We start from the raw sequence: 56262 nt of genomic DNA on the forward strand, positions 1-56262 counted from the left end.
ACCGTGCTGGCCGACGGCGTGCTGGTCGGCGTACCCCGGTTGCCCATCGCGGAACGAGCGGCGGCGCTGGACGCCGCGCTCGACCGGCACCTGGCCGACCGGGCGGCGGGCGAGGCGGCCGCGGTGGCCGGGGTGTTCGACCTGGCCCTGCCCGACCTGGAACTGGCCGCCGGGGACGCCGCCGCCGGCACGCCGCTGTGGCAGGCGTGCCGGGCCCGCTCCCGCAGCCGCTACGGAGGGCAGGCCCGGGTGGTGCGGCCCCGCGCCGGCTGGGCCGACCTCGTGCTGCCCGACACCCACGTGGCGCAGCTGCGGTCGCTGGTCGCCGCCGTGCACCACCGGACCCGGGTGCTGCACGACTGGGGGTTCGCCGAGCGGAGCAGCCGCGGTCTCGGCACGGCCGCCCTGTTCGCCGGGCCGAGCGGCACCGGCAAGACCCTCGCCGCCGAGGTGATCGCCCAGGAGCTGGGCCTGGACCTGGTGGTGGTCGACCTCAGCCAGGTGGTCAGCAAGTTCATCGGCGAGACCGAGAAGAACCTCAGCCGGGTCTTCGACGCCGCCGAGGACGGCGCGGCCGTGCTGCTCTTCGACGAGGCGGACACTCTGTTCGGCAAGCGCACCGAGGTACGCGACAGCCACGACCGGTACGCCAACCTGGAGGTCGGTTACATGCTCCAGCGGATGGAGTCGTTCACCGGGCTGGCCATCCTCACCACCAACGCCCGGTCCGTGCTGGACCAGGCGTTCCTGCGCCGGCTGCGGATCGTGGTGACCTTCCCGTACCCGGACCGGGCGGCCCGGGAGACCCTGTGGCGGCGCGCGTTCCCGGCCGGTGTGCCCGCCGACGTCGACCCGGAGCGGCTGGCCGCCGTGGACCTGCCCGGGGGCGGGATCGCCGCGGCGGCGTTGACCGCCGCCTACCTGGGGGCGGACGGGGACCGGATCACCGGCGAGCAGGTGGCCACGGCGACCCGGTGGGAGCTGGCCAAGAACGGGCGCTCCCTGGGCGGCCGCTGACCCGCACAGCAGGCGCCCGCCGCTCCCCCACGGACTCCTTGCTCTCGGGGTAAGCGCAGGTAATGGACGGGGCCCCTGGCCGGCCGTGACGCCGGTCAGGGGCCCCTGTGACGGGATCGGCCTGTGTCAGCCGTCGGATTCGGGCGACGGGATGTAGGCGCCCGGTACGTCCTCCGGCGCGAAGATCTTGGCCTCGCCGGGGTACGGCTTCTTCCAGTCGTGCGTCTGGTACCAGGTGAAATGGTTCATCTGCGCGGGGTTCGCGTAGTCGGGCTTGGCGTCGGGCCCGGTCAGCCGCTGGTGCGACTTCCACTCGTCCCATTGCGCCGCCAGTTGCTGCTTGTCCGCCGGTACGGTCGCCGACGGTGCGGCCGCGGCGAGGGGGTTCTGCGGCGCGGGGGTGTCCACGCCGCAGGCGGGCGGGGTGGCCAGGCCCGCGGTCAGCGAGGTCCGGTTGGGCAGTGCGGTGAACGGCGCGAGGTCCGGCTTCGTGATGAACGCCTGACGCATCGGGCTGGCCGCGCTGTCCTTCTGGTTCATCGGGTGGATCCCGAGGATCTGCTCGATGGTCCGGATCATGGCGATCTGTGTGTAGTAGTGGTTGTCGACGACGCCGCGTTGGGCCCAGGGGCTGATGATCTGGATCGGGGCGCGGTGGCCGTCGACGTGGTCGAGGCCGGCCTGGGAGTCGTCCTCGACCACGAAGATCGCAGAGTCCTTCCAGTAGGGGCTGTGCGAGATGGTGTCAACGATCTTGCCGACCGCGAGGTCGTTGTCGGCGACCTGAGCGGCCGCGTTCGGCGGGCCACCGGTGTGGTCGCTGGACAGCCAGAACATGTTCAGGTTCGCCGGCCCGTTCTTCTCGAAGTCACGCTTCCAGACTTCGTACCGGTAGATGTCCGGGACGCCGGTGTCGAACTTCGGGAAGCCGGACACCGACACGCTGTTGAGCGACGGGATCGGCGAGGACGAGACCATGCGGTAGGCGGTGTCCTGCCCGGTCGCGGCCATGTTCTTGGTGTCGCAGTACAGGTTCTGCCAGCTCGAGCCGGCCGGCTTGCTCAGGAACTGGTGGAATTCCCCGAAGTCCCGCACGGTCTTGCCCGCCGCCTGCGCGCCGGTCCAGATGAAGCCGGTGCGCTGGTGGCCGAGAGCATCGTCCTCGGTGTCGTAGCTGCGGATGTACTCGCCGGCGGTGGACTCGGTGTACTCCGGGTTGTCGGCCTGCATCAGCCAGTTGTGGCCCTCGGCCGAGTTGGTGCCGATGTCGTAGGTGTTGTCGTACAGCCCGAACTGCCGAGCCATTGCGTGCTGGTTCGGCGTCACGTTCTCGCCGAACTGCGCCAGCGACGGGTCGCCGTTGCCCCGCGGGTCGTCACCGAAGACCTGGTCGTAGGTCCGGTTCTCCTTGACGATCATGAAGACGTGCTTGATCGTCGAGGGGTCACCGAGCCGCTGCGGGACCGGCACGGCCTTCGCCGTGCTGCCCTTGGCCAGCTTGACCGAGCCGCCGGTCCAGCCGTTCTGGCTGAAGACCTTGCCGGTCTCGGACTTGATGTCCTTGTCGCTGGGCAGCGTGAACCGCTGCAGGCTCGATGTCGTGTCGTGCGTGCCGTGGCCGGCGGGGTTGTTCGGGCGGCGGGCGTCGATGCCACGGGTGTTGGACAGCAGCACGTCGTTGCCGACGGTGGTGATCTCCGCGGGGAAGTAGTCGGTCGGGAGCAGGCCGACGTAGCTGACCGGCTCGAGCGGGGTTGTGTACCGGTAGACGGCGACGGCGTTGGCGCGGCCAAGTGTCACCAGCAGGTGACCGTCGTCGGTGAGCGTCACCGCGTTGGGCTGGTAGCCGACCGTCGCCTCCGGCCACGGCTGGGTGGCGATGGTCTGGACGACCTTGTTGCTCGCGGTGTCGATGACCGACACGTCGTCGCTGTTGGTGTTGGTGACGAACAGCGCCCCGTTCTTGGCGTACAGGGCGGTCGGGTGCAGGCCGACATCGATGGTGGCGACAGCAGCTGCCGGGTTCGCCAGGTCGATGACGCTGACCGTGCCGGTGGTGGTGGCAGCGGTCACCGGGTCGGCCGGCACCTGGGTGTTGTAGGAGTTGATCGTGGTGTCGCCGGCCTTCGCCGGGCGCCCGCCCTCGTTGCCGACGTAGAGCTTGCTGCCGACCTTGATCATGTCACGGGGGGCGTTGCCCACGGTCCAGCTCTGCTGGATGGCGCCGGTCGCCGCGTTGATGGCCACCACCCGGTTCTGGCCGTTGACCGCGGAGTACACGGTGGTGCCGTCGGTCGAGAACACCGCCTCGGCCACCAGCGCGCGCTTGGGTCCGTCCTGCGGAATCTGGATGAACGTGGGGTTGGCGAGGGTGCCGTCCGGGTTCACGGTGAACTTCCGGTAGCCGTCGGCCTGGCCCAGCCACAGCTGGGAGCCGTCGGGCGAGTACGTGGGGCCCTCCTGGCCCACGTCGTTGCCGCTGATGCGCAGGTTCGCCGCGGCGTTGTTGCCGACGAGCTGCTGCACCTTCCAGGTCTTCAGGTCCACGATGGCCAGCGCCATCCCACCGTCTGTGACCGAGGCCGCCAGGTGGGTGCCGTCCGGGCTGACCGACGACGACATGATCTTGCCAGGGTTGATGACGAGGCGCTCGCCGATCGGGTTGATGTACTGGTCGTCGGACACGACCAGGCCCTTGTCGGTCAGTTGGCCCACCTGGTCGGTGCCGAACTGGTGCGTCTGGGCGAAACTGATGCCGGTGCCGGCGGCGACGACGACAGCGGTGGCGCCTGCCGTGACGAGGGGTAGCCGGCGGCCGAGGCGTCGACGGAGAAGGGCGAGCTGGTCCTTCTCCACACGCCGACGACGGCGTGTTACCTGCATGGAGTCATCCCTTCGTGGTGGGAAACAGTTCGACGTTGCCGTCGAACTGCCAGAGCGGGTTCGGTGCGTCCCCGGTCGGGGTCCGCACCAGGAAGTAGCCGTTGACTTCCTTCGGTCCGTCGCCGTCGGCCACGAACCGCCCATCAGGGGTGACGTCGAGCTGGTAGATGGCCGTCCCCGCGGCCTCGACGTCGGGGAGATGCCAGGAGACGACGCACCGCCAGTCGTTGCCCGGCCCTTCAGCGGCGAGCTTGCCGCCGCCCTTGTTGCACGTCGCCGTGGCGCTCAGCTGCGCTTCGGTGACGTCGGGGCGGTGAAGCTGCGCGGTCTGCATGCGGTAGAGGTGGGCGAATGCCGTAGCGACTGAGCGCTGCACCTTGTCCTGCTCGATCCCGGAGCCCGTGGCCGGCGTCGTCGCGGCGACGACGCCGACCGTCACGGCGAGCACACCGACCAGCGGCAGGACTCCGACGGTGACCGCGCGGCGCCCCGAGCCGTCAACAGCCAGGTTGGTGAAATCGCGCCGCACGAACAGCAGGTAAGCCAGCGCCGTCGCGGTCACGGCCCACACCAGGCTGACCACGATGCCGATCAGGAGCGGGCCGCGCTGCATCGGGCTGGTGAACAGACCGTTCCAGGCGATGAACGCGTAACCGGGCAGCGCGACGCGCAGGGCAACGGGCAGCGGCAGCATCTGCGCGAGCTGCATCGCGAGTGCCACAAGTGCGGGCAGCAGGAGTCCCATCGGGGACCGACCCAGGGCGACGGACCCCAGCAGTCCGATCGCACCCAGGGCCAGCGTCGGAGCGAGTACGCAGACCCAGGCGAGCAGGGTCTGCCCGGCGGCGTCTCCGGGCGTCAGCAGGTGCCCGTCGAGGCCAACCAGCGGGTGGTTGCCGACCGCCAGGACCCCGCCGGCCGTGCTGGAACAGGCAAGCCCGGCGACGAGGAGCAGGATGACGGTGAGGCTGGACAACGCCTTCGCGGCGAAGATCCGTCGAGGTGACCGGACCGCCACGAGCAGGTGGCGCCAGGTGCCGAGGCGGTCCTCGGAGGCGAACACGTCGCCGGCGACCACCGAGGTGAGCAGCGGGAGCGCCCAGGTGCCCGCGAAACCGAGCGTCACCAGCGGTCCGGCCCATCCCGTGGCGTGCATCCAACGACCGAAGAGGGTGTCGACCGGCAGCGAGCTCTGCTGGCTCACCGCGGCGACGAACAGCGCCGGCGCGATCCAGCAGGCGAGGACCAGCAGCCGGATCCGCCATTGCGAGACCAGCTTGACCAGCTCGAAGCGGTAGCCGCGCTTGATCGAGACGGGATGGGCGCCGACCGCGGGGTCGGCGGCGATGGTCGCGATCATCGGACGGCCTCCTGCTGTTCGGTGAGGGCGAGGAACGCCGCCTCCAGCGTCGACACCACGGGTGTGAGCTCGCGCACCGCGATGCCCGCGTGCACGAGCCGCACCACCAGTTCGTCGAGGGCGGGCACCGGCGCACGCACGACGAGCACCTCGACGTCCCGTGCACCGGCGCCATCGCCGACGTGGATCCCGGCTGTTTCGGCAGCCAGCTGGCGGGCGGCCTGCGGGTCGGAGGTTCGCACCCGGTAGTCGAGCTCCCGGTTCTCTGCGGCCAGCTTGGTCAGCGGACCGGTGAAGACGACCCGTCCGGTGGCGAGGATGGTGACCTCGGAGCACAGTGCCTCGAGATCGTCCATGCGGTGACTCGAGAGCACGACGCTTGTCCCGTCCTCCGCGAGCCGGGTGAGGACACCATGTACGTGCTTCTTGCCGGCCGGGTCGAGGCCGTTGGAGGGTTCGTCGAGCACGAGCAGCCGAGGCTTGGCGAGCAGGGCGGCGGCGAGCCCGAGCCGTTGACGCATGCCGAGGGAGAAGCCGCTCGCCCGGTCGTCCGCGACATCGGCGAGCCCGACCTGATCGAGCACGTCATCGATCCCCGCCGTCCGCGGGCCGTGGTCGCGGAGACCAGCCAGGGCGGCCAGGTTCTGCCTGGCGGTCAGCGACGGATAGAGCCCGGGACCGTCGACGAAGCCGGCGACACCTTCAGGAGCGGCGAGGGCCCGCGCCACCGGCGTACCCAAGATCTCCAGGTGGCCGCTGTCGGCGACGGCCAGGCCCAGCAGGAGGCCCAAGAGGGTCGTCTTGCCGGCGCCGTTCGGCCCGACCAAACCGTGGATCTGCCCCGGCGCCACATCCAAATCGACGCCGTCGAGCGCGACAGCGTCGCCGAAACACTTGGTGATGCCGCGAGCCCGGATTGCGAGTGCTGCGTCCATGAGCCCCTTCTTTCGTCGCCTTAGGCAACCTAGGGACGGGATCCAACGCAGGCAGGGTCCACTGTCTGAACGTTCGTGGAACGGGAGACGACCGAGTCCAAGGGGGCGGACGCGGAATCCATGGCTTCACGTCCTGTTAGGAGCGTCGCGGGAAGCTTGCGGACGGGTCTGGCCCGACAGTGCGGAATCGGCGGGCGGCAACGGCGACACCGGCGGCGGGGACAACGGTGGCGGCGACGACCCCCGCTTCAGCACATGTGAGAGGCCGACGATCACGGCTACGGCCCACACGTTCGAGCCGAGGACTCGGAGTACTACTGGTACACCGACCGAGACAACGAGGGAAGGTCTGCGAGTGGAGCCCACCTGCAGGCTGGCGACCCGGGCCTCACTGCTGCACGTCCGGCCGTCGCATGGAAGGCGCTCTCGGCGAAGGTTGCCGCGCCCGCTGACGTCCAGAGGGTTCGGGCCCGAGGCTGCACCTGTCTGCACTCGTCCGCCTCGGCCGCCACCGTTGATGGCGCCTGCTGATGTCGGGTCGCCGCTCCTCGCCTAGCGGCCGTGATTGTGGTGGTCCGTGCCGCTGGCATACAAGTCTGCCGATTAGGTGCATGACCCCGGGGATCGAGTCGGACAATCAAGGCCATGCGGACACGTTGGGTTCAGACAGCGATGATGGGGCGCCGGAGCCACTCGAGCATGCGGCAAGCGTTGATCCTTGCGTTCGGGGTGGGGGCGCTGACCGGGGCGACGGGCGCGCTGACTCTACGCCGTCGCAGGCACGCGGGTGACATCCCGGCGGCTGACGTCCCCGGCCACCTGGGAGACACCGCCTTGCCGCCTCTGGGCCGGCAATCCGACGAGCCCTTGCCGGGCTCAGTGAAGACGCCAGCGGTGCAGCAAGGCTGACCTGGTCCCGCAGCATCAGTCGGACCTGGCCGACCACACCACGTCGTTGGCGTCTCTGGCTATTCCGGTACGCGAAAACTAGTGAGGGCACGTATGCCAGAAGATTCCAGCGGCAGCTCTGGCGCTGCCTCTGCTGACACACCGGTCGCTGAGCTCGTGCAGCGCGCCACCGATCAGATCACCCGGCTCGTCCGGGACGAGCTGACGATGGCACGTGCGGAGATGACCGCAAAGGGCAAGCGAGCAGGCATGGGCGCCGGGCTGCTCGGCGGCGGCGCCATGCTCGGTTTCTACGGCGTCGGTGCCGTCGTCGCCGCGGTGGTGCTGACCCTGGGCGCGTTCATGCCGGACGCGCTGGCCGCCCTCATCGTCGCCGTCATCCTGTTCATCGCCGCAGCCGTGGCGGCGCGACGCGGAAAGAAGCAGGTCACCAAAGCCATGCCGGCCACGCCGACGGCGACCAGGGACAGCGTGCAAGCAGACATCGAGACGATACGCGGCGCGGCCGGTCGGAGGCAGCCATGAGCACGGCAAGCCCAAGTGATCCGGACAAGGTACGGCAGGACATCCAGCACACGCGGGCGGAGCTGGGGGAAACCGTCGCCGCCCTGGCAGCCAAGACCGACGTCAAGACCCGCCTCGGCGGCAAGGCCACCTCAGCAGCCGGTGGACTCCGGCAGCGCCTCACCACAGCCGGCCAGTCGGCGAAGACCTCGGCAACGCAGAGATTCCGCACGGTGAGCCAGAAAGCCTCCCAGCGCGCCGCGACCGCCAAGCAGAAGACCCGTCAGGCCATGACCACGGCACGCGGCTCGGCCCAAGCCAGTACCCAGACCACCGGCAAGACCGAGTCCACCGAGGTCACCTCCGCACGTGCCGTGACAGCGAAGGTCAGCACCGCGCTACGCGCCAAACCCGTGCCGGTCCTCGCGGCCGCCGGCGCCGCAGCCGCCCTCACGATCGTGGCCTACCGCCGCCGCCGGACGAGATGACCAACGGCGCCGCTGCGACCCGTGAGGCACGCGGTTGAGCGAAGAACCCCGGGTGTATGGGCTGCTTCGGCGGTGGCAGCGCTCGGGCGTGTGGTTACAGATCCTCACCGCTTGCAGGCCAGGGCGGACGCGGCCGGCTTGATCTGCTGGGAGGTCAACGTCGACTCGACGATCTGCCGGACTCGTCAGCACGCAGCTCCGCAGGCCGAGGCTTACCTGTAGTTCGTGAACTGGTGGTGGCTCTCTTACGTCGTTTGCCGCCAGCCTGATTGGCGTAGGAGCCGGAGGCCGTTGAGGCCGACGATGACGGTGGAGCCTTCGTGCCCTGCGACGCCCAGGGGAAGGGGCAGGTGGCCGGTGAGGTCCCAGGTTACGAGGACGATGATGAACGCGGCGGCGATCAGGAGGTTCGCCTTGACGACTCGGCGGGCTCGCCGGGACAGGGCGATCATGGCGGGCAGGGCGCTCAGGTCGTCCCGGACGAGCACGGCGTCAGCGGTTTGCAGGGCCAGGTCCGATCCCTGGCGGCCCATCGCCACACCGAGCTCGGCGGTTGCCAGGGCGGGGGCGTCGTTGACGCCGTCGCCGACGAGAAGAACCCGTTGCCCCCGGGCCTGGACGTGGCGGACCCTGTCGACCTTGTCGGCGGGCAGCAGCCCGGCGTAGGTGTCGGCGATGCCGGCTTCGGCGGCGAGGTGTCGGGCCGCGCCGAGGTTGTCGCCGGTGAGCAGGACGGGGGTGGCGCCGGTGAGGGCGGTGAGGGCTTCCACGGTGGCGGCGGCCCGGGAGCGGATGTGGTCGGCGAGTGCGAGGACGCCCCACGGCCGCCCGTCGACGACCACCACCACGGCGGTGTGGCCGGCGCCCTCGACGTGGGTGACGACGTGCCGGGTCTCGGCCGCGACGTGGTCGGGTAGCTGGTCGAGCAGGCTGGGTCGGCCGACGGCCACCCGCCTGCCCTCGATGAGGGCAGTGACGCCGTGGCCAGGGGTGGAGTCAAAGTCGCCTGCGGGCGGGACGGGAAGGCCACGTTCCTGCGCGGCGGTGAGAACTGCCACCGCCAAGGGATGCTCGCTCGGGTCTTCCGCCCCGGCGGCCAGCCGCAGCAGCTCGGTGGTGTCGACGCCGGCTGCGGCGTGGACGCCGGCGAGGCGCGGGCTGCCGGTGGTGAGGGTTCCCGTCTTGTCGAATGCCACCAGGCTCGTGTCGGCGAGTCGTTCCATGACCAGGGCTGACTTGACGAGCACGCCGTTGCGACCGGCGAGCGCGATGGCGGACAGCAGGGGTGGCATGGTCGCCAGCACCACCGCGCAGGGCGAGGCCACGATCATGAAGGTCATGGCGCGCAGCAGGGTGGGCTGCAGTTCGGCGCCGAGGGCGAGCGGAACGCCGAACAAAGCAAGGGTCGCCACGACCACGGCCACGGAGTACCACTGTTCGACCTTCTCGATGAACAGCTGGGTCTTCGCCTTGGTGGCGGAGGCTTTCTCCACCAGAGCGACGATGCGGGCGATCACCGACTCGCCGACCGGCCGGTGAACCTGGGCGATGAGGGAGCCGGTCCCGTTCAGGGTGCCGGCGAACACCTCGTCGCCGGCCGTCTTGGCCACCGGCAAGGGCTCACCGGTGATGGTCGCCTGCTCGACGTCGCTGGCGCCGTCCAGCACCAGGGCGTCAGCAGCGATCCGCTCCCCCGGCCGGATCCGGATGATGTCGTCGACGGCCAGGTCCGCCGCTTCGATCACCTCCTCCTCACCGTCGGGCAGCAGCCGGGTGGCCCGCTCGGGCGCCAGGTCGAGCAGGGCGCGCACCGAGTCGGCGGTCCGGGCGGTCGCGACCGCCTCCAACGCTCCAGAGGTGGCGAAGATGACGATCAACAGGGCACCGTCGAACACCTGCCCGATGCTCGCCGCGCCGACCGCAGCCACGATCATCAGCAGGTCGACGTCCAGGGTCCGCTCAGGTAGCGCGCGCAGGCCCGCGAGCGCCGGCTCCCATCCCCCGGTGACGTAACACGCGAGGTACAGGGCCCACCACAGCGCCGGGGGCGACTCGAGCAGTTGGGCCACACCGCCGAGAGCGAACAGCCCGGTGGCGATCGCCGCCCACCGCACCTCAGCCAGCGACCAGAAGCGGGCGACGAGACCGGGGCCGGCGGGGCGGCCGCTGATGACAGGTGGCGAAGAGAGCGTCGAGCTGATCACGACAAGCCACAATACCTGCGTAGCTAGGAAGGTAAGCAGGCAGATGTGCAGACCAGTTCTGGAGCACGGCTATGGTGGCTTCGTGCACACCACGCTGCCCGACTTTCAGATGCCCAACGAGGAACAGGTCCATCTGGCCGCCGAAGGCTTCCGAATGCTCGCCGACCCGACCAGAATCAAGATCCTCTGGGCCCTGCTCCAAGGCGAGTCGTCCGTGGCCTGCCTCGCGGAACTCGTCGGAGCGAGCCCCACAGCCGTCAGTCAGCACCTCGCGAAGCTGCGTCTGGCCGGCCTGGTCAGGGGACGACGGGAAGGAACCTTCGTGCACTACTCCGCAGCCGACAGCCACGTACGTGCGCTCCTCGCGGAGGCGCTGTTCCACGCCGACCACGCGGATCACCCGGACCGCCACGCCGACGACCGACACGTGCACGAGACGAAGGCCGCAGCCGACCTCGGTTGACGACATCGGCCTGTGGGCCTGGTCCGACCCGCTGGCTTCCCGCTACCCCGGGGCACGGCCGGCACGGCCGGGCAGCTGCGGTCCAGCCTCTCAGGATCGTTCGCCACCCGCAGCTGAGCCGATTCCGCCGAGCAGCAGGCGGTGGGGCAGGTGCACGCTGTCCACCCCCGCGCGCTACGGGCAATTCCCACGTCATGCGAGCTATCGACGAGGCGCTGTCCGCTGGTGGGACGGCCCCTTGACTTCAGGTCGACCTGAAGTCGGAGGGTGCATCCATGAGCGAAGACACGATGAAGGCCGCTGCCGGGCTGATCGCGCGACTCGACGCCGCGGAGACCGAGGCGGGCCCGATCCGTCTACGACACCGCAGCTACGAGCTGCTGGAACCCTCCCCCGGCGCTTCCGTCGTCGACGTGGGCTGCGGAACGGGACGCGCGGTGGCCGAACTCAACCACCGTGGCGTCGCCGCGATCGGAGTCGACCCGGACGAGCTGATGATCGCCACGGCCCGCCGCCGCTGGCCGGGGGCCGAGTTCCGGATGGGCAGCGCCGAGTCTCTCCCGCTCCCCTCTCAGGCGGTGTCGGGATACCGGGCGGACAAGGTCCTGCACGTGCTGCCGGACCCCGCCGCCGCGCTGGCGGAGGCGCACCGCGTGCTGAGCCCGGGTGGGCGGATTGTGCTGGTCGGCCAGGACTGGGACGCGCTGATGATCGACTCATCCCACTCTGACCTCACCAGCGCGATCGTGCGCAGCCAGGCCGGCTCCCTCCCGAACCCGCAGGTGGCCCGGGCGTATCGGAACCTGCTCCTGGACGCCGGATTCCAGGACGTCGCCGTCGAAGCGCACACCGAGATCGTCACCAAATCCGGATTCCTGCCGATGGTCGAGGCCTTCGCCGCCAAGGCGGTCACCGCGGGCAGCGTCACCGCTGAGCAGAGTGCTGTCTGGGTGCGGGACCAGCAGTCCCGGGCGAGCATGGGACGGCTGTTCGTGGCCATACCGATGTTCGTCGCCTCAGCCCGCCGCCCGTGATCCCTTCGACCCGAGATACCGGAGGAGCGGCAGCTGCCAGGCTCCTCACTTCAGGTTGCGAACGGACCGACGGGTGACTGGCCGGCGCCGACGGTGCCGGATCGTTGGCGGGCCGTCGCGACACGGTCGTCTGTGGATATCCGCCGGCGCGTCATGCGGGTACGTGAGGTGCGGCCTGCGGCCCGATTCGCGCTCGGACCATGGCCTGGTAGTGCGGGCACGCGGTGAAGTCCTCGTGCTCGCACTCCAGGCCCCCGTCGATGAACCGCAGTGAGTCCTGCAGGGCGTCGATGCGTGCGACGAGGTCCGCGCGGTGACGGAGCAGGATCTCCCTCCGCCGCTCCGGCACGGCGGAGGTCAGCAGATCACGGATCTGCTCCAGCGACAGTCCCGCCTCCTTCGCGCGCAGGATCGTCGCGACCCGGTACAGGTCGGCCGAGCTGTAACGGCGGCGTCCCGCCACGACCCGAGCCGGCATCAGCAGCCCCACCGACTCCCAGTGCCGCAACACGTGGGTGGCCAGCTCGAACCTGCTGGCAATCTCACCGATCGTCATCGTCGCCTCGTCGCCTGGCTGCATACCGACCGACCCTAGGCGGCCATCAGAGAAATCACGGCTAGCCACCCGACGCCTCACATCAACCGCCCCCTGCGGCCGCCGACCGGCAGGGCAGCTTCACCGTCGGGCCCGGCAGTAGGACTTACGAGATAGGCGTGGCACCGCCGTGTACCGCCAGTGCGTCGAGGATCAGATCAAGGCCGAATTCGAACTGCCCGCCGAAGTGGTATCCGGGCTGCTGGACGTGCTGCGTGGCGAACTCGACCAGATGCGGGTAGTCGCCCGCCGCGAAACCTTCCATGATCGAATCCGCCACGGCGTTGGCGGAGCCCGTAGTGTCGAACGGCAGCGACGCCTCCTGCAGCACGAATCCGTAGACGTACGCGTCGACGATGCCGTACGCGTGTGCCGTCATCTGTAGCGAGAAGCCGCCGGCTCGCAGCACGCCCAGCATGGCGTCGTGATGGCGCAGGGTGGCCGGCCCAGGACTGGTCCGGGTTTCGACCAGGGCCAGCGCCCAGGGATGCCGCGCGAGGACCGTACGGGCCGAGAGGCATCTCCGGCGCACCTCGGCGCGCCAGTCGCCGCCCACCTCGGGGAGTTCGATCTCGGCGAAAACCCTGTCGACGAGGGCGTCGAGGAGATCGTCCTTGTTACGGATGTAGTAGTACAGCGACATTGGCTTGGCGTTCAGCTCGGCGGCCAGCGACCGCATGGTCAACGCCCCCACGCCGTGCGCGTCGGCGATGCCGACCGCGGCCTGCAGCACCCGCTCGCGACTCAACTGCCGTGCTGGCTCGCCCACCCTCTGGTTCCCGTCTTTCTGGCTTCCGTTGACCGGCCTCGCCGCCAAGGCTATCGTACTTAGTACTTCTTACTTAGTACGAAAGCCTGTGAGGCGAAGATGTCCCTCCGCGTGACCGGCAGATGCGCCGGTGCGTTCTTCCTGTTGGCGTTCGTCTCCTACGGCATCGGCAGCGCTCTCGCCGGGCAGGTCGCCGGGACGGCGCTAGTGGTGCTCAGCTCCGTCATGGTGGTCGCCATCGGCGTGCTGGTCTTCCGGGCGCTGCGCCGATCGCATCCGGGGATCGCCTGGGCGTACCTTGTCGCGCGCGGCGCGGAGGGGTTCCTGCTCACCGCCGGGATCGTCCTGCGGAACTCGGTCGGTTCCGGTGCCGCCGACATCGCATACCAGCTGGCCATGCTGTCACTGGGGCTGGGCAGCCTGCCGTTCTGCCTGGCCCTTCACCGGCAGCGCTGGCTGCCGAGCTGGCTGGCCATCTGGGGATCCGTCGGATACGCGCTGCTGGCGGCCGGCGCGGCCGCCGAGCTGATGAGGACCACGGTCGGGCTCGTGCTGGCGATCCCGGGTGGCCTGTTCGAGATCGTCTTCGGCCTGCTGTTGCTCGCCCGCGGCTTCGCGCCGTCCACCGCTGTGCAGCCCGGTGCCGCTTCCCGCGGGCCGTCGAGCGCAGCGGCGGCCGTGGAGGGCGGCTCCCGGGTAAGCCGTGCGGCGCTGGCCGCCGGGCTCGGCCTGCTGCTGATGGCGGTTCTCGCTGGGCTGGCCAACTTCGGCGTCGTGGACCGGCTGGTCTCCACCGAAGCCGTCGAGACCACCACCCAACTGCTGTCGAATCAACGCGCATTCGCCCTTGCCGTCACCGCTCTGTTCGCGGTGGCCTGCCTCGACGTGCTGGTCGCCTGGGCGCTGCGGGCGTTCTTCGACGACACCCACCGCACCGTCCCACTGCTCTCCGCCTGGTGCCGCACCGTATACGCGGTCGTCTTCGCCGCCGCGATCACGCACCTGGTCGCCGCCGCTGGTCTCCTGCGTGACGGCGCGGCGACCGACCAGATCGCCCCCGGTGTGCACGCGCAGATCACCGAATTCGAGGAGATCTGGAGCATGGGCCTGATCCTGTTCGGCGTCCACCTGCTGATGATCGGGTGGCTGGCATGGCGGTCTCGCACTGTGCCAACCTGGGTGGCGGCGCTCGTAGCGATCGCCGGCGCGGGCTACCTCGCTGACTCGATCGGAGCGCTGGTCTCGACCGCGTACACCATTCAGGTCGCCGCAGTCACGTTCGTCGGTGAGGTCGTCCTCATGGTGTGGCTACTCGTGTTCGCCGCGCGCTCGCACCGCCAAGCGCCGGTCCAACGTGGACGGGGATCCTACCCGCCAGCCGCAGCTCGCATGATCGGCCACCGCGTGTAGGTGATGGCTCCGTCGTGTGCCTGGTCAGGGAAAGACTTCGATGGCGGGCCCTGCCCCGGTGCCTGACCGCGGCCGGCCGTCCAGTCCATCCGGCGGCCTCGGTCAACCCCACCCGCCGTGCTGTCGCATCGGCCGGGGGGCACGCAGCGGTCAGCTCTTGGCTGATCGGCCTACTGCTCGCCGGTCAGCTCAGCAAGGTCGACGGCGTTGAGGAGTTCGGCGAGCGCGGGCTCGGTGGCGAGGTTCAGGGGCTGCAGTTCGCCGGTGCGGGCTCGCGGGTTGAGTATGAGCTCGGTGCTGGTGTCGTTGACGATTTGGGCTGCGTCGGCTGTCTGCCACTGGACGCCGTTGAGTGCTCGGCGGCCGAACGTGGCGGCGAGTAGGCAGGAGACACGGGGCCGGCCGTAGCTGTCGGGCCCGTCGTGGCGCAGGACGGCGACGCGGGCGGAGGCGATCGCGGGTGCGACGGCGAACGCTTCCCGGACGGTGACGAGGACTTGGCCGCACACGAATTGTCGGTAGTAGGCGGCGCGGTCGCGCTGCGGGAGCTTGCGCAGGGACAGGTTGCCCGCCTGGGTGGTGGTGGGCATGCGTTCGGGCACGACGTGGTCCACCCCGGGTACGAGCACCACGAGGGACACCTCGTCGGCGAGGACGCCAACGGCGGCACTGGGTGCCTCGTTGTCCTCGAAGGCTTCCTCCAGCGTGTCCAGGACGACCTCGGGCGAGTTGCGGCACAGTTGCTGCCACCGCTGGTCGAGGTATTGCTGCCAGGCTGCCTGCTGTTCACATCGGGTCGTCCACTGCCGTTGCATCTCGGACTCGGTCCACCCGGCAGCGAGTTGTTTGGCCTGAGCTCGTTTCGCGCGCTCGAAGAGGCCGATGCCGGCCAGGGCGTGCTGTTCGTAGTGCTTCTGAATGCTTTCCCGGTCGGGGGGTGCTGGTTGCGGTGCGATGGGTCGGGTGGCTGCGGGGAAGTCGACCCGGTGCAGCTCCAGGATGCGGAGGAAGGCTTGGGCCAGGCGTTGGGCCTCCTCGACTCGCTGCGCGTGTGCCGCTTGCCTCTGCTGGGCCGCGATCTGCCGCTGATAGGTCGCGGCCGACGTCGCCCGACCGCTGGAGCGGCGGCCGCCTCCCAGGGAGGTGTAGAAGCCGACGGGACCCGCGCCGGTGGAGAAGCCGGTGCGGCCGGCGCCGAAGTGTACCCGGGCCGCCCGCGGGCCGACGCTGGTGCGGATGCCGCGAGAGGAGGCACGGATACGCACCCCAGGTGCCAGCTTGATGGAGAACCCCATCAGCCGACGGTAGGCCCTGGCGCTTGAGCGGTCGTTCAGCCTGTTACCTGACCGCTGCTCCGCTGACCGGCCGCACCCGGGGTCCCTATCGGCCACCCTCGAGTGCCCGGCCCGGCACCATCGCCGACGCTGGCCGCTCCGGGCGGGCGCGCACCGGACGCGGCGGCGAAACCGGCGAGCGCGATCTCGGCCGCCTGGTGCAGGTCTGCGCGGCTGACCCCGGCGGCGGCGTGTACCGCCTGACCCTCGGTGACCACCATGACGAAGCGGGCGAGCGCGGCCGGGTCGGCGTCGGCGGGTAGATCGCCTTCGGTGACGGCGCGGGTGAACCGGTCGGCGAGGGCGCGCTCGCCGGCCAGGCGGCTGGCGGCGAGGAACGCGGCGACCGGTGTGTTCTGGGTGGAGCAGGCGGTGCCGCCCTGGATCGACAGGCAGCCGGCCGGACGGTCGGGGCGGGTCACGGCGAGCACGTTGTCGTGCAGCAGCGCCGCGACGACCTGGTACGCGGTGGGTTGGGCCAGCGCGTCACGCGCGTACCCCATGTCCTGTTCGGCGTAGCGCGCCACCACCTTGCGGAACAGTTCCTCCTTGCCGCCGTAGGCGGCATAGAGGCTGGGCTTGTTGATGCCCATGGCGGCGGTGAGGTCGTTCACCGACGTGCCCTCGTACCCCTGTCGCCAGAAGACCTCCGTTGCGCTCTCCAGCGCCGCGTCGGCGTCGAAACCCCGGGGCCGTCCTCGTTGTCGCACGCCCACCACCTCCCGGCGCTCATGCTACTCGGCTCCCAACCGATCGGTACAGAAATTTGCGGGCCAGGTCAGCGGTTGCTACCGTCAGATGCGTACCGATCGGTACAGAATTATTGGAGGATGGTGTGGCGACTCAACTGGACACCTCGCTGCCCGCGGTCGGGGTGTGGAGCACGGAACTGCGTGGCGCCGCCCACCCGGCCGTCCGGGACGCGGCGACCGAACTCGACGAGCGGGGATTCCGGGCGCTGTGGGTGCCCGGCCTCGACGGAGGCGGAGCGGTCGACGACGTCGACCACCTGCTGGAAGCCGCGCCACACGTCACAGTCACCCTCGGTGTGCTGGCGATCTGGGGCCAGGAACCGGTGGCCCTGGGGAACCGCCTCGCCGCGTTGGACGCCGCGCACGGGCCGCGGACGGTTCTCGGCTTCGGGGTGAGCGACGCCCACTCGGCCGCACGGGCGGGGCAGGACTACGGCCGGCCGGTCGAGTCGATGGGCCGCTGGCTGGACGCCCTCGACGCCGCGCCCCGGCCGGTACCTGCCGGGCGGCGCATCCTGGGTGCCCTCGGGCCGAGGATGGCGGACCTGGCAGCCGCCCGAACGGCAGGGTGGCATCCGTTTCTCGTGACGCCGGACTACACCGCGGCGCAGCGGGAGCGCCTCGGCGCCCAGCCACTGATCGCCCCACACCTGGCGGTCGTCCTCGACCGGGACCCGGAGCGGGCCCGCGCCGCCGCTCGGGCGGGAATCGGCATGTTCATTGACTTCCCGGCGTACCGGGCCAACCTGGCCCGACTGGGGTTCACCGAGGACGACCTGGTCCCTGGCGGCAGTGACCGCCTGATCGACGCCCTCGTCGCCTGGGGCGACCTCGACGCGGTGAGCGACCGCATCCGTGAGCACCTGGACGCGGGCGCGGACCACCTCGCCCTTCACGTACTGCGGCCCGACCAACCGGATCGACCCGCGCTGCCCCTGCCGCAGTGGCGTGACCTGGCAACTCTCCTGCCGAGCTTCACCCCCGCAACCCCTTGACCACCGGCCGGCGCACCCGCGGTCGGGACAACCGCACCAGAAACGACAGAAGGAGAACCATCGTGGGACAGCTTGACGGCAAGACCGCCCTCGTCACGGGCGGCACCACCGGCATCGGCCTGGCCGCCGCCCGCCGCTTCGCCGCCGAAGGCGCGTACGTCTTCCTCACGGGCCGGCGCAAGGGCCCGCTGGACGACGCCGTGGCGAGCATCGGGGCCAGCGCCACCGGCATCGCCGGCGACGTGAGCAGCCTCGACGACCTGGACCGGGTGATGCAGGCGATTCAGGACCGAGGCGCGGGGCTCGACGTGGTGTTCGCCAACGCCGGAGGTGGAGAGTTCCTCCCGCTCGGCTCGATCACGGTGGAGCACTTCGCGAGCACCTTCGACAACAACGTCCGCGGCACCCTGTTCACCGTGCAGAAGGCCCTGCCCCTACTCAACGCGGGCGCCTCAGTCGTGCTGACCGGCTCGACGGCCGCGGTCAACGGCACCCCCGCATTCAGCGTCTACGCCGCCTCGAAGGCCGCGATCCGCTCGTTCGGCCGCACCTGGGCCGCAGAGCTCGTGGACCGGAAGATCCGGGTCAACACCCTGATCCCCGGTCCGACCGAGACACCGGGGGTCGCGGGCCTGGCGGCCAGCCCGGAGGACGCCGCCGGCCTGATGCAGGCCATCGCCTCGGGCGTGCCCATGCGCCGCATGGCCCACCCGGACGAGATCGCCAACGCCGCGCTCTTCCTCGCCTCCGATCAGAGCAGCTACATGACCGGCAGCGAGATCTTCGTCGACGGCGGGCAGCAGCAGATCTGATCGACGGCAGCAATCGGCCCGCCCGCGACACGGGCGGGCCGACTTGCATTCCGGTACGCGTCACGGGTCGATGAGTACCGCCGTCGATTGCCGTTGCGCCGGTGGATGTCTGCACCGGTCGACGACCTCGTACCTTCTGATCCAGAGGTTCAAGGTTCGAGTCCCTGGCGGCCCACTCCTCCACAGCTCAGCGGCCCTTCGCGGGGCCGCTGTTGCGTTCATTAGGGCCGGTACAGCAGCGAAGTACTGTTGCCTGGGGGCCAAGGGGCCGACGAGGACCAGGTCCAGGCCATCGCCAGGCGTTCGCGGGTCATCATTGCCGTTGGGTGCGGGCCGCCACCAGTAGAACAAGACCGGTCACGGTCAGCACGGAGCCAGCACAAATTCCACTCAGGCCCACTAATACGTTTCCGCCCTGCCAGGAAGAGACCGGATACGCCGCCTCGGAGAAGTAGTACACGGCGAGCCACAGGATGCCTGCCGCCAAGGGCCCAACGATACCGAGCGCCATCAGGAGGATCCCTGCCGCGATCAATGGCCTCAGCCGTGGCCGTTCGGCGCTGCGTAGGTTCTGACTGGCCGCAGAGGGGCCTCCCGTCCCCATCGCCACGATCCTGTGGATCTCGTCTCCTGAGATGCCGAAGCGTTGCTCGATATGCCCGACGTCATCTCCAGCCGCGTACGCGGCGATGACCTGTTCGTCACGATCCACAGTCATGCCATCCGATCGTAGCTGGTCGATCACCTCCCAGGACGACCAGGAATTGCGCCGTCCAACAACTGCTGAGCAGCCAAGCGAGCAGCCAAACCGGCGAGCAGCAGCGGATGATCGCGGACGGCACGTCCGGCACGACGTTCAGGCGGTGAACCAGCGCCCGGGGACTGACTCGTAATGCCTAGGCCGCCGGCGACCGCCGACGGCCCCAGAGGTGGAGCCCGGGTCAGGCGGGCGGGGTGGGGCAGCAATGAGAGAACGAAGGCAGAAGTAACGGCCAGCAGTAGACGTACACGGGACAGCACAGCGGCCATGGTTGGCAACACGGAACGGTGTCCGACCGCACCCAGCGGTGAGGCCCAGGTGCGTTCACACCGAAGAGGTCACTGGTTCGTTCCCATGTTGAAGGGCGCGTCAGGAATGACGGAACCATGCTCGGGCGGAGGCGGGAACCAGCACGAGCAGCGCCACCAATGCGCCGTACGCTATCGGCAGGAATCCGAAATCGCTGGATCCGAGCGAATTTAGCCCCGATAGCAGAACCAGCACGCCGAGCACCACGGCCACGATCCGGGATCCCCGCCATCCGCGCCACAGCCCGTACCCGATTGACGCGCAGACAGCCACGCCGACCAAGGTGAGCAGTAGCACTGGCACCAGATTCCGGGCCTCGAACTCGGTCAGCACCAGGACGAGTAACCCGAGTGGCACCAGTGCGCCAGCGGCAACGAGCAGTGCGGCGATGAGCACCGGCGCGGGTGGCCGGGACGAGACCGAAGCGGTCCCGCCCGGAGAGCTGCCAGTAGCAGCTCGACGGCGATCATTACCGATGTCCATACCGGACAAGCTATCCGACAAACGCGCGAGCGGCAGACCCAGCCCGGATGACCTCGTACCGCACCCGATCAGGCCGGCTCGCCGGCAATCCAGAGGTTCAGGGTGCGAGTCCCTGGCGGCCCGCTCCTCCGCAGGTCAGCGACCCCGATCGGGGTCGCTGTTGCCCTGATCGGGGCCGGTACAGCGGCGAAGTACAGCAGTGGACCAATGGTCAGCCTGACTTCCCTGTCGGGGATGCTCTCGACCGGTCCCTACCGTGCTCGGCAGCCAGGTGGCACGGCCACTCACGCCGTGATCAATCCGATTCCCAAGCTGACAGTAGCCTCAGAGAATCAGTTCGGATGGACCACCTCGACCGGTCACGACGCGTCGCCGGCCGCCAGTCCTGCGTCGAAGGCGGCCAGGAAGTCCAGCAACTGACGCCGCGCGGCGTCGTCGTGTGTGCGGTGGTTCAGGAAGGTCGACGTGACGCGGTGCGACCGGCCTTCGACCACCTCGATCAGTTCGGCGAGTTGAAGCCGAGCCTCGACCACCGCGACCGACCCCACCTGACGGCACCACGCCTCGATAAGGGCGGGATCGGTGGAGATGGCGTCAATTCCGCAGCACGCGCGGACACACTCGACCTCGCAAAAGATGATGCACTTGCTCAGGGGCGCTGGTATTTCGACCGACACCTCAACCATTGCCGCTCCTTCCGCTGAGCCCACCGCGACGGTGGCCTCTACTCCAGACTCCCCGTTGAGAGCAGCCGGTCGTCGTCCGTGGGGAAGCCCCAGAACACCGGCTTGTCGTCGTACTTCAGATCCGCCTCCGCCCACTGCGGCGCGGCGGACACGATCACGTGATGTGGTCAACGTGGCATGGCTGCGGCGTGCTTGCTGGCGAGTTCGTATAGGCGCGCGGGGTCGCCCAGGGGGCGGATTCCTCCTGGGCCTACGGCGACGTCCCTCGGGTCCAGCGTGGCTGCGGCCTGGAGCGAAGGCACATTTCGGCCGGCGCGGTCGACCATAACGAGCGCGGTGGCGGTGAAGCCTTCCAGCAGGGACCTGAGGATTGCGTGGCTTGAGGACAGGTACTGCGCGACCAGTGCATCCACGAAGCTGACGAACACGTCGAGGTCGATCTCATAGTCGTCGGCGCGCATTGGGCCGATCCCGGTCGGTACGTCAACCAGTTCAGCGAGCGCCTCGCTGGTGCAGGCGAACCACTCGGCCACTCGGTTGGAAGGGTTCCACAGGACGAGGTCGCCCGCCTGAAAGTACTGACTCATATTCTGATGATCACGGATTGGGGATCAGACGTGCGACCCGCCCTGCCGACGCCTCCGCTTCGGAAGCGACCTGCCCTGCCGGAGCCGTCATCCCATTCCGATCAACCGCGGCCACTGGCCGAGCCAGGATGCGCCGCGATGACGACACACCTCCCGGTCACCCCGGCTTGGACGTGCGGCGGTTGCGGTGCCGACTGGTCTTGCCAGACCCGGCGGCGGGAGCTGCGAGCGGAGTACGACCACGCCCCGGTGTCACTGACCCTCTACCTGGCAGCCCAGATCGTCGACGCCGCCCAGGACCTCACCCACGTCCCCGCCGGCCACCTGCACCACCGATTCCTCGGGAACCCAATGAGCATCCTGGGACCCGGCGACGAAAAGTTCCACTACAGCGATGGCTCGCACAGGTTGGTTCCACCGAACCCGGACTCTCCGGCCTGTTCGCCGGCAATCCGAGGGTTCAGGGTTCGAGCCCCTGGCGGTCCGCATGGGCCCGGCCACGCGGAGCCGGGCCTCCGGTGCGGGAGATGCCGGTCAGTCCGGCCGCGTCGGCCACCCGCTCGGCGATGTCCGTGAGATGGGTCAGGTCGTCCTGGTCGAGCTGATCGAACAGCACCCGGCGGACCGTCTCGACGTGCCCCGGCGCGGCGGCGGTGATCGCCGTACGGCCGAGGTCGGTGAGGTGGACCAGTGTGCCCCGCCGGTCGGTGGTGCTGTCGGACCGCGCGACGAGCCCGCGCTGCTCCATCCGCCGGAGCTGGTGGGCGATGCGGCTGCGGTCCCAGCCGATGCTGGCGGCCAGGTCCCGCACGCGCAGGGCCTCCCCGCGCTGGGAGAGCGGGACCAGGACGTCGTAGTCGGCGGGCGACAGGCCGGCCTCGGCGAGCTGACCGTCGATCGCCACGTCGAGCGCGCGCCGCATGCGCAGGAAGGCCAGCCACAGGCGTTCTTCCTCGGGGTTCAGCCACCGCGGTTGGGTCATGCGTCACAGTCTACGGCGAATTGCTGACACGTCAGCATCGTGTGGTTAAGTTGCTGATACATCATCAACTTCGAGGAAGCGCGAGCATGCCTACCCTGCAGATCATCATTGCCAGCACCCGGCCGGGCCGGCTCGGCCTGCCGGTCGCCGAGTGGATCAACACCGTGGCCGTGAAGCACGGCGGCTTCGACCAGGTGGAGCTCGTCGACCTCGCCGAGTGGAACCTGCCGTTCATGGACGAGCCGAACCACCCGCGCCTGCGCCGCTACGTCCACCAGCACACCCGGGACTGGAGCGCCACGATCGACCGGGCCGACGCGTTCCTGATCGTCATGCCCGAGTACAACTTCGGCTACACGGCGCCGCTCAAGAACGCGATCGACTACCTCGCGCACGAGTGGGCGTACAAGCCGGTCGGCCTGGTCAGCTACGGCGGCGTCAGCGCCGGCACCCGCGCCGCGCAGATGATCAAGCAGGTGCTGACCACGTTGAAGATGACGCCGATCCCCGAGGCCGTGCACATCCCGTTCGTCGCCCAGTTCGTCGACGACGACGGCGCACTGCGACCCAACGAGACCATGGAGGCCAGCGCCGAGGCGATGCTCGACGAGCTGGTGCACTGGACCTCGGCCCTGACCCCGCTGCGGGAACGCGCACGGCAACACGCGGCCGGCTGACCGTTCTCGGGGGTGTCACCGGCTCTGCCAGGATGGGCGGGTGGAGTTCGAGACCTACCGGGGTGAGTTGATCGCCTACTGCTACCGGATGGTGGGCTCGTTCCACGAGGCCGAGGATCTGGTGCAGGAGACGATGCTGCGGGCGTGGAAGGCCCGCGACCGGTACGACGACGCCCGCGCGTCGGTACGGACCTGGCTGTACCGCATCGCCACCAACGTGTGCCTGACCGCGCTGGAGGGGCGTGCCCGGCGGCCGTTGCCGTCGGGCCTGGGCGCGCCGAGCAGCGACCCCGGAGCGCCGCTCACGCCGGTGCGGGACATTCCCTGGCTGCAGCCGTTTCCCGACGCGCGGGTCGACGCCGACGCCCGGGCGGGGCTCCGGCTCGCGCTGGTGGCGGCCATGCAGACCCTGTCGGCCCGTCAGCGGGCCGTGGTGCTCCTGCGCGAGGTGCTGGAGTTCAGCGCCGCCGAGGTCGCCACGCAGCTGGGGAGCACGGTCCCGGCGATCAACAGCGCGCTGCAACGCGCCCGCGCCACCCTCGCCCAGGTCGGCGACGTGGACGAGGTCACCGAGCCGGACGACCCACGGGTGCGGGCGGTGATCGACCGGTACGTCCGCGCGTTCGAGGCGGCGGACGTACCGGCGCTCGTGCGGCTCCTGACCGACGACGCCGTCCTGGAGATGCCGCCGGTGCCGCTGTGGTACCGGGGCAGCCGCGACTACGGCCGGTTCATGGACCGGGTCTTCCGGATGCGCGGGACGGGCTGGGTCATGACCCGACTCACCGCCAACGGGCAACCGGCGCTCGCCGCGTACGCGCCGCAACCCGGCGGCGGGCACCAGTTGCACACGGTGCAGGTCCTCACCGTCGCCGGGGGTCTGGTCGCGCACAACGTGGTGTTCGCCGACCCGGCCGCGCTCACGGCGTTCGACCTGCCCACGCAGATTCTTCCCGACGAGTTTCGCCCGCCGCGATGAGTCCGGCCGGCGCCGCCGGTAGGTACCGGTGAGCGTCGACCGAAGGGACTTCCGCCGTGAGCGTCATCGTCATCGAGTTCATCACCCTGGACGGGATCGTGTCCGACCCCGACGGGTCCGCAGCCACGCCGACCGGCGGTTGGGCATTCCGGTACGGCCCCGAGAGCGTCACCGGAGACAAGTTCCGCCTCGGCCGCGTGCTGGACGACGGGGTCATGCTGCTGGGCCGCACCACCTGGCAGTTGTTCTCCCGAATCTGGCCGGGACGCGACGACCCCTTCTCCGCGCGCATGAACGGGGTGCCCAAGCTGGTGGCCTCCCGGTCGCTGACCGACACCTCGGCGTGGGCGAACTCCCGCCTCGTCGACGGCGACCTCGTCGAGGTCGTCAGGCAGGAGCAGCGGGACGTCATCGTCACCGGCAGCCTCAGTGTGGTGCGGGCGCTGCGGACCGAGGACCTGATCGACGAGTACCGGCTGCTCACCTTCCCCGCCGTCCTCGGCACCGGCGAGCGGCTCTTCCCCGCCGGCGGCCCGCCGACGGACCTGGAAACCGTCTCGGTCGAGCGCGTCGGCGCGGCGGTCCTCACCCGCTACGGCAGGGCCGCCCGGTGACGTCCCTCCCCCGCCGGTCTCAGATCGCCGTCCCCGGCGGGGACTTCAGCAGTGTCGCCACCTCGGGCAGGTAGCCGCCGCGACCCGAACGCAGAGCGGCGGCGGCCACGCGGACCAGGTCGATGTTGACGCCGGCCGCGCCGCTCGGGTCGTGCACCTTCAGCCGCACGTCCAGGCTCACCGCCGTGCCGCCCCAGCCCTGCGCCTCGACGTTGAGGTGGGCGATCTTCTGCGAGCCCAGGTGCGGAAGGTAGCCGAGGGGAGCCATCTGGACCTTGTCGGATCCCACCGCGTTGGCCTTGGACTGCTGCTTGGTGTTGGGGTTCTCGACCAGGTTGCGGAAGTCCTCCGTGCCGCCCAGGTTGACCTGGTAGGAGCTGACCAGGGTGAGGCCGCGCTCCTCGATCAGGCGCAGCAGCGCGTGATGCACCACGGAGCTGCCGAACTGGCTGGCCAGGTCGTCGCCGAGCAGCGGCAGGCCGGCCGCCTCGAACCGTTCGAGCATGGACGGCTCGCGGGCCACCCCGTCCGAGGTGGTGTTGACGAACGCCACCCCGGCCAGCAGCGCCGCCTCGGCGTAGGCGCGGGCGGTCTCCGGCCGGCCGCTCGGCGCGGAGTAGAGCAGCACCTCGGCGCCCTTCAGCGCCTGCGCCACCCGCTCGACCTCCGTCGCGTCCACGAGACCGCGCTGCACCGTCACGCCCGACGGCGGCAGGTCCGCGTCGAGCCGGAAGTTGTTGGGCGGCAGGAGGATCGCCTCGTGCAGGTCCCGGCCCACCTTGGCGTCGGAGATGGCGAACGCCGCGACGACGTCCACGTCCCCGACACCCAGCCCCGCCAGCTCGGCGCGGTGGACGCCCACCAGGCTGCCGGTGCGGCGATAGAAGTTGAGGCCCTGCACCAGCGCCGAGGTGTTGTTGCCCACGCCGACGACCGCGACCTTCGCACTTTCGATCATGGCAGGAGGCTACCCGGACGGTCCGCTCGTCATGATCCGGTGGCAGCCGGGTCAGAAGTCCACGATCTTCAGCAGGACGATCGCGTCCGGGTCGTTGCTGAGGATCCGCCGCGCGTGCTCCAGGGCCCGGTCGCCGGGCGCCCGGTCGTACTCGATGTGGATCCGCCGGCCGTTCAAGGTCGCCTGGACGTCGGGGCGGTTGGTGCCGAGCCGGAAGCTGTCGCTGACGTCGACCTGGGTCTGGTTGATCCGGAAGTCGCTGGCGCCGGCCGCCTCCAGCAGCTCGATGTCGTGCCGTACGTCGATGTTCTGGACGCTGCTGCGACCCACGCCACGGCTGGTGAACTGACCGGACGCGTCGCGGATCGGGATCGCGGCGGGGGCAGCCCGGGACGGCCCGGGCGCGCTGGTGGGCAGCACGCTCTCGAAGTCGGCCCGGGTCATCGGGGTGGCGTCGCCGAGGATCGCCTCGGGCACCCCGGCCTCCCGGGCGACCGCGTGGCTCTCCGCCACGGCGAGGTCCGGACGCGGTCGGCCAGGTCCCTGGTGACCGGGCCCGAAGTGCTCGCCCGCCCCGGCGAGTTCGGCGTCGGCCTGGGCGGCCACGCCGGTGCGCCCGCCGGCCCGCTCGGCCATCTCCTGCCGCACCCGGTCGGCCAACTGCGCGAAGCCCTCCGGGTCGGCCGCCGCCGCGCGTTCCAGTTCCTCCCGGCTGAGCCGCTGCCCGAGCCCCTCGGCCTCGGCCATCAGCCGGTCGATCTCCGCTGCGTGCGGGCTGCGCGCCCCGGGCAGGTGCGGCGGACCGCCGGTGGTGTAACGGCCGAGTGAGGTGCGGCTGGCGATCATCTCGACCTCGTACATTCCGGGGCCGACCGGGGTGGCGGCGAACGTCTCGATCCAGCGGTACCGGCGCTTGAGCACCATCAGCGAGGCGAGCAGCACCGGCACCGGGCTGTCGACCGCGTCGTTGGCAGCCTCGATGGCCCGGGCCTCGGCCACCGCCTCCGGGTACTGGGCCGCCTTGGCCGCGTCGTCGGCCAGGGTCGGGGTGCCCGGTTCGTCGGCGGCGCGGACCGCGCCCTCGCCCAGCTCGTCGGCCTCCCGGGTGGCCGCTCCCTCGGCGCCTTCCCGGCCGGCCCGGGCCGTGCCGGCCTCGGTGGCCTCGCGGGCGGCGCCGGCCTCGGCGGCCTCCCGGCCGGTGCGGGACGCGCCGGTCGCCGCGCCCTCCCGGGCCACGCCGGCCTCGACGGCCTCCCGGGCGGTGCGGGAGGCGCCGGCCTCGGTCCCCTCCCGTGCGGCTCGGCTCGCGGCGAGGGCCGCCTCGTCGCCCAGGCCGAGCATCCGCCCGGCCAGCCCCTCGACCCGTTCGAGGAGGCCGGCGGCGAAGCGGAACCGGCTGAGGAAGCCGCGCGCGGCGCCGATGCCGCGCAGCAGCGGCCCGCGCAACGGGCGCAGCGCCCGGCCGAGCACGCCGAGCAGCTCGCCGCCCAGGTCCAGGAAGCGGAGCAGGTAGACCAGCAGGGTGCGCAGCCCCGGCTCGACGGCCTTGAGGGCGGCGTAGTTGCCGGCGCTGAAGTAGATGATGGCGGCCTGGAGCAGCAGGAACCCGGCCACGAAGCCGATCTTCCGGCCCAGCTCGAAGTCGGGCAGCATGATGAACTCGAGCAGCGCGTCGGCGGCCCGCGCGCCGAGCGACTGGGCGCCGGCCACCATGGCCGCCCAGGCGTCGCCGAGGAGCTGGGCGAGCCCGCCCACCGTGGCGCCCTCGCTCTGCACCTCGCCGCGCATGCCGGTCTCCAGCATGGCGGGGTCCACATCGGTTTCCACCGCACCGGCCGCCGCCTGCGCGAGGGCACCGGCCGGCAGCGCCGCGACGATCTGCGCGTCGGTCGGCTCCCCCGGCACCACCGCCGGCTCGACGACGACGCCGCCCGCCCCGCCGCCGGCCGCTGTCGGACCGGCGGCGGCCACGCTCGGACCGGGGGCGGTGGCCGTCGGACCGGCGGTCGTCGCGGTGGGGCCGGTACCGGTCGCTCCGGTGAGCCCCGAGGCCGCTGCCGACGTCGCCTCCGCCCCGACGGTGGGCGCCGCAGTGGCCAGAGCGGACGCCGACGGTCCGGCGGTGACCGCGGCGGTCGAGGCCGCAGCGGGTGTCGGCCCGGCGGCGCCGGCCGGACCGGCGGCCGGTGGGCCTCGGACCAGGGGCAGACCCGGGGCGTACGACTGGACGACCCGGGCCACCGCGCGGGCGGCGGCCACCAGGAGCTGGGCCAGCATGAACAGCAGCCGGAACGGGTCGATGATGCCGTCGACCACGCCCTGCACGATGCCCCAGGCCATGCCGGCCACGAAGGACAGTCCCCCGCCGGCGGCCAGGTTGGCGATCTTGTTGCTGGCGTCGATGCGCTGCTGGTCGCCGATCCGCTCGCCGTACCGGAGCTGGGTGAGGAAGCCGACCACGCCCTCGCGCAGCAGCGCGCCGAGCGGGCCCAGGCCGGTGAGCAGGGTGGGCAGCGCCCCGATCGCCACGATGAGCAGGTCGAGCACGAAGTTGATGACCGGTGGCTTGAGGTCGTCCGGGCAGAGCAGCCAGATCACCGCGCCGATGACGACCGGCAGCATGAGCGGGTTGGCCACCACCACGGCCAGCCGGACCAGGAAGTCCAGGATGGGCTGGAAGATGGCGACCAGCGCGTCGAAGACGGCGTGCAGGGCCTCGGTGAGCCCGCTGAAACCGCCGCGTGCCCAGGCGGCCATCCGGGTGAACTGGTTGGCCACGCCGGTGAGCAGCGTGGACACCGCCGTGAGGCAGGTGCTCGCGCCGAACACGCCGAGCACAGCGCCCATCGCGGTGCCGACCTGCCCGGCCACGTCGGCGAGCCAGGCCGCCGCGGCGGCCAGGGTGCCCGCGGCGCCGGTGACCGCGCCGATGACCGTGGGCAGGATGCGCTCCTGGAGCACCTGCCGAGCGGCGACGAGGATCTCGCGGGTGTTCCAGTTCTCCCAGAGCCAGGTCAGGCCGTCCCACAGCGGTGGGAGGACCTGCGTCAGCACCACCACGGGGCCGAGCGGGGAGAGCAGGACCAGGATGCCGCCGACCACCATGAGCGGGGTACGGATCGGCGCGAGGGTGGCGCGCAGGGCCTCCCAGGCCGAGTTCGCGAGGTTGCCGAGCCAGCTGCGGGCGCCCTCGGTGCTGTCCCAGGCCAGCCCGAACTGGGTGGAGAGCCAGTCCCAGGCGTACGACGCGCCGGCCCGGATGGGCGCGGTGAGGTCCCAGAGCCAGCCACCCAGCCGGGTGAACGACTCCCAGACCGCGCCGCCGGCCGCGCCGAGCAGGTCCAGCGCGGGGACCGCGAGGTGGTCCCAGAGGCCGGTGAAGAGCTGGTTGACGGTGTCCGCGGCGGTCCGGAGGTTGCGGATGATCGGGCCGTCCCACTCCTGGAGGGCGGCCACCACGGGGCGCAGCAGGGCGCCGACGGTGGACCGGGCGGCGCTCCCGAGGCGGGCCTGGACGTCGCGGACGCCCTGGGCGAGCCCGGTGAAGGTGGACTCGATGGCGGACATCGGGTCGAGGTCGGCGAGGCCGGCGAGCAGCCGGCCGAGCAGCGCGTTGACGCCGGTGCAGAGCAGCTCACGCAGCCGGACCAGCGCGCCGCCGCGGAGGAACTCCAGCAGGCCGGGCGCGAGCCGGTCGACGACCGCGGAGGCCGCCTCCAGGGCGGTCCCGGCGATCTCCCCGCCCACGTCGAGGGCGGTGTCGAGCGCGCCGCGGCCCAGCGCGGCGGCGTCGCTCGCGGTGTCGGAGACGAACCGGCCCACGGGGGTGTCGGCGAGCGCGAAGCACTGCACGCCGAGCGGCGCGGACCGGGCCGGGGCGGCCGGTGGGCCGCGGCCGGGATGCTCGGTGGCCGCGCCGGCCGGGGCGGGCGCGGGGCGGGCCTGCTGGCGGACGTGGGCCAGCTCGTGGGCGAGCACCAGATCCCGGCTCGGCCCGGCCCCGGCGCCGAGGACCACGTGGTTGCCGTAGGTGAACGCATGCGCCCGCCGCTCCCGGGCGGCGAGCTTCGCGGCGAGGCCGTCGTGCAGGCGTACCCCGGTCAGGTCCATGCCGAGCGCCGGCTCGTAGCGGGCGCGTTCGGCGCCGGTCAGCGGCCGGCCGGCGCCCAGCCGGCGGTCGGGCACGGTAGCGAGCCGGGCGGCCGGCCGGGCCGACCGGGCCGGGGCGGACGGCGGCGCGGGCCGGGCGGCGGTGGCGTGGGTCGGTCGGGCGGCGGTGGCGCGGGTGGGTCGAGCGGCGACGAGGCGGGCGGCGGTGGCGTGGGCGTCGTGTTCGGCGGCCGGGTCGGGCGGGGCGTGCACCGGAATGCGGGCGACGCTGTGGGTGCTGCGGGCCGGCCGGCTCGACCGCTCGGCCGGCCGCTCCCCCGCCGGGCGGGCGCGCTCGGGCTCGTCCCGGTCGGCCGACCGGGACGGCTGGGCCGCCTCCGCCACCCTCACACGCCCACATTCCCCTCGTCGCGCCACGACCCGGTGCCGTCGACCAGCGCCGGGCCGGTGGTGCAGACATTGTCGCGCGCCACCCACAGCGCGGGCGAGCCCGACGGGCCGGGAACCACGCGGATGCCGAGCACGGTGCCGTCGAAGGTGTTCGCGGCGGCGACCGCGTGCGGACCGAGCCGGCCGGCGCAGAGCAGCCCCTGGATCGGGTACCCGGGTTTGCCGTCGGCCAGGTCGACCACGTTGGACGAGACGTCGAGGCGGTGGCAGTCGCCGACGTACACGCCCTGGTGCAGGAAGGCGGTCGCGGCCCGGGCCGGCGGGGCGACCGAGTTACCGGTGATCCACGCCCGGCGTACGGTCTCGCGCTGCTCGTCGGGGTCGCCCAGGGCGACGCTGATGCCGGTGAGCGCGCCCGCGACGGTGTTGTCGCGGACCCGCACGTCGGCGGCCGTGGTTCCGGCGACGGTGATGCCGGCGGTGGCCGTGGCCTCGGCGCCGAACTCCTCCGCGACCCGGCGCAGCCAGGCGGCGAACCGGGTCCGCTCGTCGAAGAACCGGGAGTCCGGGTTGTGCCGGACCAGGTCGTCGCGGACCACGTCCTGGAGTTCCTCGACGGTCCTGACCTCCTGGTCGCCGAGGTACGCGGTCCAGCCCTTCGAGTCGTCGATCTCGGAGCCGAATCGCAGGTTGCGGGTCTCCACCAGCGACGACCAGCCCTTGCGCAGGCCGAGCCCGTCCTCCCCGGCGAGCAGCGGGTGCACGGCCCGCCGGGCGATCCGCCGGGCGAAGCGGGGGTCGCTCAGCCAGTCGAGGAACCGCTTCTCCGGGTCGGCGCCCGGGTCGGCAGTGGCCAGCACGTCGCAGCCGGTCACGTCGGTGCGCCGGCTGTCCAGCACCAGCACGCCGGTCTGCGCGTGGCCCGCCTCGACCCGGCAGTCGCGGACCACGGCACGCTCCACCGGCCGGCCGCCCTCCCGGTCGTCGCCCCGGACGCTGATCCCGCTCGCCACGGCGGCGGGGGCGTCGCCCATCTCGGCGTGGACCCGTTCGACGAGGACCAGGCCGGTGCGCTGGATGTCGAGGGCGCCGTTGCGCTGGTCGCTCTCGGCCGGCACGGCCGCCACGGACAGGTCGCGGACCTGCACCTCGCCGCAGTCTTCGAAGCGCAGCGCCGACTCGGCGGCGGAGACGATCCGGGTGGCGGAGCCGACCCCGGTGACCAGCACGCAGGACACCCCGGACAGCACGGCCGGCTCGTCCAGCGTCCACTCCCCCGCGGTCAGGCAGAGCGCCAGCGCGGTGACCCCGGACAGGTCGGCGAACAGGTGCACCAGGTCGGTCTCGGGGCGGACCACCAGGCAGACGGTGCCGCCCTCGTCGCGGTGGCCGGTGACGCGCACCTCGGCGTCGACCGGGGCGTCGGCGTCGTCGAGCCGGACCGCGGTGAGCACCCGGGTGGTCGGGCCGGTGCTGGGCAGCAGCCAGCGCACGTCGATCTGGCCGCGGGCGTCGGTCTCCAGGACCACCTGGGCGGGGTCTGCGGCGGTGGGTACGCCGGTGGCCAGGTGCCCGTCGACGGCGGTGAACCGGACCCGGGCGTGGTGCACGGGGCGGCCCCCGTTGCGGACCACCACCCGCACCGGCTCGGGCAGCGGCTGGCCGGGCGGGGCCTGCTGCCCGTCGCCGCCGAGCAGGTCGAGGGTGACCAGGTCGGTCAGCGGCGGGGTGAGCCGGCGGCAGTCCTCGTCGAGCGCCCAGCGGCCGGCGCTGCCGACGGTGGTGCGGCGCAGGATGCCGAGCACCGCGACGTGGTGCACGGGCCCCAGCGGCGGGCGGGCCAGGGCGTTGCCGAGGTCGTCGGTGGGCCAGTCGATGGTGCCGGAGAGGGCGCTGACGCCGTAGACCAGGCGGACCGTGCGGGCCGGGATCAGCCAGTGGTCACCGACCCGGAAGTCACCGGCGCCGAAGCGCACCTCGATGCCGGCGTCGTCCAGTTCGTCGGGGCTGGCGTTGGCGACCTGGGCCGGGCCGTCCCAGCGGCGCACGATCGGGGTGCGGCCGAGCGCGGCCAGGCTGGCCGGGGCGCCGGCCGCCCACGTCACGGGCAGCGCCGTCCCGTCCGGCGCTCCGGCCGTGGCGAGGTGGCCGGGCCGGCCGTGCAGCTCCCGGTCGGGGCTGGTCACCTCGACCAGGTCACCCTCGCGGAAGGACAGCTCCTCGTCCCGGCCGACCCGGTCCAGGCTCAGCTCGGCGTCCATCGCGGCCGCCGCCGCGGCCGCCGAGGGCGGGCCGATCGCGGTCAGCCCGGCCACCACGCTGCCGTTCTCCCGCGACCAGACGTAGCGGGCGGTGCCGTCGGTGGCCACGTCGTGCACCTGGACGCGGTAGAGCTGGTTCTCCAGCCGCCGGTAGCCGCCGGAGCCGCTCAGCCGGCACGGGTCGGCGGTCGGGTCCACCTCGCGCAGCGCGGCGGTCATGGTCGGGGCGGTCCGGTCCCCCCGCACCGGGTCGACCACGTCCGCGCAGGCCGTGCCGGCGGCCACCTTGACCAGCCGGACCTGCCAGACGGTCCGGGCCCGGGTGGTGGTGTCCGGGCCACCGAGGGCGGCCTCCCGCAGCCGGGGCGCCTGATCGGCGGTGACGTGCTGGTCGGCGACGTCGAGCAGGACGGCGTACCGGCCGTCGGCGGTCGGCTCGGGCAGCCCGGGCAGGTCGCCCACCTTCGGCAGGTGGGGCTGGTCGGCGAGCTTGTGCCCGGTCCCGCCGCCGGCCGGTGGCGTCGCGTCGACCAGCACCCCGTCCACGTAGTAGCGGCCGGGGGTGATCCGCAGGTCCGCCCACGCGGTCGCCGTGGGGGTGGCGCCGGCGGTGTCCACCACGGCGAAGCCGGCCCCGTCGAGCGGCCCGCCGGCCGCGCCGATGATGTCGCGGGTCCGCTCCTCGTCGTGCCAGGCGGTGATCTCCGTCTGCTCGTTCCACTCGGCGTCGAGCAGCATCCGGCCCTGCTGCAACAGCACCTGGCGGTAGCCGTCGCGCGGGTCGAACGTCCAGCGGGTGAAGTCTCCCTGCATCTCAACTCCCGAAGATCCCGAGCTCGATGCCGACCGGCCGGTAGGGGTCGAGCTGCCGCTGCGCCGCCCGGAGCCGCAATGGTCGCCTGAGGTGGTGGTGCACGCCCGGCTCGGCCCGGTCCTCGCCGCCCTCGCGGATCGCCGCCGGGCAGGACCCGGCCAGGGCCGGGTACGCGGGCGAGGCCGGGTCGGTGGCCGCGTAGACCGGGAGCGGGCCGGGTTCGCCGTCGGCCGGCACGCAGCGGTAGCGGCGCGGGGTGCGCGAGCCGGGGGCGACGTAGCTGAACCGCAGGCAGCCGACCTGACGGTGGGCCACCTCCACCGGCCCGTCCAGCACGCAACTGCTCGCGTCGAGGCTGCGGACCCGGACCGCGCCGCGCACGGTGCTGCCCTCCAGGCAGGCGTGCACGCCCTCGCCGGTCAGCGCGGTTCCGGCGCCGGCGGCGGCGTCCAGCACGCAGGTGTCCACGGTGGCCATCGGCACGGTCGCCGCGAGGGTGACCGCGCCGGCCACCACCCGGCTGAGCCGGAGCTGAAGCCGGCTGTTGGGCCGGCCGGCAGCCGACTCGACCCGCACCGCGCCGGTGACCGTGCCGTGGGCGACGGTGAGGTGGCCGAGCTGGCCGGGAGCGACGACCAGGTCGCCCTCGACGAGGAGCCCGTCGACGACCACGCTGCTGCCCGGCTCGCCGGTGATCCGCAGGCTGCCGCGCAGGTGCGGGCGCAGCCCGTCGGGGGCGTACCGGCCGGGGACCGGGGCGAGCACCTCGCCGTCCGGGAGCCGGCGGGTCGGCCACCCGGCGGCCACCAGCACGAGCCGGGTGCCGGCGGGCACGGTGACGGCGAGGTCCCCGGGGTAGCTGGCGCTGTCGGCGACCGAGACCACGTACGTGCCGCCGAGGGTGGGGCTGCCGGGCGCCGTCCAGGACGCCTCGGCCGCGGCCAGGCCGGCGGCCAGGGTGGGCACGCTGCCGACCGGGGCGGGCGCGCCGGCGCACACCTCGGTCTGGCCGGCGGCGGGCGGGGCGTCCGGGCCGTCGGCGGTGACCGGGGCGCCCGGGTCGGTGGCGAGCAACGCCTCGTGGGCGGCCGTGCGGTCGTAGGTGCCGGCGCCGACGTCGGCGAGGCCGCCGTGGGCGTAGCGGACGAAGACGGCGTCGGGGGCGGCCGGCGCGTGGACCCGCAGCCGGCCGGCGACCGGGTCGACCATCACCTGCGGCGCCGGGCCGGGGGCCGGGTCCTCCAGGTGGCAGACCCGGATCCGGTCGGGGGACAGGTCGGGCTGGTCGACGCCGCCGACCCGCAGCCGTACGCCCAGCGGCAGCGCGGTCGCCGCCAGCGCGCCGGCGCGGGCCTGCCCGAGCAGGTCGAGCAGCCGGCGCGGGCGCAGCGGCACGGGCAGGTCCGCCTCGGTGGCGAGCCGCTCGACGGCCTCCTCGCGGCGGGGCGGGGCGTACAGGGGCACGGCCCGGCCCAGCGGGTCGAAGGTCCAGGCGTCACCCACGGCGCGGGCGGCGGACCAGCCGCCGTTCGGGCCGGCCGGCGGTTCGGTCTCGGGGGCGCCGACCTCGTACGCCTGGGTCGGGAACAGGTGTACGGCCACGTGGTCGATGCCGTAGCGGCCGCGGCGGGTGGGGATGCGGCGTACCTCGGCGGTGTGGGTGAGCAGGTCGAGGGCGCCGCGCGGTCCGGGCGGGCTGACCACGGCGGCGGCCTCGATCCGGGCGGCGCCGCGCAGCGAGACGGTGGCCGGCCGGTCGGGGCGGACGTGGTTGACGTGGGTGGCGCCGACCAGCAGCGGGTGGTGCTCGACGGCGCGGGCCGGCCAGCCGGTGACGTCCCGGGCGACCTGTTCCAGCACGGCCACCGTGCCCTTGCGGCGGCGGTAGGCGACGGTGTTGGCGACCAGCGCCCGCCGACTCACCGTGACCCCGAGGTCGGGGGGCAGCTCGGCGAGGCCGACCAGGTCGGCGAGGTACGGCACCAGCCACTCGGCGCAGGTCTCGACGAAGAACCCGTCGTGCAGCCGGTCGAGGTCGGTCTCCAGCAGGTCCAGTTCGCCGGCCACGGCGGCGAGCAGCGCGGTGAGCGGGCCGGTGCCGCCGTCGGCCTGGGCGTCGCGGGCGAGCAGGTGCACGGGGACGAGGTCGAGCAGGCGGCGCAGCGCGGGTTCGGTCACGACATCACCCCGATCGTCACGTCGGTGAGGGTGAGCACCTGGGCGGGGCGCAGCGTGCCGGCGAACCGGCCGGGCAGCGCGGCCAGCAGGTCAACGCCGGCGCTGCCGGGCGGCGCGGCGAGCCGGGGCAGCGTGCAGGCGCGTACCCCGGGCACCGCCCGGACGGTGACCAGGGCGCGGGAGGCCACCACTCCGGTGGCGAAACCCAGCGCCGGCGGCGTGTACGCGGCCGCGAGGGCGGCCCGGACGGCGGCCTCCACGTCGGCGCGCGGGTACGCCGGATCGTGCGCGAGGTCGACCCGCAGTCCGAACGGGACGGTCTCCCCGGCCAGCACGGCGAGCCGGGTGCCGGGATCCCGGGCGGCCGCCAGCGCGGCGCGCAGCGCGGCGACCAGCTCCGGCCCGGCCGGGGCGGCCCCGCCACCTGCTGCGGCACCGAGCGCGGAGACGACGACCACCTGCTCCCGGCCGTCCCACACGTCGTCGGCGCGGGCCAGGGTGACCCCGGCGAAACCGGCCGCGAAGTCCTCGTGGTCGGCCACCGAGACCGCCCGGTCCAGGGTGCGGATCCGCAGCGGGGCGTGCGCCCGTGCCGCGTCGAGCTGCTCCGGGTCGGCCCAGTCGCGGGCCGGGGCGGGGTTGCCGGCGGCCCGCACCCCGTACGGGCGGCGGGGCAGGATGGTGAGCTGGCCGGCCCCGACCGCGCCGGCACTGCCGACCCCGACCCGGTAGGTGGCCACCACGTTCTCCGCGCCGCCGGGCAGCCTTGCGCCGTGCCGGCCGTCGCCGGTGGTGACCGTGGCCAGGCCGTCGTCGTCGAGGCGTTCGGTGTGCACCCGGTCGTGGGGGCCGGCGGTGTCCAACGCGGGCACCGGATCCCAGCGCACCCCGTCGACCCGGACCTCCAGGGTGCTGCGGGCGCCGGCGGGGCTGTCGTCGCGGACGTGGGTGAGCGGGCCGCGCCGGGTGCGCATCCGCTGGAAGGCGAGCGTGGGGTCGCCGCTGCCGAGCGGCTGGACGACGGTCTCGCCGTGGCTGGCCGGCGCGACGTTGCCGCGCACCCGCAGGCCACGCGGGTCGTACCGGAGCGCCAGGTCGCGGTCCAGGTCGACGGTCATGGTGCGGCCGTCGGCGGCGACCGCGCAGGCCAGCACCACCGCGGTCTCGGCCAGCGGGGGCGCCGTGGCCGCCGCGACGAGCGGGTCGGCGGGCGGCCCGCCGGGCGGAAACCCGGTGACCACCACCCGCCGGCCGGTGGGCAGCGGCGGATCGGTGGCGACCAGGGTGAGCCGCCGGCCGCCGACCGGCTCCACGAGGGGCCGCTCGGCCGCCGGGAGCGGCCGGGACTCGCCGCGTACCAGGGTGTCCCGGCGGCCGAAGATGTCCAGGTTCTCGGTGATGTCGACGCGCAGCCGGGTGCTCCGGCCGCTGACCGCGAACCGGGAACCGCCCGCCGGGTCGGCCGCCTCGACGGCGTACAGCTCGCGGTAGTCGGGGCGCTCCAGCAGCAGCCAGGAGCCGGGCACCATCCGGGGATGGTCGCCGTCGACCTCGACCACGTCGGCGGGGCCGCCGGGCGGGAACGGGTTGTCGATGTCGATCCACTCGCCGTCGTCGGAGATGCCGGGCGGCGGCGGGTCGTTCCCGGCGAGCAGCCCGGCCATCGGCGCGTTCCAGCCGAACAGGTTGGTCCGGGTGGCGAAGGCGTACACCTCGACGCCCTCCTCGGCGGTCAGGGGCGTCGAGCGCCGCCAGCCGATCCGTTCGGCCAACACGAGCCGGGTCCAGCCGGCCAGGCCGGGCGGTCCCTCCTCGACGGCGGTGACCACGCGGAAGTCCCAGCGCTCGTCGTCGCGCCGCCGGTCGCCGGCCGCACGGCTGTGCGCGGGCGTCCGCCCGTACCGGCGGCGTTCCGCCCCGACCACGAGTACCCCGTCGCCGGCCCGTACGCCGAGGGCGGTGCCGCGCAGCCAGATCGCGTCGGTGGCGAAGTCGATGTCCTGCGGCCCGGCGGTGGCGCCGGGGATCGCGTTCCACACCGCGTACGCGCGCAGGTCGGCCCCGGTCTCGAAGGTCTGCGGCAGCTCGCCCTGCCCGGGCACCGACTGCACCGGGGTGCCGGCGGGCACGTCCACGGCCGGCGGCGCGCCCGGCGCGTCCTCCACGTCGAAGGCGATGTCCGCGGCGGCGGCGACGCCGGGGCGCGGCTGGTAGCCGATCATGCCGGCGAGGTGCCGGACCGAGGTCAGCTCGGTGGCCGTGCGCAGGTACGCCTCCTGCGCGATCCGCTCGGTGTAGAAAGACACCACGTCGGTCATGACCGCGGCCGCGTCGAGCAGGGCCAGCAGTGGATCGTCGGCGTCCTGCCCGGCCACCGCCCGTACGCCGGCGGGCAGGCCCGGGTCGGCGAGCGCGGCCCGCATCCGGGCCAGCGCGTGGCTGTGCGGGGCGACCCGCCAGGCCAGGGCGGGCTGGCCGGGCGGGTTGGTCACCTCGGGCGCGGGCGGGCGCAGCGGGTCGCACCCGCACCCGCCACCGCAGCCGCAGCTCACGCGCCACCGCGCAGGTGGAAGGCGACCCGGCCGTACTCCGGGTTGCTCGGGTCGCTGTCGGCGCGCAGCACCTCGCGGGCGGCGGCGTCGATCCGGCCGCGGGCCACCTCTCCGGCGGGCGGGCGGCCCAGCCGGCGGAACCGCAGGCCGGTGGCGTCGTCGTCGGCCACCTCGACGTAGCCGACGCCGGGCACCGCCATGACGGCGGCGACCAGGTCGGAGACGTACAGGGACTGGCCGAAGGTGAGCCGGTCGGGGTGGAAGAAGCCGAGCCGGCCGTCGGGCAGCACCCGGGTGGACAGTTCGGCGCGCAGCCGGCGTTCCACGTCGGCGGCCAGGTGGCCGTCGGCGACGCAGATCCCGAGGACGATCTCCAGCGGGACGTGCGCGGGCGGGGCCAGCTCCACGTCGGTGCCGGCCAGCCGGCGCACGTCGAGCAGCGCGGCCACCTCGGCGGCGAGCCCGGGGTCACCGGCCCGGCGGGCCACCGGGTCGAGGGTGACCTCCTGGGCGTACCAGGAACCGGTCCAGCGGCGCCGCGCCACCGCGCGCTGCACGCCCGGGTTCTCCTCGGCGGTGGCGGCGTGGTCGGCGCTGGTGACCGCGCGGAGCTGGGTGCGGAACGCGTACGGGGCCAGCTCCTTCACCTCGTCCACCGACTCGGGGTCGACCCCGCCGGTGGCCGGCAGCGGGTTGCCCACGCTCACCCCGGCCGGCACCGCCCACGCCGGGGTGGGCAGCAGAAGGGTGAGCACATCCGCGCCGACGTTCCCGGCGGCGCCGCCGCCGATTCGCGGCCAGGCGGTCAGCGTGACGCCGGGCGCCGGCCGGCGGCCGTTGATCCCGTCGCCGAGGCGCAGCCGCAGCACGCCGGTGGTCTCCGGCTCGGCCACCACGTGCGGGTCCAGCCGGCCGCTCGCCAGCAGGTCGGGCACCGGCGTCCAGGTGCGGCTGCCGTCGTCGAGCAGCACGGCGGGCAGCGCGCGGCGCGGATCGGAGCGCAGCGCGGCGGCGGCGCTGCGCCCGTCCACGACCGCGTCGGTCCAGGCCACCGGGTGTCGCCCGGTGGGCAGCCGGGGCCGGTACGGGCCGTCGGCGGGGGCCTGCGGCGGCAGCAGCCCGCGCGGGGGCAGCGCGGCGGCGTGCTCGGCGAGCGCGACGTTGGCCAGCGCCACGGCGGCCGGTGCGGCGGTGCCGTCGGCGGCCCGGCGGGCCACCGGCAGCGGTACCGTCAGGGCGTCCTCGGCGGCCCAGTGCAGCTCGCGGACGACCGTGCCTGCGGGGGCGAGCGGGTCGGCGCGGGTGACCGGGTCGCGGTCAAGCCGGACGGCCCGCCGGCGGGCCTCGTCGCCCACCACGGTCCCCGTCTCGTCGACCGGTGCGAGGACGAGCACGTCGCCGGCGCGCAGCTGCGGGTCGGCGCCGGCCGGGTGGCGCAGCCAGCCGGTGGTCGCGCCGGCCGGCAGGCAGGCGTCCGGGTCGCCCCAGGCGTGCAGGTCGAGCTGGTTGCGGGCCGGGCGCAGCGGCACCGGGGCCAGGGTCTCGAAGACGGTGGCGCCGGCGTCCACCGCGACCTCCACGCCGGCGTCCGGCGGCAGCGGGTCCTCGACCCCGGCCACCGGGGTACGCGCCGGCAGGGTCAACGGCGCGGTGGTGCGGAACGCCAGCCAGGTCCGGGCGGCGCAGCCGTCGTGCATCCGGTAGTCGAGCAGCCGGGCGTGCCGGCGCACCGACGGACGCAGCCGCGCGGTGGCCAGGTGCGCCTCGGCGGCGATCGCGTCCTGCCGGTAGGTGAGCCGGTCCCCCACGTACGCGAACAGCTCGGCGAGGGTGACCAGCGGGTCGGCTGGGTTGCGGTCGGTCCAGCCGGGCAGCAGCACGGCGAGCCGGTCGAGCAGCCGGGTGCGCAGGCCGGCGTAGTCACGGGCCAGGTAGTCCAGGGCGGGGGTGGTGGCGGGCACCGGCGGGCAGCCGTCGTCGGGCCGGCAGTCCAGCTCGTCGGGGCAGTCGACGGCGAAGGCGAACGGGCAGGTGGACAGCGGCTCGTCGAAGCCGGCCGGGAAGCCGTCGCCGCCCGGGCCGGCGAGGGCGAGCAAGTAGCTGGACCAGTCCCCGCTGGAGGAGGTGCGCACCACCAGCACCCGGCCCCGCGCGGGCGCCGGCACCGCCCCGGTCACCAGCGTCCGGTCGGCCGCGGTCACCCCCGGCGGCGGCCCGGCCACCACGACGCTCGCCGGGTACGCCCAGAGCACCCGCACCGGGTTGACCCGCGGGTCGACCCGCACCCCACCGAGGACGCGGACCCGGCCGGCGTCGAGGTCGGCGGGGACCGGGCCGCGCAGCAGGTGCACGAGGAGGGTGCGCTGGCGGGGCGCGCCGGGCACGTGGTCCGGGGTGCCGGGCCGGTTCGACAGCACCTCGACGTGGTCGATCCCGTCGAGGGTGCTCTCCCCCTCGACGAGCGCCCGGCGGGCCTCCCGGTCGAGCCGCGACGCGGTCACGGGGTACCGCCCACGACGGTGAGGGTGCGGCGCTCGCCGACGGCCGCCCCGGCGACCAGCGGCACGTAGCTGACGGTCACCCGCAACTGGGCGTCCACCGCCTCGACCCGCACGTCGTCGATCTGCACGAGGTCACCGAGCCAGCGTTGCAGGGCGCCGTGCACCAGCGCCCGGGTGGCGTGCGCCACCTCGTCGCCGGCCGGGGCGAAGACGAGCCGGTCGACGCCGCTGCCGAAGTCGGGCCGGTTGACCCGTTCGCCGGGACGGGTGAACAGGACGGCCTCGACCAGGCCGCGCAGATAGTCCTCGTCGCCGACCAGTGCGGTGCGGCCCCGGCCGCCCACGCGCAGCGGGAAGCCGACGTGCCGGCCGGGGATCACGTGGCCACCGCCCGGAACTGGCTGGCCGTGACCGCCAGGGGCACCCCGGTCGGCGCGCAGGTGGCCAGCCCGCTCGCCAGCACGAGGGGCTGCCCCATGGAGCGCACCCGGACGCTGCCGACGCTCCACACGCTCGTCACGCAGGGGCCGCCGGAGACCGGCGGGAACGGGCACGCCGCCACCGTCCACGGCGCGGCGAGCAGCACGGTGGCCTGCCCGCCGACGCGTACCCGGGGGTTCGGCACGGTGGGCACGGCCTGCCCACCGTGCGCGCAGATCACCACGGCGCCCTGGTGCACGAGGGGTCCGGGCATCACATCACCTCCAGCGCGCCGTCGTTGACCGAGACCCGCACGCCGTCGAGGACGACCTTGGTGGCCCCGGTGGACAGCTCGATGCCGCCGGGGCCGAGCACCACCTTGAGCGGGATCAGCACGGCCGGCGGGCCGACCTCGATGGTCAGGCCGCCCACCATGGGCAGGTCGCTGACCGTGACGCTGACCGAGTCGGACTGGAACACCCGCTGCTGCGGCAGCCCGGGCGCGGGCGACTCGCCGAGCTGCCAGTAGCAGCCCAGCAGGACCGGGTAGTCGGGGTTGCCGCCCTCGAACGCCACCCACGCGGCGGCGCCCACCGGCGGCAGGTTGAAGCCGCCGACGCCGTTGCCGGCGTAGGGCACGCAGGGCTCGGCCCAGGCCAGCCGGCCGTCGCCGAGCACCTTCGGGACGGAGACCTGCACCCGTCCGCGCAGCATCGGGTCCACGTTCTGCTCGACCTTGCCCCGGTAGACGCCGAAGAACTGCCTCATCGCCGCTCCTCCCGCGTGGTCACAGTGGGCTCCGGGGCAGCGCTGGCGTGATCGAGCCGTGCCCGTCCCGGGACAGGGTGAAGCCGACCCGGTAGCCGCCGTAGGCCAGGTCGTGCTCGACCTGGCGGACGTACCAGAGGCCGTCGTGGCTCCAGCCGGCGCCGCGCACGCCGACGAGGCCGCGCGGGCGCAGCACCGCCCCGTACCGGGCGCCGTCGGCGGTGCCCTCGGCCACCAGCGCGTCGGCGCCGCGGTCCACCTCGCTCTGCGCGCGGGCGAACGCGGAGACCGCGTCGCTGCTGCCCTCGCGCAGCCGGCGCCGCCGCACGTCCCCGGCGTTGGCCAGTGCGAACGGCACGGCGGCCAGCGGCGGCCGAGTGCTCACCACCGCGGCCACCGGCAGGGTGACCCCGGTCCGCCGGTCGTGCACCGCACCCGTGACGGTGGCCGGCCGGGTCGCCTCGGTGCGGAAGGAGACCTCCCGCACGTTGCTGTCCGAGCCCAGGTCCACGGCGAGGGCCGGCTGCGGCAGGCCGAGCCGCACCGGCGGTCCCCAGTAGAACGAGCTGATCCCCGGCACCGGGCCGGGGTCGACGTAGGTGACGTAGCCGTGCCGCTCGGCGAGTTCCGCGAGGTGCTCCAGGTCGGTGCCGTGCTGGGTGGGGATCCGGTCGATCGGCAGCGGCGGGTCGGTGACCGGGGCGGGCAGCGCCTTCGGCAGGATGCCGCGCGCCGCGTACGGGGCGAGGATCTTCAGCACGGTCAGGTAGTCGTCGAGCGCGGGATGCTCGACGTCGCGGTCCTCGCGGTCGAGCAGGTTGCCCACGTCCTCGCCGGTGACCGTGAAGGTGGCCCGCCCGGCGCCGGTGCCCGGGTCGAGCCGGGTCTCGGTGACGATGCCGTCGAAGAGCACCACCGGCACCACGCCGAAGGTGAGCACCAGGACCACCCGGGCGAACGGGACCAGCGGGCCGGTCGGCCCGAACGGGCTGTCCACGGGAGCCAGCGGGCCGGCCCGGCCGGCGTCGAAGACCAGCGAGAAGGCGCTGCGCTCGGCGTCGCTCTCGGTCACCCGGGTGGAGCGCCACCGCTGGGCCAGGTCCACCGACAGCGGCAGCGGCACGGTCCGTCCCGCCAGGACGGTGAGCCGCAGCCCGGACCCGAGCAGCACGTCACACCCCCGGCAGCGGGATGACGATCAGCTCGCCCTCGGCGTCCGGTCCGGTCAGCGCCTCCGGGTCGAGCGCCCCGTTGGCGTCGGCGATCCGCCACCACGCGGTGGCGTCGCCCAGGTACCGGTGGCTGATCAGGTCGAGCCGGTCCCCGGCGGTCACCCGGTGGGTGGCGGCGGCCCGCACGTCGCGCAGGTCCGGCAGCGGCCGCCGCCGCAGGTAGCGCACCTCGCGCAGGCCGCCGGCGCCGTCGGACACGGTCGTTCCGGCGACGGGTACAAAGTCGTAGCGCCCGGTCATGTCACGCTCCGGCGAGGTCGGTGACGGCGTCGACGGCGCCGGAGACCGCGCCCACCACGGCGAGGACCTCCTTGGCGACGAGGTGCGCGAGGTAGAGCCCGTAACCGACGTCGGTCAGCGACAGGTCGTCGTAGGTGAGCACCTGGGCGGAGACGTCCACGGTGGCCCGGATCGGGCTCAGCGCCGGGTTGAACGCCTGTTCGGTGACGCCGAGCTGGGTGATCCGCACCGGCACCACCCGGGCCGGCCCCCAGACCAGCACGGCCATGGGCAGTTCCACCGGCAGGATCTCGATGGTCCCGGCGGCGAGCAGCACCGAGTTGGCGATCACCCGGACGCTGCCGGGGTGCAGCAGCATCTCCAGCACCGACAGCTGGGGCAGGACGCCGACGGTGGCGGCGACCGGGTCGCCGCTCTCCAACTGGTCGGTGGCGTCGACGTCGACCGTCATGGTGATCGTCTCGGTGGGCGCGCCCCAGGCCCGGTGCGCGTCGGCGGCGCGCTGCCCGGAATCCCCGCCGGACCGGGGGGCGATGGTGCGCTGCACCTGGTCGGGATTGTACTGGAACACCACCACCCGGGACAGCGGCCCCAGCGGGTCGACCGCGATGATGGCGCCGCGCAGGGTACGCGGACTGCCCGGGAAGCTGCTCACGCCGCCGAGGGTCCCGCGGAGCCGTCGCCCCGCCGTCACGCCCGCGTCACGCCACCGGCGGGACCGCCCGTCGAGATCGCCCTATGCTCGGCCCCATGACGCTTCAGCGGATGGACCACGTCAGCATCGTCGTCAGCGACCTCGCTGCCGCGGTGGCGTTCTTCGTCGAACTCGGCATGGAGCGGGAGGGCGAGGCGCCCATCGAGGGGCGGTGGGTGGACCGGGTCAACGGGATCGACGACGTCCGGGTCGACATCGTCATGATGCGGACCCCGGACGGCCACGGCAAGGTCGAGCTGACGAGGTTCCGCTCGCCGGCGGCGATCAGCGCCGAGCCCTCCGCGGCACCGCCGAACACACTGGGCCTCCGCAGCATCATGTTCGCCGTCGACGACGTCGACGACGTCGTCGCCCGCCTGCGGCCCCACGGCGGCGAACTCGTCGGCGAGGTGGTGCGGTACGAGGACATCTACCGGCTCTGCTACCTCCGGGGCCCGGAGGGCATCATCGTCGCGCTGGCCGAGCAGCTCAACTGACTGCTACCGGACCCGGCTGACATGTCGTCAGTCGAGCGCGGCGGCGAGGTGCTGTGCCTGTCCGGCTGCCGCGGCAAGCCGAAGGTGGTCGTGATAGTCGCGCGAGGCGACGATGAGGCCATCACGTACCCGCAGGACCTGGACGTTGGCCACGGTCTCTTCGCGTCCGGTCGCCACGTTTCGTAGGTGGTAGTCGAACTCGGCGAGAATCACCTCAGGATCCTTGGCCTCGTGTACGACGACGTTGAGAGCCCTCAGTTCGAACGGCGCCCGCGCGGCTGCCTCGAAGTGCGCCCCGACCTCGGCGCGGCCATTGAGGCGGAGACGCCGCGGCGCAGCGAAGGGCTGATCGACTGTGGCGTCTTCCGCATACAGGGCGGGCAGGTCGCTCCATCGGGCCTGGTTGATCCCGGCGAGAAGCCGGTCGAAGACGTCTCGCGGGCTGGCTGGGTCGGGCATGTGGCGCGCTCCAGACTATAATCGGACTTGTGACTCCGCTTACACCATACGGACTCGTCGCTCCGCTTGTCGAGCGGCGGGAGCCGTGACGCCAGCGACCGATCGGCCGCTGCGGGCAGACGCGCGGCGCAACCGCGCGAGGGTGCTCGAGGCAGCCGAGGTCGTTTTCGCAGCCAAGGGTGTCTCGGCATCGACCGAGGACGTCGCTCGTGCCGCCGGCGTCGGCGTGGGCACCGTGTTCCGACACTTCCCCACCAAGGAGGCCTTGCTCGAGGCCCTGTATCGAGGCCGGCTGCAGCGGATGGCCGAAGCCGCTCGCGCAACAGCCGACGCGGAGGATCCGGGTGAAGCCTTCTTCAGCCTTCTCGCGGATGCCGTGGAGCATTCCGCCACGAAGATCGCCGTCGCTGATGCGCTGACCAAGGCTGGAGTCGACGTCCACAGAGCTTCGGCGGAGGAGTCCCGCGAGCTCACCGAGGCGCTCACGGCCTTGCTCCTTCGGGCCCAACGGGTCGGCGCCGTACGTCCCGATCTCGCGTTGCCCGACCTCATGGCGGTGCTGGTTGGAGCATCTCGCGCTGCGGAGCACGCAACCTCTGACGAAAGTCGGTCCCGCGTCGTCGGGCTGGTCCTCGATGGACTGAAAGCGTCACGATCGGGATGACCGGACTGACAGCGAGCGGAGCCGCGTCCAGGCAGCGCAGATGAGAACGCTCGATGCCGGGGTCAGGGGACCGGCGGTCGGGGCGCCTGCTGCGTGTGGTGGTCCAGCAGGCGGGTGAGCAGTTGCACGAACTGGTCGCGTTCGGCGGGGAGCAGCGGGGCGAGCAGCTGTTCGTGGAGGTCGTCCATGACCTTGTCGAGGCGGCGCAGGTGCCGGCGGCCCTGGGCGGTGATCGTGATGACGTTGCGGCGGCGGTCGTCGGGATCCGGTGCCCGCTCGACGAGGCCGCGCTCCGCCAGTTCGTTGAGGACGCCGACCATGTCGCTGCGGTAGATGCCGGTGCGTCGGCTCAGCGTCGCCTGGCTGCCCGGGCCGTACTCCTGCAGCGAGGCGAGCACGGCGTAGTGCCACCTGCGGGCGTCGGCTCCGGCCAGCCCTTCGGCGACCAGCCGATCCGACTGGGCGGCCAGATGTGACAGCAGCCGGCTGGCGCGCCGGCTCAGTCTGTCCGGCGTCTTGATCCCGCCGTCGTCGGGCATGTCCGCGGCTTCGGCCCCGCTGTCCATGACGCTGACCATACCCGGTTGCGTTCGTCGGACTAACGAGATACTTTCGTTAGTGTCATAAACGTTTCTGGACTGAACGTTCGTCCAGGAAGACGGATTTGGAGGTCGTCGTGACGACCACAGCTCAGGCCTTCGGTACCGCGCTCATCGGCCAGACCGAGAAGGCGCTCAACGCGATCCTGGACCGGCAGCTCGTCGGGACCGGCATCACCGAACCCCAGTGGGTGACCCTCACGCTGACCGTGCTCAGCGGTGGGGCCGTCGACCGGGCCGAGCTCATCCGCCGGGTCGGCGCCGCCACACAGTTCAGCCAGGCTGCGGTGGCCGAACGCATCACCGAACTCACCGCCGCGGGGTTCCTGCGCGACGGCGGCGACGGCCGCATCCAGGTCACCGACGAAGGGCAGGCGCGCTGGACGCGGGTCCACACCACGATCGGCCCGATCACCCAGGAACTGTGGGGCGACCTGCCGGCCGAGGACCTGGCCGCCGCGGGCCGAGTCCTGGGCATCGTCCTGGACCGGGCCAACGCGGTGCTGGCCGGCCGCTAAACCCTTCGTCCTCGGAACTCGCCACCCGGCACAAGACAACATCCGCCGTTGAAAATGAAAGAGGATGCCATGTCCAGAGAGACGCTGATCGCCGACCGCATCGAGATCACCGACCTGTTCACCCGCTTCGCGCTCCTGCTCGACGAGAAGCGGTGGGAGGACGCCGACACCGTCTTCACCGACGACGTCGCGGTGCACTCGCCCCGCGGAGGCGAACTCCGCGGCATCGACAAGGTCGTCGGCTTCATGCGACAGAGCGAGGTCGAGGGGCAGCACACCCAGCACACGACCACCGACCTGCTGGTGGACATCGACGGCGACCAGGCCGCCGTCACGGCGAACTCACTGGTGTACTACTACCGCGACGGCCAAGCACCCCACTTCACCGGCGGCCTGCGAACGGCCGGCACCGTGGTACGCACGCCGGCGGGCTGGCGAATCCGCGAACAGCGGATCACGCCCGCCTGGACCCGTGAGAACTGACCTCTCGACGGTCACGGTCCACGTTCACCACGGGCCGGGGACGCGCCAGGGGTGCCCGCCGCGCTCCGCACGGGATCGAGGTGGTGGTCTCGGCGTCGACGTCAACCGTCATGGTTGGGGCCGGTCGGGCGATCCCACCGCTGTTGCGTTTCGCGCCCCATCCCCGATCCATAGATGAAGTGCTGTCCGTGGGGAAGGGAGATCAGATGTCGTTCACCCGGTTACTCGCCGGCACCGCGATGGTCACCGCACTGGTGGCGACCGCGGCGACGCCCGCCCAGGCGGCCGTCAACGATCCGTTGTACGACAAGCAGTGGGGCCTGCGGCAGATCCACGCCGAGCAGGCCTGGGCGACCAGCACGGGAGCGGGCGTCGTCATCGCGGTGGTGGACACCGGCGTCGACCTCGCCCACCCGGACCTGGCCGCCAAGCTCGTCCCCGGCGCGACCTTCATCGACTGCGGCCCGGCCTCGTGCGGCAACGGCGACTGGCGCGGCCCCAACGGCGTGCCCGATGCCGGCGACGAGCACGGCACCCACGTGGCCGGTATCGCCGCCGCGGCCACGGGCAACGGTGTCGGTGTCGCCGGCGTCGCCCGCGACGCGAAGATCATGCCGATCAAGGTGCTGGAGGCGGGCAGCGGCAGCTTCGCCGACATCGCCGCCGGCATCCGCTACGCGGCCGACCACGGCGCCAAGGTGGTCAACCTCAGCCTCGGCGCACTGCCCGGCAGCCAGGCCCTCACCATCACCGGCCTGGAGTCCGCGGCGACCGAGGCGATCGCGTACGCGCAGGCGAAGGGCGTCGCCGTCATCGCGGCCGCCGGCAACGAGACCGCGCCGCTGTGCGACACCCCGGCCTGGGAGGCCGGGGCCCTCTGCGTCACGGCCACCGACCGCAACGAGGTCAAGGCGTGGTACTCGAACCTGGGTGTCAAGGCAGACCTGAAGGCCGTCGCCGCGCCCGGCGGCGCCGGCCTTGTCAACTGCGACGACGACATCTGGTCCACCGTCCCGGTGGGCGCCGGCGCGGCTACCTGCGGGCAGGGCGACTACGACGCCTACGCCGGCACGTCGATGGCCACGCCGTACGTGTCCGGGGTGGCGGCGCTGCTCGCCGCCCAGGGGCGCAGCGTGGCCAACGTGTACGCGGTGCTGATGTCGACCGCCCGAACCCCGGTCGTCGGTCTGCGCGGCGTCTACACGCCGCTCTACGGCTGGGGCATCGTCGACGCCCAGGCCGCCGTGGCCGCCCCGCGCACCTGAGGCCGCCGGAACGTCCCCCGCGGTGATCGAGGCCCCGGCTCGGGAACCTACCCGGCCGGGGCTGGGACGTGTGGCGGAAGCGCCCGCTGTGGGCACCGGGAACGAGCAGGGCGATAAGCCCTTGGTCAACATGACCGGGGTTCGTACCCTCGCCCGATGGGACATGACGGCCTTCCGACCCTTGAACTCGCCTTCCCCGGACCGGAGCGTGACCGCGGTGTGGCGGCGATCCTGAGCGGTCAGAAGACCACGCTCACGGGCCTCCTGGAGATCTACGAGCACGTCGGGGAAGCAGTACCAATGACCGGTCAGCGATTCTCAGTGCTTGATTCCGATGGTCGTCCGGCCGTCACGATCGAGCTCGTCGACGTACGCGTCGTTCCTATGAAGGAGATCGACGACGACTTCGCGCGAGCCGAGGGACGCGGCTACTCCGACGTGGCACAGTGGCGGACAGCCCACGAAGAGTTCTTCCGGAGCAATGGCGTCAGCGAGTTCCTGGGTCACACCCCGGTCATTGACGATGAGACTCTCGTCGTAGCCGAACGCTTTCGAGTGGTCGAGCCCGACGGCCTGCGTGGCCCCTGATGATCACTCACCTGCGACCTTGCCCACTCCGCAACAGACCCTAGTGCGCCGGGGACGCCGGGCCGGAGTCGGCCACCCAGGTCGGGTGGGTCGCGACGAACGCGGCGACCGTGTCGTCGCGTACCGCGTGGAGCAGCTGCATGCTGGTGGGGTTGAGGATCTCGGCGCTGCCGACGCCCGGCACGGTACGGCTGTTGAAGGTGCCGCCGTTGGTCTTGAGCGTGGTGATCGCGTCGGGCTTGACACCGCGCATGGCGAAGGCCCAGTCGGCGAGCGGGATGCCGCCGTCGTCCACGGTCATGGTGCGGCCGACCGCCGACAGCAGCCCGGGCAGCTTCGTCGGCGAGTCCAGCCCCTTACTGACCACCTGGGCGAGCACGGCCTTGACGAACTGCTGCTGGTGGCGCTGCCGGCCGTAGTCGAAGTCGTGGTTGGCCAGCAGGTCCCGCTGCCGGACGAAGTCCAGCGCCTGCGCCGGGTCGAGGCAGTGCTGGCCCTTGGTGTAGACGTTCGGGGTGACGCCGGGGATGCGGTGGTTGACCGTGCCGTCCGGGTTGATCGCGTACGGCGCGGCGGGCCTGCCGGCGGCGTCGTGCCCGACGTGGATCGAGGTGGTGGTCTCGTCGACGTACATGCAGACCTGGCCGAGAACCTGGACGATCTTCTTGAAGCCCTGGAAGTCGATGATCCCGCCGGCGTCGGGGGTGATGCCGGTCAGGTCGCGGACGGTCAGCGCCAGCAGTTCGAAGCCGTGCGAGAGCGCCGCGGAGCCGGTCAGCCCCCGGCTGCCGAACGCGAAGGCCGCGTTGATCTTGTTCTGCCCGCCGCGGAACGGCGTGGCCCCGTTGTCGTAGGCGGGGATGGTGACCAGCGAGTCCCGGGGCAGCGAGACCAGGTACGCCTGGGTGTGGTCGGCCGGGATGTGCAGCAGGATGATCGAGTCCGCGCGGGTGAGCTGGCTCGGGTCCTGGTTGGCGCGGGTGTCGACGCCGACGAGCAGGATGTTCTTGGCCCCGGTGATCGTCCGGTGCTGCTCGGCGGGCGCGGCGGCGGCACCCAGGAGGTTCTGCTGGGTGACCTCGCCGGTCGCCGCGTGCAGCAGGTAGGCGCTGCCGCCCAGCGCCACGCCGCTCAGCGTCATGAGGGTGGTGCCGACCGCCACGCACCACCGGGCCCACCGCGGCCACGGCCGCCGCGCGGACCGGCGCGGCGGGACCGGACCGGCCGGTCCGGCGGTGATGGGGTACGACACGGTGTGATCTCCCAGGTCAGAGGGGGTGGCGAGGCCGGTCCAGGGTATGCCGGGCCCGGCCGGCCGGACAGGTCGCGCGGCTGTGAACTGGCTGGGAGCGGGCACCGGCCGGCGGCGTCGGGGTGGTGGGCCAGAATGGGCGCATGGCGCAGCGGATGAGCGACGACCAGTGGCGGGCCTTCGTCACCTCCGGCACCCGGACCGGGAAGCTCGCCACCGTGCGGGCCGACGGCTCCCCGCACGTGGCCCCGATCTGGTTCGTGCTCGACGGCGACGACCTCGTCTTCAACACCGGCCGCGGCAGCGTGAAGGGGCGCAACCTGGTCCGCGACCCGCGGGCGGCGCTGACCGTGGACGAGGAGCACGCGCCGTACGCGTTCGTGACCCTCCGGGGCCCGGTGACGATCAGCGAGGACCCGGCCGAGTCGCTGCCCTGGTCCACCCGGATCGCCGCCCGCTACATGGGCGCCGACCGCGCCGAGGAGTACGGCCGGCGCAACGCCGTGCCCGGCGAGCTGCTGGTCCGGCTGCACGCCGAGCACGTGGTCGCGTTCAGCGGCATCGCGGACTGAGCTGCCGCGCCCGGCCGGTCAGCCGTCGAGGCGTTCGATGATGGTGGCGTTGGCGGTGCCGCCGGCCTCGCACATGGTCTGCAGGCCGTAGCGGCCGCCGGTGCGTTCGAGGACGTGCAGCAGGGTGGTGGCGAGGCGGGCGCCGCTGGCACCGAGCGGGTGGCCGATGGCGATGGCGCCGCCGTCGACGTTCACCTTCGCCGGGTCCGCGCCGGTCTCGGCCAGCCAGGCCAGCACGACCGACGAGAACGCCTCGTTGACCTCGAATGCGTCGATGTCGTCGATGGCGAGGCCGGCCCGGGCGAGCACCTTGGCGGTGGCCGGGATGATGCCGGTGAGCATCATGATCGGGTCGTCGCCGACCACGGTGGCGGTGTGGATCCGGGCCCGGGGCCGCCAGCCCCGGCGGCGGGCGGTCTCGCCGGTGGTGAGCAGCAGGGCCGCCGCGCCGTCGTTGAGCGGGCTGGAGTTGCCGGCCGTGACCTTCCAGTCCAGCTCGCCGAAGCGGGCGGTCCAGTGGTCGGCGGCGAACGCCGGCGGCAGCTCGGCGAGGCGGGCCGCCGTGGTCCCGGGCCGGACGGTCTCGTCCATGGCGAGGTCGACGCCGGGCAGCGGGGCGACCTGGCCGCCGAACCGCCCCTGCCGCCACGCCTCGGCGGCCCGGTGGTGGCTGGTGGCGGCGTACTCGTCGAGACGGGTGCGGGACAGGTCCCACTTGCGGGCGATCAGCTCGGCGGCGATGCCCTGCGGGACGAGCCCGCCCGGGTAGCGCGCGGCGACGGCGGGCCCGGCGAAGTCGGTGCGGACGCCGTCGACCATGGCGGCGCTGCCGATCGGCACCCGGCTCATCGACTCGACGCCGGAGGCGACCACGATGTCGTACGCCCCGGCGACCAGGCCCTGGGCGGCGAAGCTGAGGGCCTGCTGGCTGCTCCCGCACTGCCGGTCCACGGTCACGCCGGGCACCGACTCGGGGAAGCCGGCGGCGAGCGCGGCGAGCCGGGTGGTGTTGGTGCTCTGCTCGCCGACCTGGGCGACGGCGCCGCCGACCACGTCGTCGATCTCGACCGGGTCCAGCCCCGGCACCCGGGCGACCAGGCTGCGCAGCGCGTGCGCGTGCAGGTCCACCGGGTGGACGTCGAGGTACGCCCCGCCCCGCTTCGCCCGACCCACCGGGGTCCGTACCGCCTCGACGATCACCGCGTCGCGCATCGCTGCCTCCTCGGACCATTGCCGGACCGATCGGTCCGGGACTGATTGGTCCGATACTGCGCCACGGGTCGGCAACCGGTCAATCGTCGCCGGACCGATCGGTCCGTTATCCTCGCCACAGACGACCGAAGGAGGCACGATGGCCCGCACCGCCGCCCCGGGCAGCCGGGAGCGGATCCTGCGCACCGCCGGCGAGCTGTTCTACCGCCACGGCGTCCGGGCCGTCGGGATGAACCAGGTCATCGACGCCGCCGGCTGCGGCAAGAACCTGCTCTACACGCACTTCCCGAGCAAGGACGACCTGGTGGCGGCGTACCTGCGGGCGTGCCGGCGCGAGCGCGAGCGGGCCGGCGCCGCGGCGGCCGAGGGGCTGCCCGACGACCCGGCGACCCGGCTGCGGGCGCTGGTCGCGGAGATCGCCGCCACCGCCACCGCCGCCGACTTCCGCGGCTGCGCCTTCCGCCTCTTCCTCGCGGAGTTCCCCGGCGACGCGGGCGAGCCCGGCCGGGTGGCCCGGGACTACCTGCGCGACACCCGCGCCGAGATCGACGCCCTGGTGGCCCGGCTGGACGCGGCCGACCCGCGCCGGCTGGCCGACCGGATCTGGCTGGTCGTGGAGGGCCTCTACGGCAGCGCCGGCCGCCCGGACGCCGCCGCGGCGGCGCAGACCGCGACCGGCCTCGTCGACGACCTGCTGGCCGCCGCGGGACGCTGACCCCTCACCCGGCCAACCAGGCCCGCAGCTCCACGCCGTGCTCGTCCAACCCCGGCGGCGGCAGGTCGTGGCGGGCCGGGGTGGCCGACAGGCGGATCGGGTGGCGCACCCCCGGCACGCCGCCGACCGTGACCACCGGGTCGAGCCCGAGCCCCTCGGCCAGGGCCACCCCGTCGGCGACCGTGTTGATCGGGCTGCACGGCACCCCCGCCGCGCGCAGCTCGCGGAACCACTCGGCGCTGGTCCGCCGGGCCAGCGCGGCCACCAGCAACGGCCGCAGCGCGTCGCGGTGCGCCGTGCGGTCCCGGTTGCGCCGGAACCGGGGATCGTCGGGCAGCCCGGGCAGGCCGAGCACCTCACACAGGGTGCGGAACTGGCCGTCGTTGCCGCCGATCACCACGAGTTCGCCGTCGGCGGTGGGCAGTGGCTCGTACGGCACGATGCTCGGGTGGGCATTGCCCATCCGGTGCGGCACCACGCCCGCCGCGACGTGCGCGCTGGCGTGGTTGGCCAGCCCGGACAGGGCCGAGGTGAGCAGGTCCACCTCGACGTGCTGCCCGACGCCGGTGGCCGCCCGGTGGTGCAGCGCGGCCAGGATCCCGACCGCCGCGTGCAGCCCGGCGATCACGTCGAAGACCGCCACCCCCGCCTTGTACGGCGGGCCGTCCGCCGCCCCGGTCAGGCTCATGAGCCCGGACGCCGCCTGCACCATGAGGTCGTACCCGGGCAGGTCCGCGCCGCCGGCCGCGCCGAACCCGCTGATCGAGGCGTACACCAGCCGTGGGTTGGCGGCGGTGACCGTGTCGTGGTCGAGGCCGAAGCGGCGCAGCGCGCCGGGCCGGAAATTCTGGATCAGGACGTCGGCACGGGCGGCGAGGCGGCGGGCCAGCACCGCGTCGTCGGGATCGGCGAGGTCGAGCACGAGGGAGCGCTTGTTGCGGTTGACGCCGAGGTAGTAGGTCGAGACCCCGTCGCGGACCGGGGGCTGCCAGGTCCGGGTGTCGTCGCCGCCCGGCGCCTCCACCTTGACCACGTCGGCGCCCAGGTCGGCGAGGAGCATGGTCGCGTACGGCCCGGCCAGGATCCGGGAGAAGTCCGCCACGAGGACTCCGTGCAGCGGCCCCGACGAGTCCTCCCCCATGGCCGTTCCCTTCCTCCGCCGGGCACCGCCATGGTGGCCCGGACCGGAGGCCAACGATGGCACACCGACCGTGCTCCGGGTGCCCGCGCCGAGCCCCCGGATCGGATCGAACGACGCACGGCGCCGGCTGTCCGGCGACGGCGTCGAATTGAGAGGCGGAATCAGGGTCCGTCTCCCAACCGACCGACGAGGTACGACCGGGCCGCGCTAGCCCAGTTCGACGAGTCTGGCGAGGTTCGTCAGGGCGATGCGCGTACCCATCTCGTTGTCCTCGGCCGGGACCGCATCCGGGATGCCGTCATGGACGACGGCGACTTCGGTGCCGCCGTCCACGTCGGTGAGCGTCGTGGTCATGGTCATCGCACCGCCGAGCGCCGGATCGTCGGTCTCGAACTCGACGACCTCGACCACCTGCCGGTCGGGCACGATCTTGGCGAAGTGGCCGTGGTAGGTGTCGGTGTGTGCCGTCGACTTGCCGGTGTTGTCCGGCGCCTCGTAGGTGAGCGAGACGCGCAACGATCCGCCCTCGCGCGCGTCGAACTCGTGCACGTGGCCGTTCATCCCGGTCGGCACTCGCCACCTGGCGACCGCGGCCGGGTCCAGCAGTGCCCGAAAGACGGCTGAACGCGGCGCCTTGACGAGTTGGGATACCCGGGTCGAGTACATGGGGGTGAATCTACCGAGCGCTGCCGGCGGCGCATGAGCTCACCGAAGCTGGAGCAGCCCACGCTCGGCCATGAAGGCTCGCAACGTCTCAGCGTCCTCGGCGGACATCAGGCGGCGTGGGATCACGGTGGCCGGCATCCGGCCGACGTACACGATCCAGAACTGAGGCGTGTCCCTGACCTGAGCGACCCCGTCCCAGGCGATGCCGCCGGACTCCGAGCCGCTGCGCATCATGATGTTGTCGTCGGTGATGTCGTAGGCGCCCTCGACGGCGTAGCGACTGGAGCGGCGCCGGGCGCGCCAGCGCACCCACGGCGAGTACGCCATCGAGAGCAGGCCACCGACGACCAGCGCCACGCACAGTGGCGAGATCCGGTCGCCCCCCGCGAAGCTCCGCGAGAGGGCGAAGCCGATCGCCCCGACCGCCGCCAGCACCCCGCCGATATAGCCGTACCTGCGCAGTCGAACACTGCTGAGCGCAGCGGCCACGCGGCCTGGGTAGGTCGGATCGGCTGGGACGTCGAAACGGATGTGCACGTCCGAACGATAGTGCCCTCACCTGCTTGCGGGCGGCGCCTGACTCGCGCTCCGCTGGCCGGATTGGTCGGGTCCGCCCCTTGTCGGCGGCAAGTGAGTGCGCCGCCGGCGAACGCCGCTGACGATTCCCGTCGCCCTCTCCTCAGCCAGGTAGCGGAGAGGAATCACGCAACGCGTCCCGAATGCCTTCATGACGTGGCACGGGATGGGTATGCCGGACGCCGCGGCCAGAGGTCGGCGGGATGCGGGCGACAACGGACAAGGCCGAGGTGATCTCATGGCAAGGAACTGGCTGGCCAGCCTGACGAACGGGATCGTGGCCGGTGCCGCCGCTACGCTCGCCCGCGAACTGTTCAGCAATCTCGACGTGGGCCTCCGGGCTCGACCGATGAGCGACACGCACGAGCGTGCCGTGCAGCGGATGGTGGATCTGGCCCACGTGAACCTGGGCCCGGCAGACCGGGCGGCGAAACGGCGTGCCGGGTTTGGGCCCGTGTTCGGGTTCGTCAACGGAGTGTCAGCCGTGTCGCTTTTCGCGGTGCTCATCGGGCGGCGGCGGCCACCGCTGCCGGTGGCGGCGGGGGTGATCGGGATTGGCGGCATGCTGGTGGCCGACGGGTCGATGACCGCGCTCGGGGTGACGGACCCGCGCCGCTGGGGTGCCGAGGGCTGGCTCGAGGACGCCCTACCGTACGTCGCGTACGGCCTGGTCGCTGCCGCGACGCTGCGGCGACTGAACCGGGGCGGCTGACCCGGCCCGGCGCACCGGAAGTCAGCGGCCGTCGAGCGCGGAGGCGATCTTGGCCGGGGCGTTCAGCGCTGCGAGCTGATCCTCGCCGAGCCCGTACCGCCGGGCGAGGTACGCGGGGTCCTGCCAGGTGACGAGCGAGCCAGGCTGGCCGTCGTCCCGCACCATCAGTCGCATTGGCAGGTCGATGGCGATCTCGGGACGGGCCTGCATGAGCGGGGTGCCCGCCTGCGGGTTCCCGAAGATGATCACCTGTGTGTCGGGCATACTCAGCCCGGCCTTGCGGGCGGCCGCCGCATGGTCGACCACCGCCGCCACCGCAGCCCCCACGCGTTCGGCCTCGGCCCGCAGGGCAGAGACCGTCTCTCCGACATCGCGGGCGCTCCGCCTGGTCACCAATCCGTCGTTCACGGCCGACCCCCGCTCACCGTATCGCTGGGCGAATCCAGCTCATCTTGCCCGCAACCAGGGCCGGTCCGGGGAGGTTTGCCGTAAAACGGCCAGCCGGTACTCCCCGACGGCAGATTCCCTGCCGTGACCGCCCGTGACGTCGGTTTGTGGAGTCGTTGCCCGTGACACCGTCACCAGGCGACGAACGTTCCGCTCGCCGCTTCTGCCTCTGCTTAGATCGTCCTGACGATCGAGGAAGGGAACGTACGCCGTGACGCCGGAGCTTCAGGAGCAGGA

General features: G+C 72.7%; 54 protein-coding genes (2 of these 54 cut by a window edge). 21 read left to right on the forward strand and 33 right to left on the reverse strand.

Annotated elements, in window-relative coordinates; all coding sequences use genetic code 11:
- Positions 1–1017: the 3' portion of an ATP-binding protein gene (locus RMN56_RS30525; RefSeq protein WP_313721322.1), read on the forward strand. 894 nt of this gene lie to the left of the window's left edge; only the last 1017 of its 1911 coding nucleotides appear in the window; its start codon lies beyond the left edge, outside the window; its stop codon occupies positions 1015–1017.
- A gap of 126 nt (positions 1018–1143) precedes the next feature.
- Here the strand turns inward: RMN56_RS30525 and RMN56_RS30530 are convergent, their stop codons facing one another.
- Genes RMN56_RS30530 through RMN56_RS30540 form a run of 3 tightly spaced genes read right to left on the reverse strand, consistent with a single transcriptional unit; the run spans position 1144 to position 6195 of the window.
- On the reverse strand, positions 1144–3900 hold the full coding sequence (locus RMN56_RS30530) for a bifunctional YncE/alkaline phosphatase family protein (protein WP_313721323.1): 2757 nt from the start codon (positions 3898–3900) through the stop codon (positions 1144–1146).
- Between the two features lie 4 nt (positions 3901–3904).
- The gene (locus tag RMN56_RS30535; RefSeq protein WP_313721324.1) at positions 3905–5260 is read right to left on the reverse strand and encodes an ABC-2 transporter permease family protein; all 1356 of its coding nucleotides are present in this window, start codon (positions 5258–5260) and stop codon (positions 3905–3907) included.
- Entirely contained in the window at positions 5257–6195 is a 939-nt protein-coding gene (locus RMN56_RS30540) for an ABC transporter ATP-binding protein (protein WP_313721325.1), read from the reverse strand. Before RMN56_RS30540 ends, RMN56_RS30535 begins: the two co-directional genes overlap by 4 nt.
- Positions 6196–7197: 1002 nt before the next feature.
- Between RMN56_RS30540 and RMN56_RS30545 the strand changes: the two genes are divergently transcribed.
- Positions 7198–7629: a phage holin family protein gene (locus tag RMN56_RS30545; protein ID WP_313721326.1), complete on the forward strand. Its 432-nt coding sequence runs from the start codon at positions 7198–7200 to the stop codon at positions 7627–7629.
- Positions 7626–8096 (forward strand): DUF3618 domain-containing protein, encoded by a 471-nt coding sequence (locus RMN56_RS30550; protein WP_313721327.1) that lies wholly within the window; start codon positions 7626–7628, stop codon positions 8094–8096. Before RMN56_RS30545 ends, RMN56_RS30550 begins: the two co-directional genes overlap by 4 nt.
- 245 nt (positions 8097–8341) lie before the next feature.
- Here the strand turns inward: RMN56_RS30550 and RMN56_RS30555 are convergent, their stop codons facing one another.
- Positions 8342–10300 carry a heavy metal translocating P-type ATPase gene (locus RMN56_RS30555; protein ID WP_376787243.1) on the reverse strand — a complete coding sequence of 653 codons (1959 nt, stop codon included), beginning with the start codon at positions 10298–10300 and terminating at the stop codon, positions 8342–8344.
- A gap of 82 nt (positions 10301–10382) precedes the next feature.
- Between RMN56_RS30555 and RMN56_RS30560 the strand changes: the two genes are divergently transcribed.
- Complete coding sequence (locus RMN56_RS30560) at positions 10383–10763, forward strand: ArsR/SmtB family transcription factor (RefSeq protein ID WP_446685811.1); 381 nt, start codon at positions 10383–10385, stop codon at positions 10761–10763.
- Between the two features lie 275 nt (positions 10764–11038).
- On the forward strand, positions 11039–11797 hold the full coding sequence (locus tag RMN56_RS30565) for a methyltransferase domain-containing protein (protein WP_313721328.1): 759 nt from the start codon (positions 11039–11041) through the stop codon (positions 11795–11797).
- A 151-nt stretch (positions 11798–11948) separates the two neighbouring features.
- On the opposite strand, the gene RMN56_RS30570 is transcribed toward RMN56_RS30565, so the two are convergent.
- Together RMN56_RS30570 and RMN56_RS30575 are read right to left on the reverse strand one after the other, a co-directional pair.
- Complete coding sequence (locus RMN56_RS30570) at positions 11949–12353, reverse strand: MerR family transcriptional regulator (protein ID WP_313721329.1); 405 nt, start codon at positions 12351–12353, stop codon at positions 11949–11951.
- A gap of 145 nt (positions 12354–12498) precedes the next feature.
- Positions 12499–13161: a TetR/AcrR family transcriptional regulator gene (locus tag RMN56_RS30575; protein WP_313721330.1), complete on the reverse strand. Its 663-nt coding sequence runs from the start codon at positions 13159–13161 to the stop codon at positions 12499–12501.
- Between the two features lie 144 nt (positions 13162–13305).
- Here RMN56_RS30575 and RMN56_RS30580 point away from each other — a divergent pair, with 144 nt between their 5' ends.
- On the forward strand, positions 13306–14571 hold the full coding sequence (locus RMN56_RS30580) for a DUF4386 domain-containing protein (RefSeq protein WP_313721331.1): 1266 nt from the start codon (positions 13306–13308) through the stop codon (positions 14569–14571).
- A 170-nt stretch (positions 14572–14741) separates the two neighbouring features.
- Here the strand turns inward: RMN56_RS30580 and RMN56_RS30585 are convergent, their stop codons facing one another.
- Complete coding sequence (locus RMN56_RS30585) at positions 14742–15866, reverse strand: DUF4236 domain-containing protein (protein WP_313721332.1); 1125 nt, start codon at positions 15864–15866, stop codon at positions 14742–14744.
- A gap of 35 nt (positions 15867–15901) precedes the next feature.
- Complete coding sequence (locus RMN56_RS30590; RefSeq protein WP_313721333.1) at positions 15902–16615, reverse strand: TetR/AcrR family transcriptional regulator; 714 nt, start codon at positions 16613–16615, stop codon at positions 15902–15904.
- Positions 16616–16740: 125 nt separating this feature from the next.
- Here RMN56_RS30590 and RMN56_RS30595 point away from each other — a divergent pair, with 125 nt between their 5' ends.
- Together RMN56_RS30595 and RMN56_RS30600 are read left to right on the forward strand one after the other, a co-directional pair.
- On the forward strand, positions 16741–17652 hold the full coding sequence (locus tag RMN56_RS30595) for a TIGR03620 family F420-dependent LLM class oxidoreductase (protein ID WP_313721334.1): 912 nt from the start codon (positions 16741–16743) through the stop codon (positions 17650–17652).
- Between the two features lie 62 nt (positions 17653–17714).
- Positions 17715–18464, forward strand: a complete 750-nt coding sequence (locus tag RMN56_RS30600; RefSeq protein WP_313721335.1) for an SDR family oxidoreductase — start codon at positions 17715–17717, stop codon at positions 18462–18464.
- A 313-nt stretch (positions 18465–18777) separates the two neighbouring features.
- Here the strand turns inward: RMN56_RS30600 and RMN56_RS30605 are convergent, their stop codons facing one another.
- The 5 genes from RMN56_RS30605 to RMN56_RS30630 form a co-directional block, all read right to left on the reverse strand.
- Positions 18778–19182 (reverse strand): cell division protein CrgA, encoded by a 405-nt coding sequence (locus RMN56_RS30605; RefSeq protein WP_313721336.1) that lies wholly within the window; start codon positions 19180–19182, stop codon positions 18778–18780.
- Between the two features lie 411 nt (positions 19183–19593).
- The gene (locus RMN56_RS30610) at positions 19594–20016 is read right to left on the reverse strand and encodes a hypothetical protein (RefSeq protein ID WP_313721337.1); all 423 of its coding nucleotides are present in this window, start codon (positions 20014–20016) and stop codon (positions 19594–19596) included.
- Positions 20017–20375: 359 nt separating this feature from the next.
- Positions 20376–20702 carry a DUF6331 family protein gene (locus RMN56_RS30615; RefSeq protein ID WP_313721338.1) on the reverse strand — a complete coding sequence of 109 codons (327 nt, stop codon included), beginning with the start codon at positions 20700–20702 and terminating at the stop codon, positions 20376–20378.
- Between the two features lie 167 nt (positions 20703–20869).
- Positions 20870–21289, reverse strand: coding sequence for a DUF6086 family protein (locus tag RMN56_RS30620; RefSeq protein WP_313721339.1), 420 nt, complete (start codon positions 21287–21289; stop codon positions 20870–20872).
- Between the two features lie 460 nt (positions 21290–21749).
- Entirely contained in the window at positions 21750–22271 is a 522-nt protein-coding gene (locus tag RMN56_RS30630) for a MarR family winged helix-turn-helix transcriptional regulator (protein ID WP_313721340.1), read from the reverse strand.
- A gap of 86 nt (positions 22272–22357) precedes the next feature.
- Here RMN56_RS30630 and RMN56_RS30635 point away from each other — a divergent pair, with 86 nt between their 5' ends.
- Genes RMN56_RS30635 through RMN56_RS30645 form a run of 3 tightly spaced genes read left to right on the forward strand, consistent with a single transcriptional unit; the run spans position 22358 to position 24541 of the window.
- A complete protein-coding gene (locus RMN56_RS30635) occupies positions 22358–22948 on the forward strand; it encodes an NADPH-dependent FMN reductase (protein ID WP_313721341.1) in 591 nt (196 codons plus the stop codon).
- Positions 22949–22988: 40 nt separating this feature from the next.
- Complete coding sequence (locus RMN56_RS30640; protein WP_313721342.1) at positions 22989–23927, forward strand: sigma-70 family RNA polymerase sigma factor; 939 nt, start codon at positions 22989–22991, stop codon at positions 23925–23927.
- A 56-nt stretch (positions 23928–23983) separates the two neighbouring features.
- Complete coding sequence (locus RMN56_RS30645; protein ID WP_313721343.1) at positions 23984–24541, forward strand: dihydrofolate reductase family protein; 558 nt, start codon at positions 23984–23986, stop codon at positions 24539–24541.
- A gap of 19 nt (positions 24542–24560) precedes the next feature.
- Here RMN56_RS30645 and RMN56_RS30650 read toward each other — a convergent pair whose 3' ends face one another.
- Genes RMN56_RS30650 through RMN56_RS30705 form a run of 12 tightly spaced genes read right to left on the reverse strand, consistent with a single transcriptional unit; the run spans position 24561 to position 43620 of the window.
- Entirely contained in the window at positions 24561–25499 is a 939-nt protein-coding gene (locus RMN56_RS30650) for an inositol-3-phosphate synthase (RefSeq protein ID WP_313721344.1), read from the reverse strand.
- A gap of 51 nt (positions 25500–25550) precedes the next feature.
- Positions 25551–29999, reverse strand: coding sequence for an eCIS core domain-containing protein (locus RMN56_RS30655; protein ID WP_313721345.1), 4449 nt, complete (start codon positions 29997–29999; stop codon positions 25551–25553).
- Entirely contained in the window at positions 29996–33073 is a 3078-nt protein-coding gene (locus tag RMN56_RS30660) for a DUF6519 domain-containing protein (protein ID WP_313721346.1), read from the reverse strand. Before RMN56_RS30660 ends, RMN56_RS30655 begins: the two co-directional genes overlap by 4 nt.
- A gap of 1 nt (position 33074) precedes the next feature.
- Positions 33075–35252 carry a phage tail protein gene (locus tag RMN56_RS30665; protein ID WP_313721347.1) on the reverse strand — a complete coding sequence of 726 codons (2178 nt, stop codon included), beginning with the start codon at positions 35250–35252 and terminating at the stop codon, positions 33075–33077.
- Complete coding sequence (locus tag RMN56_RS30670) at positions 35249–37804, reverse strand: baseplate J/gp47 family protein (protein ID WP_313721348.1); 2556 nt, start codon at positions 37802–37804, stop codon at positions 35249–35251. The genes RMN56_RS30665 and RMN56_RS30670 overlap by 4 nt, the downstream gene beginning before the upstream one ends.
- A complete protein-coding gene (locus RMN56_RS30675; protein ID WP_313721349.1) occupies positions 37801–40305 on the reverse strand; it encodes a putative baseplate assembly protein in 2505 nt (834 codons plus the stop codon). The genes RMN56_RS30670 and RMN56_RS30675 overlap by 4 nt, the downstream gene beginning before the upstream one ends.
- Positions 40302–40685, reverse strand: coding sequence for a GPW/gp25 family protein (locus RMN56_RS30680; protein ID WP_313721350.1), 384 nt, complete (start codon positions 40683–40685; stop codon positions 40302–40304). Before RMN56_RS30680 ends, RMN56_RS30675 begins: the two co-directional genes overlap by 4 nt.
- A complete protein-coding gene (locus RMN56_RS30685) occupies positions 40682–40999 on the reverse strand; it encodes a hypothetical protein (protein WP_313721351.1) in 318 nt (105 codons plus the stop codon). The genes RMN56_RS30680 and RMN56_RS30685 overlap by 4 nt, the downstream gene beginning before the upstream one ends.
- A complete protein-coding gene (locus RMN56_RS30690; RefSeq protein ID WP_313721352.1) occupies positions 40999–41493 on the reverse strand; it encodes a phage baseplate assembly protein V in 495 nt (164 codons plus the stop codon). The genes RMN56_RS30685 and RMN56_RS30690 overlap by 1 nt, the downstream gene beginning before the upstream one ends.
- Positions 41494–41512: 19 nt before the next feature.
- A complete protein-coding gene (locus RMN56_RS30695) occupies positions 41513–42664 on the reverse strand; it encodes a hypothetical protein (protein ID WP_313721353.1) in 1152 nt (383 codons plus the stop codon).
- Between the two features lies 1 nt (position 42665).
- Entirely contained in the window at positions 42666–42965 is a 300-nt protein-coding gene (locus tag RMN56_RS30700; protein ID WP_313721355.1) for a LysM peptidoglycan-binding domain-containing protein, read from the reverse strand.
- Position 42966: 1 nt separating this feature from the next.
- Positions 42967–43620: a hypothetical protein gene (locus tag RMN56_RS30705; protein ID WP_313721357.1), complete on the reverse strand. Its 654-nt coding sequence runs from the start codon at positions 43618–43620 to the stop codon at positions 42967–42969.
- A 95-nt stretch (positions 43621–43715) separates the two neighbouring features.
- Here RMN56_RS30705 and RMN56_RS30710 point away from each other — a divergent pair, with 95 nt between their 5' ends.
- Positions 43716–44156, forward strand: a complete 441-nt coding sequence (locus RMN56_RS30710) for a VOC family protein (protein WP_313721359.1) — start codon at positions 43716–43718, stop codon at positions 44154–44156.
- Positions 44157–44183: 27 nt separating this feature from the next.
- Here the strand turns inward: RMN56_RS30710 and RMN56_RS30715 are convergent, their stop codons facing one another.
- Positions 44184–44615 carry a nuclear transport factor 2 family protein gene (locus RMN56_RS30715; RefSeq protein ID WP_313721361.1) on the reverse strand — a complete coding sequence of 144 codons (432 nt, stop codon included), beginning with the start codon at positions 44613–44615 and terminating at the stop codon, positions 44184–44186.
- A gap of 85 nt (positions 44616–44700) precedes the next feature.
- Here RMN56_RS30715 and RMN56_RS30720 point away from each other — a divergent pair, with 85 nt between their 5' ends.
- A complete protein-coding gene (locus tag RMN56_RS30720; protein ID WP_313721362.1) occupies positions 44701–45279 on the forward strand; it encodes a TetR/AcrR family transcriptional regulator in 579 nt (192 codons plus the stop codon).
- A gap of 62 nt (positions 45280–45341) precedes the next feature.
- Here RMN56_RS30720 and RMN56_RS30725 read toward each other — a convergent pair whose 3' ends face one another.
- Positions 45342–45845: a MarR family winged helix-turn-helix transcriptional regulator gene (locus RMN56_RS30725; RefSeq protein WP_313721363.1), complete on the reverse strand. Its 504-nt coding sequence runs from the start codon at positions 45843–45845 to the stop codon at positions 45342–45344.
- Between the two features lie 110 nt (positions 45846–45955).
- Here RMN56_RS30725 and RMN56_RS30730 point away from each other — a divergent pair, with 110 nt between their 5' ends.
- The 4 genes from RMN56_RS30730 (at position 45956) to RMN56_RS30745 (ending at position 48732) form a co-directional block, all read left to right on the forward strand.
- Complete coding sequence (locus tag RMN56_RS30730; RefSeq protein WP_313721364.1) at positions 45956–46396, forward strand: MarR family winged helix-turn-helix transcriptional regulator; 441 nt, start codon at positions 45956–45958, stop codon at positions 46394–46396.
- Between the two features lie 69 nt (positions 46397–46465).
- A complete protein-coding gene (locus tag RMN56_RS30735) occupies positions 46466–46879 on the forward strand; it encodes a nuclear transport factor 2 family protein (RefSeq protein WP_313721365.1) in 414 nt (137 codons plus the stop codon).
- A gap of 206 nt (positions 46880–47085) precedes the next feature.
- Entirely contained in the window at positions 47086–48144 is a 1059-nt protein-coding gene (locus RMN56_RS30740; protein WP_313721366.1) for a S8 family peptidase, read from the forward strand.
- Between the two features lie 156 nt (positions 48145–48300).
- On the forward strand, positions 48301–48732 hold the full coding sequence (locus RMN56_RS30745) for an ASCH domain-containing protein (RefSeq protein WP_313721367.1): 432 nt from the start codon (positions 48301–48303) through the stop codon (positions 48730–48732).
- Positions 48733–48772: 40 nt separating this feature from the next.
- Here RMN56_RS30745 and RMN56_RS30750 read toward each other — a convergent pair whose 3' ends face one another.
- The gene (locus RMN56_RS30750) at positions 48773–49984 is read right to left on the reverse strand and encodes an LCP family protein (RefSeq protein WP_313721368.1); all 1212 of its coding nucleotides are present in this window, start codon (positions 49982–49984) and stop codon (positions 48773–48775) included.
- Between the two features lie 143 nt (positions 49985–50127).
- On the opposite strand from RMN56_RS30750, the gene RMN56_RS30755 reads away from it, so the two are divergent.
- Entirely contained in the window at positions 50128–50556 is a 429-nt protein-coding gene (locus RMN56_RS30755) for a PPOX class F420-dependent oxidoreductase (protein WP_313721369.1), read from the forward strand.
- An 18-nt stretch (positions 50557–50574) separates the two neighbouring features.
- Here the strand turns inward: RMN56_RS30755 and RMN56_RS30760 are convergent, their stop codons facing one another.
- Positions 50575–51768 (reverse strand): thiolase family protein, encoded by a 1194-nt coding sequence (locus tag RMN56_RS30760; protein ID WP_313721370.1) that lies wholly within the window; start codon positions 51766–51768, stop codon positions 50575–50577.
- 139 nt (positions 51769–51907) lie between these two features.
- On the opposite strand from RMN56_RS30760, the gene RMN56_RS30765 reads away from it, so the two are divergent.
- Positions 51908–52483: a TetR/AcrR family transcriptional regulator gene (locus RMN56_RS30765; protein WP_313721371.1), complete on the forward strand. Its 576-nt coding sequence runs from the start codon at positions 51908–51910 to the stop codon at positions 52481–52483.
- 4 nt (positions 52484–52487) lie between these two features.
- Here RMN56_RS30765 and RMN56_RS30770 read toward each other — a convergent pair whose 3' ends face one another.
- From RMN56_RS30770 to RMN56_RS30780, 3 genes are all read right to left on the reverse strand, one after another.
- A complete protein-coding gene (locus RMN56_RS30770) occupies positions 52488–53624 on the reverse strand; it encodes a CaiB/BaiF CoA transferase family protein (RefSeq protein ID WP_313721372.1) in 1137 nt (378 codons plus the stop codon).
- Between the two features lie 207 nt (positions 53625–53831).
- Positions 53832–54290 carry an SRPBCC family protein gene (locus RMN56_RS30775; RefSeq protein ID WP_313721373.1) on the reverse strand — a complete coding sequence of 153 codons (459 nt, stop codon included), beginning with the start codon at positions 54288–54290 and terminating at the stop codon, positions 53832–53834.
- A gap of 39 nt (positions 54291–54329) precedes the next feature.
- Entirely contained in the window at positions 54330–54827 is a 498-nt protein-coding gene (locus RMN56_RS30780) for a YcxB family protein (RefSeq protein WP_313721374.1), read from the reverse strand.
- A gap of 277 nt (positions 54828–55104) precedes the next feature.
- Between RMN56_RS30780 and RMN56_RS30785 the strand changes: the two genes are divergently transcribed.
- Entirely contained in the window at positions 55105–55578 is a 474-nt protein-coding gene (locus tag RMN56_RS30785; RefSeq protein WP_313721375.1) for a hypothetical protein, read from the forward strand.
- Between the two features lie 21 nt (positions 55579–55599).
- Here RMN56_RS30785 and RMN56_RS30790 read toward each other — a convergent pair whose 3' ends face one another.
- A complete protein-coding gene (locus RMN56_RS30790) occupies positions 55600–55986 on the reverse strand; it encodes a DUF302 domain-containing protein (RefSeq protein ID WP_313721376.1) in 387 nt (128 codons plus the stop codon).
- A 250-nt stretch (positions 55987–56236) separates the two neighbouring features.
- Between RMN56_RS30790 and RMN56_RS30795 the strand changes: the two genes are divergently transcribed.
- A protein-coding gene (locus RMN56_RS30795) for a heme-degrading domain-containing protein (RefSeq protein ID WP_313721377.1) crosses the window boundary here: on the forward strand, positions 56237–56262 show its beginning. 454 nt of this gene lie beyond the right edge of the window; only the first 26 of its 480 coding nucleotides appear in the window; it begins with the start codon at positions 56237–56239; its stop codon lies off the right edge, out of view.

This window comes from Micromonospora halotolerans, assembly GCF_032108445.1.
In the GTDB taxonomy this organism is placed as follows: Bacteria; Actinomycetota; Actinomycetes; order Mycobacteriales; family Micromonosporaceae; genus Micromonospora; species Micromonospora halotolerans.

Bases quoted from the DNA above. Each gene is read 5' to 3' on its own strand.
- RMN56_RS30530 (WP_313721323.1), bottom strand. From the start codon at position 3,900: ATGCAGGTAACACGCCGTCGTCGGCGTGTGGAGAAGGACCAGCTCGCC.
- RMN56_RS30535 (WP_313721324.1), bottom strand. From the start codon at position 5,260: ATGATCGCGACCATCGCCGCCGACCCCGCGGTCGGCGCCCATCCCGTC.
- RMN56_RS30540 (WP_313721325.1), bottom strand. From the start codon at position 6,195: ATGGACGCAGCACTCGCAATCCGGGCTCGCGGCATCACCAAGTGTTTC.
- RMN56_RS30545 (WP_313721326.1), top strand. From the start codon at position 7,198: ATGCCAGAAGATTCCAGCGGCAGCTCTGGCGCTGCCTCTGCTGACACA.
- RMN56_RS30550 (WP_313721327.1), top strand. From the start codon at position 7,626: ATGAGCACGGCAAGCCCAAGTGATCCGGACAAGGTACGGCAGGACATC.
- RMN56_RS30565 (WP_313721328.1), top strand. From the start codon at position 11,039: ATGAGCGAAGACACGATGAAGGCCGCTGCCGGGCTGATCGCGCGACTC.
- RMN56_RS30570 (WP_313721329.1), bottom strand. From the start codon at position 12,353: ATGACGATCGGTGAGATTGCCAGCAGGTTCGAGCTGGCCACCCACGTG.
- RMN56_RS30585 (WP_313721332.1), bottom strand. From the start codon at position 15,866: ATGGGGTTCTCCATCAAGCTGGCACCTGGGGTGCGTATCCGTGCCTCC.
- RMN56_RS30605 (WP_313721336.1), bottom strand. From the start codon at position 19,182: ATGACTGTGGATCGTGACGAACAGGTCATCGCCGCGTACGCGGCTGGA.
- RMN56_RS30610 (WP_313721337.1), bottom strand. From the start codon at position 20,016: ATGGACATCGGTAATGATCGCCGTCGAGCTGCTACTGGCAGCTCTCCG.
- RMN56_RS30615 (WP_313721338.1), bottom strand. From the start codon at position 20,702: ATGGTTGAGGTGTCGGTCGAAATACCAGCGCCCCTGAGCAAGTGCATC.
- RMN56_RS30620 (WP_313721339.1), bottom strand. From the start codon at position 21,289: ATGAGTCAGTACTTTCAGGCGGGCGACCTCGTCCTGTGGAACCCTTCC.
- RMN56_RS30630 (WP_313721340.1), bottom strand. From the start codon at position 22,271: ATGACCCAACCGCGGTGGCTGAACCCCGAGGAAGAACGCCTGTGGCTG.
- RMN56_RS30635 (WP_313721341.1), top strand. From the start codon at position 22,358: ATGCCTACCCTGCAGATCATCATTGCCAGCACCCGGCCGGGCCGGCTC.
- RMN56_RS30650 (WP_313721344.1), bottom strand. From the start codon at position 25,499: ATGATCGAAAGTGCGAAGGTCGCGGTCGTCGGCGTGGGCAACAACACC.
- RMN56_RS30660 (WP_313721346.1), bottom strand. From the start codon at position 33,073: ATGCAGGGAGACTTCACCCGCTGGACGTTCGACCCGCGCGACGGCTAC.
- RMN56_RS30685 (WP_313721351.1), bottom strand. From the start codon at position 40,999: ATGCCCGGACCCCTCGTGCACCAGGGCGCCGTGGTGATCTGCGCGCAC.
- RMN56_RS30690 (WP_313721352.1), bottom strand. From the start codon at position 41,493: ATGAGGCAGTTCTTCGGCGTCTACCGGGGCAAGGTCGAGCAGAACGTG.
- RMN56_RS30700 (WP_313721355.1), bottom strand. From the start codon at position 42,965: ATGACCGGGCGCTACGACTTTGTACCCGTCGCCGGAACGACCGTGTCC.
- RMN56_RS30710 (WP_313721359.1), top strand. From the start codon at position 43,716: ATGACGCTTCAGCGGATGGACCACGTCAGCATCGTCGTCAGCGACCTC.
- RMN56_RS30715 (WP_313721361.1), bottom strand. From the start codon at position 44,615: ATGCCCGACCCAGCCAGCCCGCGAGACGTCTTCGACCGGCTTCTCGCC.
- RMN56_RS30725 (WP_313721363.1), bottom strand. From the start codon at position 45,845: ATGGACAGCGGGGCCGAAGCCGCGGACATGCCCGACGACGGCGGGATC.
- RMN56_RS30735 (WP_313721365.1), top strand. From the start codon at position 46,466: ATGTCCAGAGAGACGCTGATCGCCGACCGCATCGAGATCACCGACCTG.
- RMN56_RS30740 (WP_313721366.1), top strand. From the start codon at position 47,086: ATGTCGTTCACCCGGTTACTCGCCGGCACCGCGATGGTCACCGCACTG.
- RMN56_RS30745 (WP_313721367.1), top strand. From the start codon at position 48,301: ATGGGACATGACGGCCTTCCGACCCTTGAACTCGCCTTCCCCGGACCG.
- RMN56_RS30755 (WP_313721369.1), top strand. From the start codon at position 50,128: ATGGCGCAGCGGATGAGCGACGACCAGTGGCGGGCCTTCGTCACCTCC.
- RMN56_RS30760 (WP_313721370.1), bottom strand. From the start codon at position 51,768: ATGCGCGACGCGGTGATCGTCGAGGCGGTACGGACCCCGGTGGGTCGG.
- RMN56_RS30765 (WP_313721371.1), top strand. From the start codon at position 51,908: ATGGCCCGCACCGCCGCCCCGGGCAGCCGGGAGCGGATCCTGCGCACC.
- RMN56_RS30770 (WP_313721372.1), bottom strand. From the start codon at position 53,624: ATGGGGGAGGACTCGTCGGGGCCGCTGCACGGAGTCCTCGTGGCGGAC.
- RMN56_RS30775 (WP_313721373.1), bottom strand. From the start codon at position 54,290: ATGTACTCGACCCGGGTATCCCAACTCGTCAAGGCGCCGCGTTCAGCC.
- RMN56_RS30785 (WP_313721375.1), top strand. From the start codon at position 55,105: ATGGCAAGGAACTGGCTGGCCAGCCTGACGAACGGGATCGTGGCCGGT.